General features: G+C 65.3%; 53 protein-coding genes, 1 pseudogene and 1 riboswitch (1 of these 55 cut by a window edge). Of the genes and pseudogenes, 23 read left to right on the forward strand and 31 right to left on the reverse strand.

Annotation, left to right across the window (positions count from 1 at the left end):
• The 4 genes from QCE88_RS27645 to QCE88_RS27660 form a co-directional block, all read left to right on the forward strand.
• Positions 1–238, forward strand: a 238-nt coding sequence (locus tag QCE88_RS27645; protein ID WP_309908064.1) for a hypothetical protein, incomplete at its 5' end; no start/stop codon positions are given.
• A gap of 44 nt (positions 239–282) precedes the next feature.
• Positions 283–540 carry a hypothetical protein gene (locus QCE88_RS27650; protein WP_309908065.1) on the forward strand — a complete coding sequence of 86 codons (258 nt, stop codon included), beginning with the start codon at positions 283–285 and terminating at the stop codon, positions 538–540.
• 41 nt (positions 541–581) lie between these two features.
• Positions 582–839 carry a hypothetical protein gene (locus QCE88_RS27655; RefSeq protein ID WP_309908066.1) on the forward strand — a complete coding sequence of 86 codons (258 nt, stop codon included), beginning with the start codon at positions 582–584 and terminating at the stop codon, positions 837–839.
• Positions 840–880: 41 nt separating this feature from the next.
• Complete coding sequence (locus tag QCE88_RS27660; RefSeq protein ID WP_309908067.1) at positions 881–1,138, forward strand: hypothetical protein; 258 nt, start codon at positions 881–883, stop codon at positions 1,136–1,138.
• 75 nt (positions 1,139–1,213) lie between these two features.
• Here the strand turns inward: QCE88_RS27660 and QCE88_RS27665 are convergent, their stop codons facing one another.
• The 4 genes from QCE88_RS27665 to QCE88_RS27680 all read right to left on the reverse strand — a co-directional run bounded on the left by QCE88_RS27665 (position 1,214) and on the right by QCE88_RS27680 (position 6,073).
• The gene (locus QCE88_RS27665; protein ID WP_309908068.1) at positions 1,214–1,585 is read right to left on the reverse strand and encodes a BON domain-containing protein; all 372 of its coding nucleotides are present in this window, start codon (positions 1,583–1,585) and stop codon (positions 1,214–1,216) included.
• A 203-nt stretch (positions 1,586–1,788) separates the two neighbouring features.
• Positions 1,789–3,336: a DHA2 family efflux MFS transporter permease subunit gene (locus tag QCE88_RS27670; protein ID WP_309908069.1), complete on the reverse strand. Its 1,548-nt coding sequence runs from the start codon at positions 3,334–3,336 to the stop codon at positions 1,789–1,791.
• A 25-nt stretch (positions 3,337–3,361) separates the two neighbouring features.
• The gene (locus QCE88_RS27675) at positions 3,362–4,537 is read right to left on the reverse strand and encodes an HlyD family efflux transporter periplasmic adaptor subunit (protein ID WP_309908070.1); all 1,176 of its coding nucleotides are present in this window, start codon (positions 4,535–4,537) and stop codon (positions 3,362–3,364) included.
• Positions 4,538–4,567: 30 nt separating this feature from the next.
• Positions 4,568–6,073, reverse strand: coding sequence for an efflux transporter outer membrane subunit (locus tag QCE88_RS27680; RefSeq protein ID WP_309908071.1), 1,506 nt, complete (start codon positions 6,071–6,073; stop codon positions 4,568–4,570).
• 767 nt (positions 6,074–6,840) lie between these two features.
• Between QCE88_RS27680 and QCE88_RS27685 the strand changes: the two genes are divergently transcribed.
• Positions 6,841–7,116 carry a hypothetical protein gene (locus QCE88_RS27685; protein WP_309908072.1) on the forward strand — a complete coding sequence of 92 codons (276 nt, stop codon included), beginning with the start codon at positions 6,841–6,843 and terminating at the stop codon, positions 7,114–7,116.
• Positions 7,117–7,174: 58 nt separating this feature from the next.
• On the opposite strand, the gene QCE88_RS27690 is transcribed toward QCE88_RS27685, so the two are convergent.
• Positions 7,175–8,632, reverse strand: a complete 1,458-nt coding sequence (locus tag QCE88_RS27690; RefSeq protein ID WP_309908073.1) for a PLP-dependent aminotransferase family protein — start codon at positions 8,630–8,632, stop codon at positions 7,175–7,177.
• Between the two features lie 87 nt (positions 8,633–8,719).
• Here QCE88_RS27690 and QCE88_RS27695 point away from each other — a divergent pair, with 87 nt between their 5' ends.
• Complete coding sequence (locus tag QCE88_RS27695) at positions 8,720–9,349, forward strand: FMN-binding negative transcriptional regulator (protein ID WP_309908074.1); 630 nt, start codon at positions 8,720–8,722, stop codon at positions 9,347–9,349.
• Between the two features lie 185 nt (positions 9,350–9,534).
• Positions 9,535–10,689: a porin gene (locus QCE88_RS27700; protein ID WP_309908075.1), complete on the forward strand. Its 1,155-nt coding sequence runs from the start codon at positions 9,535–9,537 to the stop codon at positions 10,687–10,689.
• 9 nt (positions 10,690–10,698) lie between these two features.
• Here QCE88_RS27700 and QCE88_RS27705 read toward each other — a convergent pair whose 3' ends face one another.
• Positions 10,699–11,730 (reverse strand): porin, encoded by a 1,032-nt coding sequence (locus tag QCE88_RS27705; protein WP_309908076.1) that lies wholly within the window; start codon positions 11,728–11,730, stop codon positions 10,699–10,701.
• 233 nt (positions 11,731–11,963) lie between these two features.
• On the opposite strand from QCE88_RS27705, the gene QCE88_RS27710 reads away from it, so the two are divergent.
• Positions 11,964–13,265 carry an aspartate aminotransferase family protein gene (locus QCE88_RS27710; RefSeq protein WP_309908077.1) on the forward strand — a complete coding sequence of 434 codons (1,302 nt, stop codon included), beginning with the start codon at positions 11,964–11,966 and terminating at the stop codon, positions 13,263–13,265.
• Positions 13,266–13,274: 9 nt separating this feature from the next.
• Here QCE88_RS27710 and QCE88_RS27715 read toward each other — a convergent pair whose 3' ends face one another.
• The 3 genes from QCE88_RS27715 to ampC form a co-directional block, all read right to left on the reverse strand.
• The gene (locus QCE88_RS27715) at positions 13,275–15,245 is read right to left on the reverse strand and encodes an aconitase family protein (protein ID WP_309908078.1); all 1,971 of its coding nucleotides are present in this window, start codon (positions 15,243–15,245) and stop codon (positions 13,275–13,277) included.
• Positions 15,246–15,338: 93 nt separating this feature from the next.
• Positions 15,339–16,232 carry a LysR family transcriptional regulator gene (locus QCE88_RS27720; RefSeq protein ID WP_309908079.1) on the reverse strand — a complete coding sequence of 298 codons (894 nt, stop codon included), beginning with the start codon at positions 16,230–16,232 and terminating at the stop codon, positions 15,339–15,341.
• A gap of 3 nt (positions 16,233–16,235) precedes the next feature.
• A complete protein-coding gene (gene ampC, locus QCE88_RS27725; RefSeq protein ID WP_309908080.1) occupies positions 16,236–17,447 on the reverse strand; it encodes a class C beta-lactamase in 1,212 nt (403 codons plus the stop codon).
• Between the two features lie 102 nt (positions 17,448–17,549).
• On the opposite strand from ampC, the gene QCE88_RS27730 reads away from it, so the two are divergent.
• The 7 genes from QCE88_RS27730 to QCE88_RS27760 all read left to right on the forward strand — a co-directional run bounded on the left by QCE88_RS27730 (position 17,550) and on the right by QCE88_RS27760 (position 24,830).
• Complete coding sequence (locus QCE88_RS27730; RefSeq protein ID WP_309908081.1) at positions 17,550–18,431, forward strand: LysR family transcriptional regulator; 882 nt, start codon at positions 17,550–17,552, stop codon at positions 18,429–18,431.
• A gap of 107 nt (positions 18,432–18,538) precedes the next feature.
• The gene (locus tag QCE88_RS27735) at positions 18,539–19,048 is read left to right on the forward strand and encodes a MarR family transcriptional regulator (RefSeq protein WP_309908082.1); all 510 of its coding nucleotides are present in this window, start codon (positions 18,539–18,541) and stop codon (positions 19,046–19,048) included.
• A gap of 4 nt (positions 19,049–19,052) precedes the next feature.
• Positions 19,053–21,155 (forward strand): FUSC family protein, encoded by a 2,103-nt coding sequence (locus QCE88_RS27740; RefSeq protein ID WP_309908083.1) that lies wholly within the window; start codon positions 19,053–19,055, stop codon positions 21,153–21,155.
• Between the two features lie 34 nt (positions 21,156–21,189).
• The gene (locus QCE88_RS27745; protein WP_309817100.1) at positions 21,190–21,399 is read left to right on the forward strand and encodes a DUF1656 domain-containing protein; all 210 of its coding nucleotides are present in this window, start codon (positions 21,190–21,192) and stop codon (positions 21,397–21,399) included.
• Entirely contained in the window at positions 21,396–22,361 is a 966-nt protein-coding gene (locus tag QCE88_RS27750) for an HlyD family secretion protein (protein ID WP_309908084.1), read from the forward strand. The genes QCE88_RS27745 and QCE88_RS27750 overlap by 4 nt, the downstream gene beginning before the upstream one ends.
• Positions 22,358–23,821 carry an efflux transporter outer membrane subunit gene (locus tag QCE88_RS27755; RefSeq protein WP_309908085.1) on the forward strand — a complete coding sequence of 488 codons (1,464 nt, stop codon included), beginning with the start codon at positions 22,358–22,360 and terminating at the stop codon, positions 23,819–23,821. Before QCE88_RS27750 ends, QCE88_RS27755 begins: the two co-directional genes overlap by 4 nt.
• Positions 23,822–24,254: 433 nt before the next feature.
• Complete coding sequence (locus tag QCE88_RS27760) at positions 24,255–24,830, forward strand: DUF1003 domain-containing protein (protein WP_309908086.1); 576 nt, start codon at positions 24,255–24,257, stop codon at positions 24,828–24,830.
• A 6-nt stretch (positions 24,831–24,836) separates the two neighbouring features.
• On the opposite strand, the gene QCE88_RS27765 is transcribed toward QCE88_RS27760, so the two are convergent.
• The 6 genes from QCE88_RS27765 to QCE88_RS27790 are packed head-to-tail and all read right to left on the reverse strand — an operon-like array spanning position 24,837 to position 30,886.
• Complete coding sequence (locus QCE88_RS27765) at positions 24,837–25,463, reverse strand: nucleoside/nucleotide kinase family protein (RefSeq protein WP_309908087.1); 627 nt, start codon at positions 25,461–25,463, stop codon at positions 24,837–24,839.
• The gene (locus QCE88_RS27770; protein ID WP_309908088.1) at positions 25,463–26,338 is read right to left on the reverse strand and encodes a sugar phosphate isomerase/epimerase family protein; all 876 of its coding nucleotides are present in this window, start codon (positions 26,336–26,338) and stop codon (positions 25,463–25,465) included. The genes QCE88_RS27765 and QCE88_RS27770 overlap by 1 nt, the downstream gene beginning before the upstream one ends.
• Entirely contained in the window at positions 26,335–27,357 is a 1,023-nt protein-coding gene (locus tag QCE88_RS27775; protein ID WP_309908089.1) for an ABC transporter permease, read from the reverse strand. The genes QCE88_RS27770 and QCE88_RS27775 overlap by 4 nt, the downstream gene beginning before the upstream one ends.
• A complete protein-coding gene (locus tag QCE88_RS27780; RefSeq protein ID WP_309836570.1) occupies positions 27,354–28,367 on the reverse strand; it encodes an ABC transporter permease in 1,014 nt (337 codons plus the stop codon). The genes QCE88_RS27775 and QCE88_RS27780 overlap by 4 nt, the downstream gene beginning before the upstream one ends.
• Positions 28,360–29,874, reverse strand: coding sequence for a sugar ABC transporter ATP-binding protein (locus tag QCE88_RS27785; protein ID WP_309908090.1), 1,515 nt, complete (start codon positions 29,872–29,874; stop codon positions 28,360–28,362). Before QCE88_RS27785 ends, QCE88_RS27780 begins: the two co-directional genes overlap by 8 nt.
• Positions 29,875–29,893: 19 nt before the next feature.
• The gene (locus QCE88_RS27790; RefSeq protein WP_309908091.1) at positions 29,894–30,886 is read right to left on the reverse strand and encodes a substrate-binding domain-containing protein; all 993 of its coding nucleotides are present in this window, start codon (positions 30,884–30,886) and stop codon (positions 29,894–29,896) included.
• A 242-nt stretch (positions 30,887–31,128) separates the two neighbouring features.
• Between QCE88_RS27790 and QCE88_RS27795 the strand changes: the two genes are divergently transcribed.
• Positions 31,129–32,184, forward strand: coding sequence for a substrate-binding domain-containing protein (locus tag QCE88_RS27795; protein WP_309908092.1), 1,056 nt, complete (start codon positions 31,129–31,131; stop codon positions 32,182–32,184).
• Between the two features lie 9 nt (positions 32,185–32,193).
• Here QCE88_RS27795 and QCE88_RS27800 read toward each other — a convergent pair whose 3' ends face one another.
• The gene (locus tag QCE88_RS27800; protein WP_309908093.1) at positions 32,194–33,750 is read right to left on the reverse strand and encodes an AMP-binding protein; all 1,557 of its coding nucleotides are present in this window, start codon (positions 33,748–33,750) and stop codon (positions 32,194–32,196) included.
• A gap of 110 nt (positions 33,751–33,860) precedes the next feature.
• Positions 33,861–34,757 (reverse strand): LysR substrate-binding domain-containing protein, encoded by an 897-nt coding sequence (locus tag QCE88_RS27805; RefSeq protein WP_309908094.1) that lies wholly within the window; start codon positions 34,755–34,757, stop codon positions 33,861–33,863.
• Positions 34,758–34,856: 99 nt separating this feature from the next.
• On the opposite strand from QCE88_RS27805, the gene phnA reads away from it, so the two are divergent.
• From phnA to QCE88_RS27820, 3 genes are all read left to right on the forward strand, one after another.
• On the forward strand, positions 34,857–36,080 hold the full coding sequence (phnA, locus tag QCE88_RS27810; protein ID WP_309908095.1) for a phosphonoacetate hydrolase: 1,224 nt from the start codon (positions 34,857–34,859) through the stop codon (positions 36,078–36,080).
• 59 nt (positions 36,081–36,139) lie between these two features.
• Positions 36,140–37,426, forward strand: a complete 1,287-nt coding sequence (locus QCE88_RS27815) for an MFS transporter (protein WP_309908096.1) — start codon at positions 36,140–36,142, stop codon at positions 37,424–37,426.
• 260 nt (positions 37,427–37,686) lie between these two features.
• Complete coding sequence (locus QCE88_RS27820) at positions 37,687–39,141, forward strand: MFS transporter (protein ID WP_309908097.1); 1,455 nt, start codon at positions 37,687–37,689, stop codon at positions 39,139–39,141.
• Positions 39,142–39,240: 99 nt separating this feature from the next.
• Here the strand turns inward: QCE88_RS27820 and QCE88_RS27825 are convergent, their stop codons facing one another.
• The gene (locus QCE88_RS27825) at positions 39,241–40,398 is read right to left on the reverse strand and encodes a ParB-like protein (RefSeq protein WP_309908098.1); all 1,158 of its coding nucleotides are present in this window, start codon (positions 40,396–40,398) and stop codon (positions 39,241–39,243) included.
• 234 nt (positions 40,399–40,632) lie between these two features.
• A riboswitch (FMN riboswitch) is annotated at positions 40,633–40,830 on the forward strand.
• 87 nt (positions 40,831–40,917) lie between these two features.
• Between QCE88_RS27825 and QCE88_RS27830 the strand changes: the two genes are divergently transcribed.
• The gene (locus QCE88_RS27830; RefSeq protein WP_309908099.1) at positions 40,918–41,415 is read left to right on the forward strand and encodes a 6,7-dimethyl-8-ribityllumazine synthase; all 498 of its coding nucleotides are present in this window, start codon (positions 40,918–40,920) and stop codon (positions 41,413–41,415) included.
• Positions 41,416–41,461: 46 nt separating this feature from the next.
• On the opposite strand, the gene QCE88_RS27835 is transcribed toward QCE88_RS27830, so the two are convergent.
• From QCE88_RS27835 to QCE88_RS27875, 9 genes are read right to left on the reverse strand one after another with little or no spacing between them, the layout of a single operon-like run.
• The gene (locus QCE88_RS27835) at positions 41,462–42,256 is read right to left on the reverse strand and encodes a glucose 1-dehydrogenase (RefSeq protein ID WP_309908100.1); all 795 of its coding nucleotides are present in this window, start codon (positions 42,254–42,256) and stop codon (positions 41,462–41,464) included.
• A gap of 19 nt (positions 42,257–42,275) precedes the next feature.
• Positions 42,276–43,736, reverse strand: a complete 1,461-nt coding sequence (locus QCE88_RS27840) for an FGGY family carbohydrate kinase (protein WP_309908101.1) — start codon at positions 43,734–43,736, stop codon at positions 42,276–42,278.
• Positions 43,737–43,746: 10 nt separating this feature from the next.
• The gene (locus QCE88_RS27845; RefSeq protein ID WP_309908102.1) at positions 43,747–44,829 is read right to left on the reverse strand and encodes an ABC transporter permease; all 1,083 of its coding nucleotides are present in this window, start codon (positions 44,827–44,829) and stop codon (positions 43,747–43,749) included.
• 19 nt (positions 44,830–44,848) lie between these two features.
• Positions 44,849–46,384 (reverse strand): sugar ABC transporter ATP-binding protein, encoded by a 1,536-nt coding sequence (locus QCE88_RS27850; RefSeq protein WP_309908103.1) that lies wholly within the window; start codon positions 46,382–46,384, stop codon positions 44,849–44,851.
• Positions 46,381–47,016: a DUF2291 family protein gene (locus tag QCE88_RS27855; protein ID WP_309817174.1), complete on the reverse strand. Its 636-nt coding sequence runs from the start codon at positions 47,014–47,016 to the stop codon at positions 46,381–46,383. Before QCE88_RS27855 ends, QCE88_RS27850 begins: the two co-directional genes overlap by 4 nt.
• Positions 47,017–47,073: 57 nt before the next feature.
• A complete protein-coding gene (locus QCE88_RS27860) occupies positions 47,074–48,018 on the reverse strand; it encodes a D-ribose ABC transporter substrate-binding protein (RefSeq protein ID WP_309908104.1) in 945 nt (314 codons plus the stop codon).
• Between the two features lie 59 nt (positions 48,019–48,077).
• On the reverse strand, positions 48,078–48,875 hold the full coding sequence (locus tag QCE88_RS27865; RefSeq protein WP_309908105.1) for a GolD/DthD family dehydrogenase: 798 nt from the start codon (positions 48,873–48,875) through the stop codon (positions 48,078–48,080).
• Between the two features lie 21 nt (positions 48,876–48,896).
• Positions 48,897–49,841, reverse strand: coding sequence for a transketolase C-terminal domain-containing protein (locus QCE88_RS27870; protein ID WP_309836597.1), 945 nt, complete (start codon positions 49,839–49,841; stop codon positions 48,897–48,899).
• Positions 49,834–50,685, reverse strand: a complete 852-nt coding sequence (locus tag QCE88_RS27875; protein ID WP_309908106.1) for a transketolase — start codon at positions 50,683–50,685, stop codon at positions 49,834–49,836. The genes QCE88_RS27870 and QCE88_RS27875 overlap by 8 nt, the downstream gene beginning before the upstream one ends.
• Positions 50,686–50,876: 191 nt before the next feature.
• Here QCE88_RS27875 and QCE88_RS27880 point away from each other — a divergent pair, with 191 nt between their 5' ends.
• A complete protein-coding gene (locus tag QCE88_RS27880) occupies positions 50,877–51,644 on the forward strand; it encodes a DeoR/GlpR family DNA-binding transcription regulator (RefSeq protein WP_309908107.1) in 768 nt (255 codons plus the stop codon).
• Positions 51,645–51,653: 9 nt separating this feature from the next.
• On the opposite strand, the gene QCE88_RS27885 is transcribed toward QCE88_RS27880, so the two are convergent.
• Genes QCE88_RS27885 through QCE88_RS27900 form a run of 4 tightly spaced genes read right to left on the reverse strand, consistent with a single transcriptional unit; the run spans position 51,654 to position 54,488 of the window.
• The gene (locus QCE88_RS27885) at positions 51,654–52,379 is read right to left on the reverse strand and encodes a GGDEF domain-containing protein (protein WP_309908108.1); all 726 of its coding nucleotides are present in this window, start codon (positions 52,377–52,379) and stop codon (positions 51,654–51,656) included.
• Between the two features lie 2 nt (positions 52,380–52,381).
• Positions 52,382–52,777 carry a DUF1987 domain-containing protein gene (locus tag QCE88_RS27890; RefSeq protein WP_309836603.1) on the reverse strand — a complete coding sequence of 132 codons (396 nt, stop codon included), beginning with the start codon at positions 52,775–52,777 and terminating at the stop codon, positions 52,382–52,384.
• A 19-nt stretch (positions 52,778–52,796) separates the two neighbouring features.
• Positions 52,797–53,360, reverse strand: a complete 564-nt coding sequence (locus QCE88_RS27895; RefSeq protein ID WP_309908109.1) for a SiaB family protein kinase — start codon at positions 53,358–53,360, stop codon at positions 52,797–52,799.
• A 12-nt stretch (positions 53,361–53,372) separates the two neighbouring features.
• Positions 53,373–54,488 carry a SpoIIE family protein phosphatase gene (locus QCE88_RS27900; RefSeq protein WP_309908794.1) on the reverse strand — a complete coding sequence of 372 codons (1,116 nt, stop codon included), beginning with the start codon at positions 54,486–54,488 and terminating at the stop codon, positions 53,373–53,375.
• Positions 54,489–54,962: 474 nt separating this feature from the next.
• On the opposite strand from QCE88_RS27900, the pseudogene flhD reads away from it, so the two are divergent.
• Positions 54,963–55,281, forward strand: a pseudogene (gene flhD, locus QCE88_RS27905) (flagellar transcriptional regulator FlhD).
• Positions 55,282–55,293: 12 nt separating this feature from the next.
• Positions 55,294–55,811: the 5' portion of a flagellar transcriptional regulator FlhC gene (gene flhC / locus QCE88_RS27910; protein ID WP_309908110.1), read on the forward strand. It continues 97 nt past the right edge of the window; only the first 518 of its 615 coding nucleotides appear in the window; the start codon lies at positions 55,294–55,296; its stop codon lies off the right edge, out of view.

Raw genomic sequence — 55,811 nt, forward strand, 5'->3', positions numbered from 1 at the left:
CGCCGTCAGCAAAGAACTCGACCGTGCCGAAATGGGCGCCATCGTCGGCGGCACCATCTTCCAGAACAACGCCATCAACGCCAACCTGCAAGCCGCCGGCGTGTCCTTCGCCAGCCCGCAGACCAACGTCGCGCCGGTCACGCAAGTCGATGCCTCGCAGCATCTCGATCTCGACGTGAAGTCCATCACGAAGTCGGTCGGTGCACTCGGCAGCGCGCTGGGCGGCATCGCGCTCTGATCCAGACCCTTCCCATCCCCATCACGCCATTCAGGAGAACCATCATGTTGAAGATCGACAACCTCGCCGTCAGCAAAGAACTCGACCGTGCCGAAATGGGCGCCATCGTCGGCGGCACCATCTTCCAGAACAACGCCATCAACGCCAACCTGCAAGCCGCCGGTGTGTCCTTCGCCAGCCCGCAGACCAATGTCGCGCCCGTCACGCAAGTCGATGCCTCGCAGCACCTGGACCTCGACGTGAAGTCCATCACGAAGTCGGTCGGTGCACTCGGCAGCGCGCTGGGCGGCATCGCGCTCTGATCCGCACGCCTCCCATCCCTCACGCCATCAGGAGACCCGTCATGTTGAAGATCGACAACCTCGCCGTCCACAAGGACCTCGACCGTGCCGAAATGCGCGCCATCGCCGGCGGTTTCAGCATCATGCAGAACAACGGCATCAATACGAACACCCAGAGCGGCGTCTCGTTTGCCAGCCCGCAGATCAACGTGGCGCCCGTGACCCAGGTCGATGCATCGCAATACACCAAGCTCGATCTGACCAACGTGACGAAGTCGCTCGATTCCCTCGGCAGCCTGCTGCAGGGCGTCAAATTCTGATTCACTCGCTGAACACCCCTCTCATCTCAAGGAGCATCATCATGTTGAAGATCGACAATCTCGCAGTCAGCAAGGAACTGGACCGTGCCGAAATGGGCGCCATCGTCGGCGGCACCGTGTTCCAGAACAACGCCATCAACGCCAACGCGCAAATCGGCGGCGTGTCCTTCGGCAGCGCGCAGACCAACATCGCGCCGGTCACGCAAGTGGATGCATCCACGCACACGGACCTCGACGTGAAGAACATCACGAAGTCGGTCACGGCGGTGGGCAGCCTGATCGGCGGCATGGCGCTGTAAGCCGGGACGTCACGCGGGGAGAAGGAACCAGACGACTGTCTCCTTCTCCCCCTCTTGCTTTACTGCGTCATCGGGTCATTGCCCGCCTTCCTGGATGGTCAGCCCATTCTTCACGGAGCGCACGCCGCTCACTCCTTTGGCAATCGACGTGGCCTGATCGATCTGGGTCGCATCCTGCGCATAGCCCGCCAGCGTGATCGCGCCGTTCTTTGCAATCACGTTCAGCCCGACGACATCCACCCCGCCCTTCTGAAGCGCCTGCGTGACCTTCCTGCTGAGCGCGCGGTTTGCCTGGCGCATCGCCTTCTTCGACGTGCCGGCGCTCGCCGAGGGCGTACCGGACTGACCCGCGGCCGAGCCGGAATCGCTGGTCTGCGACCACGCGCTGACGGATGAAACGAGCACCACTGCCACGCCTGCCAGCCTGAGCATTTGAATCAGTTTCATTGTCGAGCTCCTGTCCTTGAGGCCATGCTTGAGGTCGTGCCCGCGGTCATGTTCGGACACGATGAGAAACGCCGTTTCATCCAGGCGCGCCTCGAACCATTCTAGTCGGCGCCTTGCAGGATGAAAGTCGAACTTGCACGCCTTCTTGCGGCAAAGACCGCTTCGAAAGCGCGCCTTCAGGTCTGATCAAAGCACGCCATGCCTCAGTGCGCGATGACCGTCGTATCGGCCGATTTGTCCGGCTTCGTGATCCAGATCAGCGGAATGATCGCAATCATGACGATGGCCGCGCCATAAAACACGTCGTCGAGGCCGAGCATCGCCGCCTGCGTCTGCACCGTGTTCTGGAACAGCGTGTACGACGCGCCCTGGCCCAGGCCGAGCAGCGAGTGATAGGCCTGCATCTGCGCGCTGAAAAGCGGGTTGTTCGGGCTGGACTGCTGGGTCAGGATGGCGTGATGCAGGATCGTGCGGTCGTTCCACACGACACTCGCCAGCGACGTGCCGATGCCGCCGCCCAGCGTGCGTGCGAAGGTGGAGAGGCCGGCTGCGGCCGGCACTTTTTCAGGCGGCTGCCCGGACAGGATGATGATCGTCAGCGGCGCGAAGAACAGCGCCATCGGAATGCCCTGCAGCAGCGTGGGCAGCACGATGTAGTCCTCGCTCAACTGGACATAGAAGAACGAGCGCATGTAGTACACGATCGCGAAGCCGATGAACGCAAACGTGCCGACCACGCGCGCGTCCGACCCCGGCAACAAGCGCCCCAGCAGCGGCGTGCCGATCACCGCGAAGATGCCGAGCGGCGCGGTGGCAAGGCCGGCATCCACCGCGCGATAGCCGAGATAGTCCTGCATCCACTGCGGCAGCAGGACGAGCGTGCCGAAGAAGATCGCATAGGCAATGGAGATCGAAATGGTGCCGCCGAGGAAGTTGCGCTGCCTGAAGAGCGTCAGGTCGACGATCGGGTTGCTGTCGGTCAGCTCCCAGACCACGAACAACGAGAAGCCCACCACCGCGCAGATGCACAGCACGACGATCGTGCCCGACGAGAACCAGTCCAGGTCCTGCCCCTTGTCGAGCATCACTTGCAGGGACGCGACCCACAGGATCAGCAGCCCGAGTCCGACCACGTCCACGGGCAGCTTGTGGACCGGCGTGTCGCGGCGGCGGTAGATCATCCATACCGTCGCGGCCGCGAACAGGCCGACCGGCACGTTGATGAAGAAGATCCACGACCAGCTGAAGCTGTCCGTCACCCAGCCGCCCAGCGCGGGGCCGACGATCGGTCCGGTCACGACCACCATCGAGAACAGCGCGAGCGCGAACGACGACTTCGCCCTCGGCCACGAACTGAGCAGCAGCGCCTGCGACATCGGGATCAACGGCCCGGCGACCGCGCCTTGCAGCACGCGCGCGAGCAGCAGCACCGGGAAGGTCGGCGCCATGCCGCACAGCCACGACGCCAGCGTGAACAGCAGGATCGCGGTGACGAACAGGCGCACTTGTCCGACCCGCGCCGTGAGCCAGCCGGTCAGCGGAATCGAGATGGCGTTGGCCGCGGAAAACACCGTGATGACCCAGGTGCCCTGGTCGCCCGAGACGCCGAGGTTGCCCGAGATGGTCGGAATGGCGACGTTGGCGATCGACGAATCGAGCACCGTCATGAAGCCGGCGAGGCCCACGCTGAATGAGCCGAGCGCGAGCGCCGCGCCCGTCAGCGGAGGAAGTTCCGTGGAGTCCTTGGACATGGGATCGTCGAAGCTCGGGCGGGGATTATTTGTTGTGCGCGACGATGCGCGCGATCGAGGCTTCGGCCTCGTCGCCGTCGCGGGCGAAGACGTCGGTCCGGTCTGCGGCGCCGACGGCCGCGAGGACCGGCATCGTCGACACTTGCGCGCCCGACGTGTTCTTCACGTCGACGTCCACGTTCATCGACAGCCCGACGCGCAACGGGTGCTTGCGCAACTCCTCGGCCGGAATGCCGACGCGCACTGCCAGGCGCTGCACGATCTTGATCCAGTTGCCGGTCGCGTTCTGCGCGGGCAGCAGCGCGAGCGCCGAGCCGGTGCCGGGCGTGACGCCCACCACCTTGCCGTGATAGACGACCGAATCGCCGTAGACATCGGCGGTCAGCGCCACCGCCTGTCCGATGCGGATGTGGCGCAGCTGCCCTTCCTTGAAGTTGGCGTCGACCCAGACCTGATCCAGCGGCACGAGCGACATCAGCGGCATGCCGGGCGAGACGCGCTGCCCGACCTGCACCGACCGTTGCGCGACATAGCCGGTCACCGGCGCGGGCAAGGTGGTGCGCGCATAGCCGAGCCAGGCGTCGCGCACGCGCGTGGCGCTCGACAGCACGTCGGGATGATCGGCAATGGTCGTGTTGGCCGTCAGCGCGAGATTGGCGTTCAACTGTTGCCGGGAGGCGTCCAGCGCCGCCTGGGCGGACGCGACGGCGTCGCGCGCATGCGAGACATCTTCCTGCGAGACGGCGCCGCTCGTGCCGGTGGCGAGGCGCCGCCGCAGATCGGCCTGCGCCCGCGCGAGATCCGAACGGCGTTGCTCGATCTGGGCGCGATACAGGTCGTCGTCCACGTACAGGCCGCGAGTCCGGCGCACCGTCTGCCCGAGACTGGCCTCCGCCTGTGCCAGCGCGATGCGCGCATCGGCCGGATCGATCTGCACGACCGTGTCGCCGACGCTCACGAGCTGGGTGTCGTCCGCATTGACCGCGATCACCGTGCCCGAGGTCTGCGGCGTGATCTGCACGATGTTGCCGTCCACATACGCATCGTCCGTCTCGACGTGATAACGCGCGACCAGCAGGTAGTAGACGCCCCAGCCGATGCCCGCCAGCACGGCCACGGCAAGGATCAGCATCAGCAGCCATGTGCGGCGTGCGGCTTTGACGGGCGGCCCGGCGGGCGCCGGTGACGCGGGAGAATTCATCGATAGCTCCGGCAAGACTTGAAAATGCGGTTATTCCTGGCTGGGCCGCGTGGCAGGAATGGGCGTGGTGGTCGCGATGGGTGCGGCGAGGGCGATGGCGGAACCGTCGAAGCCGCCGCCCAGCGCCCGGATCAGCCCGATCTGCATGCTGCGGCGGCTCATCTCCAGCGTGGCCACCGTGGTGGCGGCGGCGAGCCGGTTGTCGTCGGCGTTCAGCAGCTCCAACTGCGCGATCAGTCCCGCCCGGTAGCGCACCAGCGCGAGCTCGAAGGCCTTCGTCCGCGCCGTCAGCGCACGGCGCGCCTCCACCAGTTGCGAGTCCGCCGAACGGATCTGCGCGACCTGGGTCGCCACCTCCGACAGCGCATTGATGAGCGTCTGGTTATAGGACGCGACGTCATAGTCGAAGTCCGCATAGCGGCCCTTCAACTGCGCGCGCAAGGCGCCGGCGTCGAAGATCGGCAGATGGATGGCGGGGGCAAACTGTATGGCGCCGCTCTGGGCGGTCAGGAATTGCCCCCAGCCGAAGGCGTCGAGTCCGGCCACTGCGGACAAGTTGATGTCCGGGAAGAACTCGGCCTTCGCTTCCTTCACGTTCTGCATGTCGGCATCGACTTGCCAGTACGCGGCGACGATGTCAGGACGGCGCGACAGCAGGTCGGCCGGCAGATTGTCGGGCAGCGTGATCGGTTCGCCCGTTTCCAGCGACGGCCGCGCGATGCGCAAGCCGCGATCCGGGCCCGCGCCGAGCAACGCGGCAAGCTGATAGCGGGTCGCGACGATCTGGCCGTCGAGACTCCGGACGTTGGTGCGGGTGGTCGCCGTTTCGCCCTCGGAGGTCTGCCGCTCGACGTCGGTATCGAGTCCCGCCTTCACGCGCCGGTCCGTGATGCGGCCAATGTCCTTGCGGTTCTGCACCTCGCTGGCCTGGATGTCGTACAGCGCATACAGGCGCGCCAGGTCGTTATAGGTGCTCGCCACCGATGCCGCGAGCGTGATGCGCGCCAGTTGCGCCTCGGCGTCCGCCACTTTCTTCTGCGACACGGCCTGGTGAAGGCGGTCGCGATTCTTGCCCCACAGATCGAGATCCCACGACGCGCTCAACAGCGCCGTGTTCTCGCTTTGCCAGGTGCCGCCATAGGGCGGCGGATAGAAGGAGTTCAGCGTGTAGCGTTGCCGGTTCCATTCATAGCTGCCGCTCACGTTCGGCGGCAGTCCGGCGCGCGCGCCGCCGACCATCGACACCGCCTTGTCGATGCGGCTGCGCGCCTGCTCGATCGTCGGGGCGTCCTTCAGTGCTTCGTCGATCAACTGGGGCAGTTGCGGATCGCCGAACTGCGTGGCCCAGTCCATCGCGGGCCATGCGCCGCGCCCGGCGGGCAGGCTCGCGGCGGTGTCGTAATGGGCGGCCGGCGCGATCTGTTTGTCGCTGCCGATGCCCGCGTAGTTGACGCAGCCGGCCAGGCTCAGCGCCGCGACAGATGTGGACCACGTCGACAGGCGCCGTCGTCCCTGTTTTCTGAGCAAGCCGTTCATGTGTCCAACTCGATTGCGCGTGACCGCTTCCTGAAGAACAAGGACATGGGCGCGAAGATTCCTTCGGAGGGAGGTAACGAGCGGGTCGCGCGGCACGGATGCTTGCCCCGTCCGTCAGACGGCGGCCGCGATGCCATGACGGCGTCTCTGCAACGGCAACACCTGGATTGCCGCGCGATGCCCGCGGGCGGTGTCGACGACGCAATCCGCGTAGTCATCGAAGGTCGTCTGTCTCAGGCCAGGGCCTTTCTGCGATGTTCCGGCGAACGCCAACATCGATAACATCGATCCCGCTACGAGGATCGAAACCGTTATCGCCACTGCTCGATTCATGACAGCCACTGTTGAAGAGGTTGAGGGTCGATGGCGCCCTTGCTTCGACTCGACCCCTTCGGATATCGAAGTGTTGAACGAAGCGTCTGGACGGATCGAAGCATAGTCCGGGCATGTCGGCCGGACTAGAGCGCGGCGGCTGAATCGCCGGTTCGATGTCATCGAACGACTGGGCGGGAGCCCATCGCGCGATCGTTGGTCGGCTGCCGACACATGGCGCCCTACAGTTTCCTCAGCCCCGACATCCCGAAGCGAGCGCATGCCCGCCGGACCGCCCTTTCAGCCCGGATCAAACCTCGCTCAGGCTTGCGGCACAGTGCTTTGATGGATTTTTTTACTGCACGCATGCTGACCTGGCACACCTCTCGCATAAGTAGGTGCGAGCGCAACGATTGATGCTCAACCAACCCACCGAACCACCCAGGAGACTCATCATGCTGAAGATCGACAACCTCGCCGCGACCAAAGACCTCGACCGTGCCGAAATGGGCGCCATCGTCGGCGGCACCATTTTCCAGAGCGGCACTATCTTCCAGAACAACGGCATCAACGCCAACGCGCAGGTCGGCGGCGTGTCGTTCGCGAGCCCGCAGACCAACGTCGCTCCCGTCACGCAAGTCGATGCCTCGACCCACACCGACGTCGATCTGACCAGCGTCACGAAGCAGCTCACCGCCGTGGGCAGCGCGCTGGGCGGCATGAAGCTGTAAGCATCGCCGGGCAGCACACGAGGAGAAGGCGCGCACGCGTCCTTCTCCTTTTTGCTATTCAACTCTCGAACGCCTTCACGACGCGCCCCAGCGTCGCGATGCCCCGGCGGATCTCATCAACGGTCAGGCTGGCATAGCCGAGCATCAGCCCCGCGACACGGACCGATGCCGAACGACGCGCACTCGCGAACAGCGGCGACACCGCATAAACGCCGATACCTGCTTCATGCGCCGCAGCGATCAGCGCGGGCTCGTCGGCGGGCCGCAGGGACGGCAGCCACAGCAGCACATGCAGGCCCGCCGCCGTGCCCGCCACGCGCGCATCCGCGGGCAAGGACGCGGCAATGGCGTCCAGCAGCGCGGCGCGCCGCCGCTCGTACTCTCGACGCATGCGGCGCACATGCCGCTCGTACGCACCGCTTTCGATCAACGACGCCAGCACGCGCTGTTCGAGCACCGGCGCATGGCGGTCGCTCAGACGCTTGGCCTGACGGAACACCTGCACCAGCGCTTCCGGCAGCACCAGATAGCCGAGCCGCAGATGCGGCGACAACGCCTTCGAGAACGTGCCGATGTAGATCACGCGGCCGCTCGCATCGATGGACTGGAGTGCATCGATCGGACGCTGGCCGTAGCGGAATTCGCCGTCATAGTCGTCTTCGATCACCCACGCTTCGTGGACCTGCGCCCATTGCAGCAAGCCGAGACGCCGCCCCACCGGCAACACCCCGCCGAGAGGAAACTGATGCGACGGCGTCACGTAGACCAGCCGCGCGCCGCCCTTGGGCAAGCGGCGCGTGTCGAGGCCGGCGTCATCGACGGGCACTGGCACGAGCCGCCCGCCGGCCGCTTCGAAACTATGGCGCGCGATCAGATAGCCGGGATCCTCGAAGGCGAAGGCATCGCCGGGATCGAGCAGCAGCCGCGCGCACAAGTCGATGCCCTGCTGCGCGCCGCTCACGATCAGGATGCGTTCGGCGTCGCAGATCAATCCGCGCGCGCGCCGCAGATAGGTCTGCAACGCGCGGCGCAGCGCGGCGTCGCCTTCGGGCGGCACGTAGTAGAGACTGTCCTGCTGACGCAGCAACTCGGCTTGCCACGCGCGCCGCCAGAGCTGCGCCGGAAATTCGCGCGCAGCCACAGCGCCATACAGGAAGTGAATGCCGCCCGGCGCGGGAAGCGGCAGCGGCGGCGTCGCGATGCCGGCCACGCGCCGCCCGAAATCCGACAACACCGGTGGCCGGGCCGACGCACGCGGCACCCCCGCCACGGGCGGCGCAACGGGCGGACTCGCCACCCGCGCCGCGCGTCCCGCCGACGTGAGCACGAAGCCTTCCGCCGCGAGCTGCTCGTAGACGGCGGTCACCGTGGTGCGCGAGACCGCCAGGTCCGCCGCCAGCGCGCGGGTCGACGGCAGGCGGGCGCCGGCGGGCAGCGTGCCGTCGGCCATCTGGGCGCGCAGCATGTCGTAGATGCGCCGGCTGGTTCCGGCGCCCGGTTCACCAAACTGGCCCATGTGAATTGACTCAAACTGGATCTTCTCATTGTGCCTGTTTCACGCGAGAGTGTCGTCTTCCGCATCTGCCCCGTTCGAGGACCTACGATGTACATTCCGCCGCACTTCGCCGTCACGCGTCCCGACGAACTGCATCGCATCATTCGCGCGCATCCGCTCGGCACGCTCGTCACGCATGACGCGGCCGGGCTGGATGCGAACCACATTCCCTTCGAGTTCGATCCGGACATCGGCACGCACGGACTGCTGACGGCGCACGTCGCGCGCGCCAACGACATCTGGCAGCGCTGCCTCACCGGCACGCCGGTCATGGTCGTCTTCCGGGGCGCGCAGGCGTACATCTCGCCGAACTGGTATCCGAGCAAGCACGAGGCACACAAGCAGGTGCCGACGTGGAACTACGAAGTCGTTCATGCGCACGGCACGCTCACCATTCGCGACGACGAACGCTTCCTGCGCGGCATCGTGGCGCGGCTGACGCGTCATCACGAAGCGAACGAACCCGCCCCGTGGAAGATGGGCGACGCGCCGGCCGATTTCATCGAGGGCATGCTGCGTAACATCGTCGGGATCGAGATTGCGCTGACCTCGCTGGTGGGCAAGTCCAAGCTCAGTCAGAACAAGGAAGCGCGCGACCGCCAGGGCGCCGCCGACGCACTCGCCGCGCGCGACCACGACGAACTCGCCGAACAGATGCGCCGCGCCGGTCAGGCTTGAGTCGCACCGGCGCGTTGTCAGTTTGCAGGAACATGCAGGATCGAACGGGACCGCGCGGGGTGTGGCGTCGCACGTGCATGCTTGTATCGAACAGCCTGGCGCGGCGGAAAATGAGCGAATGACGCACGTGAACGCATGCCTTCATGCGTTCGAGGTCCAGGCACGCGATCGCACCGACCGATGCCATGCTGACCCGAGCCGTCCCTGCCCTCGCGTTGAGTTTCGCCGGCGGCGTCGCGCAGGCGCAGGCGCAGGGCAGCGTCACGGTGTACGGCGTGCTGGATACCGGCATCACCTATGCGAACCACGTGGCGTCAGCGAGCGGCAGCAGCGCGCTGCTGCGTCATGGCGATGGCGTCGCGCAGGGCAACCGCCTCGGGCTGCGCGGCACGGAAACGCTCGCCGATAAGCTCGATGTGGTCTTCACGCTCGAAGAAGGCTTCAGCACCGGCGACGGCACGCTCGGGCAGGGCGGCGCCGAATTCGGCCGGCAGGCGTGGGCGGGACTGGAGCGGCATGGCGTCGGTTCGGTCACGCTGGGGCGCCAGTACTCGCTGTCGCGCGACATCCTGCACGACTACGCGATGGGCCATCTGACCTCCGCCGGCAACTACGCGTATCACATCAACGATCTCGATCAGCTGAACCTGAGCCGCATCAACAACGCCGTGCGCTTCACCAGCGACGACTTCGGCGGCTTCTTGTTCGGCGCGCTCTACGGCTTCTCGAATGAAGCGGGCGCCTTTGCAGGTGTGCCCGCCCCCGGCTCTTCAAGAACGATAAGCTTCGGCGCGAAATACGCAGCGGGGCCGTTTTCGATCGGCACCGCATTCACCGATATCCGCTTTCCCGGCAGCGCACTGCCGGCGTTTCCGTCGGCGGTCGCCAATATCGAACTGGGGACGCTAAGCCGCCTGCGGACCGTGGGCGTCGGCACGAGCTACAACACAGGCAGCGCGAGGCTGTGGGGCCTGTGGACCCATACGCAACTCACACCGGTCGCCGCGCGCAGTGCGACCCTGAACGATGTCGAGATCGGCGGCCGCTATCGCTTCGACACGGCGCTCAGTGCGGGCATTGGATACACGTTCTCGAAACTGAGCGGCCTGTACGGCGGCAAGTGGCATCAGGTGAACAGCGTCGTGGATTACACGCTGTCGAAGCGCACTGACGTCTATCTGCTCGCTGTGTATCAGAAAGCGTCCGGCAGCAACGAGATCGACGGACATGAGGTGCCCGTGCAGGCGCAGATCGGTTCGAGCACGAGTTTCATCGGCACATCCGGCGCGGGGGCGAGTTCGCAAGCGGCCTTGCGGATCGGCCTGCTGCATCGCTTTTGAGTCCGTGTGTCAGAAGCGCTCGATCATGCCCAGCTGCACGCCGCGTATCGGCGCGCCGGGATAAGCGGCCGGCAAGCCAACCACGTTCACGCCGCGCAACGTGAACGTCGCGTCGCTTCGATTGCGCAGCAACGCGCCGCTTGCATAGAGCAGCAACGCCGGCGACACATCGTATTCGCACGCGACGCTGAACTGGTCCGCATCGTTGTCGCCGCCCGAGCGGTCGCGCGCGAACGCATAGCCCAACGATGCACGCAGGCGTGGTGAAAACGCATAGCGCATCGACACCGATACGCCGTCGTCGTGGTAGCGCGGCGTGCCGCCGTCGCCGTTGAAGTACGCGACGAAGGCCGTCGCATGGCCGAAGCGATACGACACGCCGCCGAGATTCGAGCGCAACGCGCCGCTATCGTTGGTCTGCTGATGCGCATACGAGACCCGGAACGGGCCGTTGCGATACGCAAAGGTTTCATACGAGCCGCCGAGGCCATTGCCATCGCCGGCGTCGCGCAATGCGAGCATCAGTGTGGTCGTGAAGCCGTGGATGTCGGGCGAAAGATAAGCAATGCCGTTGTCCGTATAGGGCGTGATCTTCGACAGGTTATTGAGCCCCGACGCAATCGTGCCCGCGCCGAACGCGTCGAGCCCGCCCTTGAACGGAATGTAGATCGGCGAATACTGGCGGCCCATGCGCAGTTCGCCCCACGGCGCGCCGACACCGATCCAGGCCTGCCGGTTGAAGATTGTGTTGGCGGTGGCGAAGGTGCCATCGGCCGAGCTGAAGCCGCTTTCCAGATCAAACAGCAGGCGCGTGTCGCCGCTGAGCGCTTCCGAGCCGCGCACGCCAAAGCGCGAACCGCGATACGCGCCCGAATCCATGCGCGGCGTCCAAGAGGAACCGGGATCGGTGACTTCGATACTGGTGTCGATCACGCCGTAGAGCGTGACGCTGCTCTGTGCGTGCACCGCGCCACAGATGAGCGCGGTGGCGAGTGAGAGAAAGGAATGTCGGATTGCGCGGGCGGTTCGGTTCGGCACCATCGATGAAGTATTGTTATTCGATTGAAAGCGCGAATGAAAGCGCCCGCATGCATGACGGCCAGGCGCGCCGCCCGCCATCATAACCGTGGCAGAAACAATCCGTGCCTTGATGCAAAAACCAGCAACAGGTATTAGCCCCCTTTCTGGCTCACATTAGAACTATTCGATTCTCCGTCGCCGCGCGGCCCACTAGACTGCAGGTTCCCTCCTCTCATTCCGTCCGGAGACGCACCGTGTCCCTGAACCAAGACGCACGCTTTTGGCGCAACGCCCAAGACCATCTGATCCGCTACGGCGCCACCTTCCAGCCGATGATCATCGAGCGCGCACAAGGCAGCTTCGTCTATGACGCCGATGGCCGCGCCATCCTGGACTTCACCTCGGGACAGATGAGTTCGGTGCTGGGTCACAGCCATCCGGAGATCGTGTCGGTCATCAACGAATACGCGGGCAAGCTGGACCATCTGTTCAGCGGCATGCTGTCGCGGCCGGTCGTCGATCTCGCGACGCGACTCGCCGAAGTCGCGCCCGGCGCGCTCGACCGCGCGCTGCTGCTGAGCACCGGCGCCGAATCCAACGAGGCAGCCATCCGCATGGCAAAGCTCGTGACCGGCGGCTATGAAGTGGTCGGCTTCGCGCAGTCATGGCACGGCATGACCGGACACGCGGCGTCCGCCACGTACAGCGCGGGCCGCAAGGGCGTGGGACCGGCGGCCGTGGGCTCGTTCGCGATTCCCGCGCCGTTCACCTACCGGCCGCAATTCGAGCGCAACGGCCATTACGATTACCTCGCCGAACTCGACTACGCGTTCGACCTGATCGACCGTCAGTCGAGCGGCAATCTCGCCGCCTTCATCGCGGAACCCATCCTGAGTTCGGGCGGCATCATCGAGCTTCCCGAAGGCTATATGGCGGCGCTCAAGCGCAAGTGCGAGGAGCGCGGCATGCTGCTGATCCTCGATGAGGCGCAGACCGGCGTCGGCCGCACCGGCACGATGTTCGCCTGCGAGCGCGACGGCGTCACGCCCGACATCCTCACGCTCTCGAAGACGCTCGGTGCGGGCCTGCCGCTCGCGGCCGTGATGACCACCGCCGAGATCGAGGAACGCGCGCACGAACGCGGTTATCTGTTCTATACGACGCACGTCTCCGATCCGCTGCCGGCCGCAGTCGGCTTGCGCGTGCTCGATGTGGTCGAGAACGAAGGACTGGTCGCGCGCGCGGGCAAGATGAGCGAACGGCTCCGAGGCGGCCTGCTGGATCTGATGGAGCGTTTCGACTGCATCGGCGACGTGCGCGGGCGCGGCTTGCTGCTCGGCGTGGAAATCGTCAAGGACCGGCGCACCAAGGAACCCGCCGATGGCCTCGGCGCGAAGATCACGCGTGCCTGCATGGAACTGGGCCTCAGCATGAACATCGTGCAGTTGCCGGGCATGGGCGGCGTGTTCCGCATTGCGCCGCCGCTGACCGTCAGCGAGGAAGAGATCGACCTCGGTCTCGACCTGCTCGGCCAGGCGATTCAACGCTCGCTCTGAGCGTGGCCTTCAGGCGGCGTCCGCGTCGAAGCGGCTGCGCAATTCCGCAAACGACATCACGCTGCCTGCCAGCGCGCTGGCCGCGACCGTCGGCGGGCTCGCAAGCCACACCTTCCCCGGACCCGAGCGGCCCGGGAAGTTGCGGTTGATCGCGCTGATCGTCACTTGCGCGGACTCCGTCGACGAACCCGGACCGCAGTTCGCGCACGCTCCGCACGCGGGCTGAAGCAGGATCGCGCCGACTTGCTCGAACGCCTTCACATAGCCTTGCGCGATGCAGTAGTCGCGCACGTCCTGCGTGCCGAATTGCAGATACAGCCTGACGTGCTCCGGCACGCGCAATCCGCGCGCCGCCGCCCAGGCGAGCACCGCGTGATAGTGATCGAAGTCCTCGCGCTTGCCTGCCGTGCACGAGCCGCCATAGGCGATATCGATCCGCGGCCGTTCGTCGAGCGCCGCCAGCGCGACGCCATTGCCGGGATCGCCGGGTGCGGCGAGCATCGGCGTGAGCTGCGCGCAGTCGATCTCGATGCGGCCCGCGTAGTGCGCGTGTGCGTCGCTGTGCATCCACGGTTCGATGACGAACGCGATGCCGCGCCGCTCCTTGAGAAAGCGCACCGTCTCCTCGTCCGGCGCGACGATGCCCGTGAAGCCGCCCAGTTCGGCGGTCATGTTGGTGAGCGTGGTGCGCTCGTCGGTGGACAGGGCCGCGATGGCCGTACCAGTGAATTCGAACACCTTGCCCACGCCCGCGCCGGAGCGGATCGCCGGGTCCGCGAGCAGATGCAGCACGATATCCTTCGCGGTCACGCCGGCGGGCACCGGTCCGCGCAGTTCGATACGCAGCGATTCCGGCACCGTCATGCGCACCGCGCCCGTGACGAAGGCGTTCGCCATGTCCGTCGTGCCGACGCCGAACGCGACGCAGCCCAGCGCACCGCTGTGCGGCGTATGCGAATCCGTGCCGGCGACGACCTGTCCCGGCAGCGCGTAGCGTTCCGCCATCATTGCGTGCGAGATGCCTTCGGAGCCTTCTTCGCGTTCGCTTGCGTTTTCGTTCAGATAGCCGTGATTGCGCACGCCGTAGTCGCGCGCAAACGCACGATGCGCCGCCGACAGTTCGCGCACGTCCGGCAGCAAGCCGTTCTGCACATGCAGTTCGCTGCGATGCGAATACGACAGATGATCCTCGAACGCGAGCATGCTGTTCGCGTCGTGCAGCGCGAGCGGCCGGCCAAAGGTCGCATGCAGCATGTGCGCGGCCATGCCGGTGTAGTACTCGTGGATGAAGCGCCAGTCCGCGCGCACGAAGATGCCGCTGCCCGCTTCGATCGATGCATTCGTGACGTCCGTGGTCAACGCGTGGCGCGCGAGGATCTTCTCGACGAGCGTGCGCGGCGCGGCATCGTTGGAAGGTACGCCGATGCTCACGTTGCGCATATGCGCCTGGCCGTATCGCAACAGGCCGCCGCTGCGCAGAATCGCGGCTGCGAGCGGATCGCGCCCGTCGACCAGTTCGTCGATCCCGATCGCCTCGCCCCGGCGAATGCGCTCGATCAGCCCGAAGTCGGTCGAGGTAAACAGACCGAGATTGTCCGCGTTCTGCCGATAGATGCGCTCGAAGCTGCGCGCGATCACGAGCCGGATGCCCGCATGGTATTCCGCCAGCGGACTGTGTTCCCGCGATGAACCCTTGCCATAGCGGTTGCCGGCCACCGTCACCTGAAAGCCGCCCGTGCGCACCGCATCGCGACCCAGCGGACGTCGCCCGTCCACATGGAAACCGACATACGGACACTGGCCGAGCCGTTCGTCGAAACGCGTCAGCACGCTGATGGGCGTGATCTCGTCGGTGGAGACATCGTCGCGCAACGGAGCCGCCGCTTCCGCCGACAAGTCTTCGCCCGCCAGTTGGCGTTCGACTTTCTCCGCGTCCGCGCTCAGAAACAGAATCCGCCCGTTCAATTGCAGTGTGGCCATCGCATTCTCCCTGCCTGCCAATCTAGACCGGGACGCACGCGCGGCGGAAGTGCCGGATCAGCAGCGGGGACATCGCGGAATGCGATGTCCGGGTTAACCCTCTTGCTCGATCAACACATCGATCAGCGCCTGAACCGCCTTCAGCCGCGAAGACGTGCGCGGCGCATGCACGCACAGCGAACGCGCGCCGGCCCAGGTCTCGTGCAACGGCACGCGCACGAAATTGCGCGAGCCCGCGAAAGCCGATGCCGCGCTCGTCGGCACGATGCCGATGCCCAGCCCCGCCTCCACCATGCGGCACTGCGCGTCGAAGCTGTTGACCGTTACGGAGACGTTGAGCGGCGCGCGGGCCGCGTCGGCGTGTTCCTTGAGCGTCTGATCGAGCGAGCCGCCCGCCTGTAACGCGACCAGCGGAAAGCGCACCACGTCGGCGAAACTCAGTGCATCGGCTTGCGCCAGCGCGTGATCGGGCGGCAGCACGACCATCAGCGGATCGGCGGCGAAATGCCATGTATCCAGACCCGCCGGTGCGTTGGAACGCGCCGAGATGCCGACGTCCGCGCGGTCGTCGAGACACGCGCGGATCACTTCATCGCTGATCTGCTCGGTCAGGGCGATATCGACGAGCGGATAGCGCGCCTTGAAGCGCGTCAGGCGCTCCGGGAGAAAGCCCACGATCGCCGACGCATTGGCATGCAGCCGCACGACGCCGGCCACCTGCCCGCTCAGCGACTGGATTTCGCGCGCCATGCCTTCGAGCTGACTGTGGATGGAGCGCGCGCCGGCATAGGCATGCTGGCCTGCCTCGGTCATCTGCACGCCGGCCGGCGAGCGGATCAGCAGCGCCGCGCCGATGGCGCTCTCCAGGTCCGCGATACGCCGGCTCAACGCCGAAGGCGCGATGTGCGCGCGGCTCGCGGCCCGCGCGATCGATCCCTCCTCGACCACGGAGATGAAGAGTTCAAGGCTGTAGGGATCGATCCGCATGCGTCATCGCTTGTCGTTCTGTTTGCTGTTCTGAGGTGCGCCGGTCAGCGCCGTGATGATCGCATAGGCGGCCTTCACCCGGTCGTCGTTCGGGATGTTGCGGTTGGCCAGCATCACGATGCCCACGCGCTCGCTCGGCACGAACGCGATATAGGTGCCGAAGCCGTTGGTCGAACCCGTCTTGTTGATCCAGACATCATCGCGCGGGGGCTGCGGCGGATCGATGGCGGTGACGGGCGTCGCGTTCAGGATCATCGCCTGCCCGTTTCCTTCCAGCAGCGCGGGCAACGCCGCCGGATACGGATACTGCTCCCAGATCAGGTCCTGCGTCATCGGACCGGCCTTGAAGTAACCGGTGTGCGTCGCGGTGACCGCGCGCTGCCAGGCCGGATCGACACGTACCTGATGCACCTGATTCATGTTGATCTGCATGAAGCGGGTCATGTCGGCGGCTGTGGTGCGCACGCCATACGCCTCGGAAGACAGCACCCCGGCTTGCATGCGGATCGGCCGGTCGTCCTTCGCATAGCCTTGCGCGTAGTCGCGCTGTTTGGCGGCGGGCACGTGCATGTAAGTGTGCGTCAGGCCGAGCGCGGGAAAGAGGCGCGTCTGCATCAGCGCGTCGAAGTCCTGGTTCATGGCCTTCGCGGTAATGAGCCCGAGCGTGCCGATGCCGGGATTCGAATACGTGCGCACCGTGCCGGGCGGCTGCGGAGGACGCCACGTGCCGAAGTACTGCAACAGCTGGGCGTTGTCGTGGATGTCGTCGGGAACCTGCAGCGGCAAGCCGCCGGGCGTGTGCGTGCCGAGATTGAGCAGCGTGACCTTGCCGAACGCGCTGCCGTTCAGCGACGGCAGATACTTGCCGACGGGATCGTTCAATGACAGGTCACCTTTTGTCTGCGCATACGAGGCGAGCGTCGCGGTGAAGGTCTTGCTGACGGAGCCGAGCTCGAACAAGGTATCGCGCGTGACGGGCTGCTTCGTCTCCTTCGATGCCACGCCGTAGTCGAACACATACGCCCTGCCGCCCACGACCACACCCACCGCCATGCCCGCAATGCCGTGCAGCGCCATCAAGGGCTTGATGGTCGCATCGACGGTCTGCTGCACGCTCGCGTTGCCGGGACTCGCGGCGAACGCCGCACTGCTTGCGCCGCCAAAAGAAAAACTGGCCAGTGCCAGACACAATATCTTGCAGAGTTTGATCTTCATCGAACCTTCTCATAATTGCCGTGATTGAGCCGAAGCGAAATATCCGCCGTTTCAGGTCGCGCCGCAATCGACGATAATTTGCTTGAGCCAAAAGAAAAACTTATGCAAACCTTGCGCCCTTATCTTCCGCTGAATGCGTTGCGCGCCTTCGAAGCCTCGGCGCGGCACCTGAGTTTCACGCGCGCCGCGCAGGAACTGAGCGTTACTCAAGCCGCCGTCAGCCAGCAGGTGCGCGCGCTCGAAGATCGGCTCGGCACGCCGCTCTTCAAACGCCTGCCGCGCGGTCTCGGCCTCACCGACGAAGGCCGCGCGCTGCTGCCCGTGCTGAGCGAATCGTTCGGCCGCATGGAAGCGGTGCTCAAGCAGTTCGAAGGCGGACATTTTCACGAGGTGCTGACCGTGGGCGCGGTCGGCACCTTCGCGGTCGGCTGGCTGATGCCGCGCATGAAGGCCTTCGCGCAAACGCATCCGTTCGTCGAATTGCGGCTGCTCACGCATAACAACCGCGTCGATCCGGCGTCGGAAGGGCTCGACTTCGCCATTCGCTTCGGCACCGGCGCCTGGCCCGCGACCCACAGCGCACAGTTGCTCGACGCGCCGCTCGCCGCGCTGTGCACGCCCGAGATCGCGCGCAACCTGCGCCGTCCCGCCGACCTCGCGAACCAGGTGCTGTTGCGCTCCTATCGCGCGGACGACTGGACCAGCTGGTTCGAGGCCGCTGGTCTCGACGCCTGGACCCTGAATGGCCCCGTGTTCGATTCCTCGCGCCTGATGGTGGAAGCCGCATTGCAGGGTGCGGGTGTCGCGCTGGTGCCATCGCGCATGTTCGAGCGCGAATTGCATACCGGGCTGCTGGCACGGCCGTTCGACATCGAAGTGAAGACCGGCAGCTACTGGCTCACGTGGCCCCGCTCGCGACGGCTCTCGCCGGGCATGCGGCTGTTTCGCGACTGGATCGTCGCGGAAGCGGGCGCGACGCCCTGAGCCTTCTCCAACGCGGCTCACAAGCAAGCAAGCTGAAAGAAAATTCCTCCGTTGTTTATCGTTCGATAGGAGGCTAACGAATAGAGTTCTGGCTATAATCGCGGCCCATGACCTCTCTCGACCTCCTGCGCCGCTCCGTCAGCAGCACGCTCGTGCTCGCGGCGCGACGCTGGCGCCGCACCAGTCACGGCGTGCTCGCCTCGTATGGTGTATCGGAAGCCTGCGCGGTGCCGCTCCTGACCGCCAACCGGCTCGGCGAGGCCGTCCGCCAGGTGACCCTTGCGGAGCATGTCGGCATTGAAGGGCCTTCGCTGGTGCGGCTGCTCGACCAGTTATGCGCGGCAGGCCTCGTGCGCCGCGATGAAGACCCGGAAGACCGCCGCGCCAAGACCATCACGCTGACCGACGAAGGCCGCGCCGTCACCACGCGCATGGAAGAGCGGCTGGTCACGCTGCGTGCGCGGCTCCTGAAGGGCGTGAGCCGCGCCGACCTGGAAACAACGTTGCGCGTGCTCAGCGCCTTCAGCGACCTGTCCGACGGCAATCTCCTCGCCGCGATGGCCGCCATCGAGCCGCCGCCCAAGCCGGCCCGGCCCGCCGCGAAACGCGGAGCCTAGCAACATGTCCTTTCCTTCCGCGCGCGAATGGCTCTTCTCCGCCAAGACCTTCGCCGCCGCGATGATCGCGCTGTACATCGGCCTCGCGCTGCAATTGCCGCGCCCCTACTGGGCGATGGCGACGGTCTATATCGTGTCGAATCCCTTCGTCGGCGCGACGCGCTCGAAGGCGCTCTACCGCGCGCTCGGCACGATGATCGGCGCGGCGGGCGCGGTGCTGATCGTGCCGCCTTTCGTGGAGTCGCCGTATCTGTTCAGCGTGGTGGTCGCGCTGTGGACCGGCACGCTGCTGTATCTCTCCATGTTCGACCGCAGCGCGCGCAGCTATGTGTTCCTGCTGGCGGGCTATACCTTGCCGCTGATCGCGCTGCCCGCCGTCACGGACCCGACCATCGTCTTCGATCTGGCGATGACCCGCACCGAGGAAATCCTGCTCGGCATCGTGGTGGCGAGCGTGGTCGGCAGCGCGGTGTTTCCGAGCCGTCTCGCGCCGACGCTGGTCGAACGGACGGACGCCTGGTTCCGCGACGCCGCGTACTACGCGAGCGAAACGCTGTCCGGTCATATCGCGGGCGCGAAGATCTCGGCGACGCGCCAGCGGCTCGCGGCCACGGTCAATGGACTGGAACTGCTGCTGAGCCAATTGACCTACGATCACGCGCGGCCTGACATCATCCGCCGCGCGCGTGCATTGCAAGGGCGCATGCAGATTTTCCTGCCGCTGATTTCATCGATGGCCGATCCGCTGATCGAACTCGTCGACAAGCACCGGCAGTATCCGGAAGGGCTCGAAGCGCTGCTGAAGGACGTCGCGGAATGGGTCGGCACGCCGGCGCCGCGCTCGGCGGAAGAGATCGAGCACGAAGCCGCGCCGGATGCGTTTCGCGCGCGCATCCTTGCCATGCGGCCGTCCGTCGAGGCGCTGGCCACGATGGACGGCGCGCTGTTGTCGAATGCGCTGTGGCGGCTCGGACAGGTGATCGACGTATGGCAGGACATCCGCGCGCTGCGTGCAGCCATTCTCAACGAGACGAGCGAATGGCGTCCGCACTTCCGTCACTGGCGGCTGGGCGGCACGGCACGTTTCTTCGACCGCGGCATGATGCTGTTCTCGACCGGCGTCGCGGTAAGCGCGATCATCGTCGCGTGCAGTCTGTGGATCGAATCCGGCTGGAACGACGGCGCCGGCGCGGTGACGCTTGCCGCCGTGGCCTGCTGCTTCTTCGCCGCGCTCGACGAACCCGCGCCGCAAGTCTTCACGTTCTTCGTCGCGACCTGTATGAGCGTGGTGCTGGCGGGCCTGTACGTGTTCGCGGTGCTGCCGCACGTGCATGATTTCCCGATGCTCATCATCATCTTCGCGGTGCCGTTCCTCATCATCGGCACGCTGATTCCGCGTCCGCGCTTCAATCTCGTGACCATGCTGGTCGCGGTGAACACGGCCACCTTCATCAGCATCCAGAGCGCCTACGAGGCGAACTTCTTCGTCTTCATCAACAGCAACCTCGCCGGCGTGGCGGGCCTGCTGTTCGCGTTCATCTGGACGCGCATGACGCGGCCGTTCGGCGCAGAACTCGCCGCCGCGCGGCTCACGCGGTCGGCGTGGGCGGATATCGTGGTGAGCGCGTCGTCGGCGGAAGTCATCGACGATCAGCGCAATCTCTACGCGCGCATGCTCGACCGCCTGATGCAACTGCTGCCGCGCCACGCATCGAGCGATTCGCAGCGTCATCCTTCCATCGAGAGCTTCCGCGATTTCCGCGTCGCGCTGAATGCGCTCGATCTGCGCCGCTCGCGCCGCAAGCTGCCGGCGGAACTCCAGCATTCCGTCGATGCCGTGCTCGACGCGCTGCGCCGCTATTTCCAGTCCTGCATCGCGCGCCGCGCGCGCCAGCCGGTGCCGCCGGAACTGATTCGCGGCATCGATTCGGCCAGCGCGCAGGTGGCTGCCCGCGCCATCGCGCAGTCGCCCGCCGCCGATGCCGTCGCCGAAAGATGGCTGCGCGATACGCTTCATGCGCTGGTCGGCATGCGCCTGTCGCTGCATCCGCCTGAAGAGCAGACGGCCGCGCAGAACGGCGCCGCGCCCCGTGAGGAGCCGGCATGAACCTCATCACTTCTTCATCAACGGAACGCCCAACATGATCGGCGAAATCGACATCCTCGGCGTGTTCGTGCCAGCCGTGCTGGTGCTGATGTTCGTCGCCTACCTCGTGAACCTGGCGATCCGCACCGTGCTCGCGCGCGTCGGCTTCTACCGGTTCGTCTGGCATCGCTCCATTTTCGATCTCGGCATCTACGTGCTGGTGCTGGGTCTTGTCGTCATCGTTTCGCAGCGGCTCATCTCGTGAAAAAAACCTGGTTCTCCCTCGGGCAGATTCTGCTTACGCTCATCGTCGTGACCATTGCGGCCGTCGTGCTGTGGAAGCTGGTCGATTACTACCTGTTCGCGCCCTGGACCCGCGACGGGCACGTGCGCGCCGACGTCATCCAGGTCGCGCCGGACGTGTCCGGGCTCATCACCGAAGTGCACGTGGCCGACAATCAGCAAGTGAAGAAAGGCGACGTGCTGTTCGTGATCGACCGGGCCCGCTATGCGCTGGCGCTGCGCAACGCCCAGGCCGCCGCGCAGCAGCGCCGCGCGACGCTCGATCAGGCGCGCCGCGAAGACGTGCGCAATCGCGCGCTCGGCAACCTGGTGGCGCGTGAAGTGACCGAAGAAACCCATTCGCGCGTCGAGACGGCGACCGCCGCGCTGGCGGACGCCGAAGTCGCCATCGATACGGCCCGGCTCAATCTCGATCGCACCGAAATCGTCAGCCCTGTCGACGGCTATCTGAACGACCGCGCGCCGCGCGTCGGCGAATACATCGCGGCCGGACGCGCGGTGCTCTCCGTGGTCGACATGCATTCGTTCCGCGTGGATGGCTACTTCGAGGAAACCAAGCTGCACGGCATCGACATCGGCCAGCCGGTGGACATCAAGGTGATGGGCGAACCGAACGTGCTGCGCGGACATGTGCAGAGCATCGTCGCGGCGATCGAGGACCGTGATCGGCAACAAAGCCCGAGCCTGCTGCCGAACGTGAATCCGGCGTTTAGTTGGGTGCGGCTCGCGCAGCGGATTCCGGTGCGCGTGACGCTCGACGAGATTCCGGCCGACTTCCGCCTGATTGCGGGCCGCACGGCGACCGTGTCGGTGCGCGGCATCGGGCCTGCGATCGGCAAGCGGGCGGCGTCGGAGACATCGCCTGCTTCGGCGCCCGCGCCGACGTCCAGCGTTGCTGCGCCGGCTTCGGGTGCCTCGCAATGAACGGCTTGCGTACGATGAAGGGGCTCGCGCTGGCGTCTGCGACGGCGTTTGCGCTGGCCGGCTGCATGACGGTCGGGCCAAACTACGCGCTGCCCGACAAGGCCGCCGTGAACGCACCCTACGCGAACGCGCCGCTCGACGGCGCCGATCAGGCGCCCGTCACGCAGGGCGCGGTGCCGTCGAAATGGTGGCGCCTGTATGACGATCCGGTAGTCGATCAACTCGTCGAGCAAGCACTCGCGTCGAACGCGGACCTGCGCGTCGCGGCGGCGAACCTCGCGCGCTCGCGTGCCGAAGTGGAGTTCGCCAATCAACAAGGCGGTTTCTCCGGCAAGTCGTCGGCGGCGTTCCAGCGCGCGCAGGAATCGGCGGAACAGTATCTGTTGACGGAGAAACTTCCGGTCGTCAACGAAGGCGCGCTCGACCTGTCCGTGTCGTACGAGCTCGATCTGTTCGGCAAGATCAAACGCGGCATCGAAGCCGCGAACGCCGACGACGAAGCCGTCGAAGCCGCGCAGGACCTCGCGCGCATCACGGTGGTCGCGGATGTCGTGCGGGCCTATGTCGAATCGTGCTCGGCGGCGGAGGAACTCGACATCGCGCGCAAGTCGCTGGATCTCCAAAAGCAGCGCGTGAAGCTCACGCAGCGTCTGCGCGACGCGGGCCGCGGCAATCAGTCCGAAGTCACGCGCGGACAAACCCAGGCCGATACGCTCGCCGCCGACATCCCGCGTTTCGTCGCGCGCCGCCGGGTCGCGCAATACCGCCTGGCGATGCTGCTGGCCCGCGCGCCCGCCGATCTGCCCAAGGCCGCACTTGCCTGCCGCAAGCTGCCGCATTTGCGCGCGCCGATTCCGGTCGGCGACGGCGCCGCGCTGCTCAAGCGCCGCCCCGATGTGCGGCAGGCCGAACGGCAACTGGCGTCGTCGACGGCGCGTATCGGCGTGGCCACGGCGGCGCTGTATCCGTCGGTGAGTCTGGGGGCGTCGGTCGGGTCGGTCGGTGTCGCGGAGGATCTGTTCGGCGCGAATACGAACCGCTGGGCGTTCGGCCCGCTGATCAGCTGGAGCTTTCCGATCAACGGCCAGCGCGCCCGCGTGCTGCAGGCGGAAGCGGCGAGCAGCGGCGCGCTCGCGCACTTCGACGGCGTCGTGCTGAAGGCCTTGCAGGAAACGCAGAGCAATCTCGCCACCTATGCCTCGGACACCACGCGCGCCGATGCCTTGCGCATCGCGTACCGTTCGGCCACCCAGTCCGCCGATGAAACCAACCAGTTGTATCGCGCGGGCCGTGAGTCGTTTCTCAACGACCTCGACGCGACGCGCACGCTGACCGGCGTGGCCGCGCAGGTCGCCGCGGCCGAAGGTCAGGTGGCGGTGGATCAGGTGAACCTGTTCCTCGCGCTCGGCGGCGGCTGGGAAACGGACGAAGCGGTCGCGCAGAACGGCAAGGGGAAGTAAGGGCACGAGAAGGCCGTGCGGAACCGCAGTCGGGCGTGCAATCCGGAAAGGCTTTGCGCGCGGACGGAAACGGACGAAGCCGTCGCGCAGGACGGAACGAAGAAGAACGGCGCGAGAAAGCCGTGCAGGACCGCTGCCGGGCGTGCAATCCGAAAAGGCTTTGCGCGCGGAAGGAAACGGACGAAGCCGTCGCGCAGAACGGCGCGAAGAAGTAACGGCGCGAGAGATTCGTGCAGGACCACTGCCGGGCGTGCAATCCGGAAAGGCTTCATGCGTGGACGGAAACGGACGAAACCGTCGCGCAGAACGGCGCGAAGAAGTAACAGCGCGAGAGATTCGTGCTGGACCACTGCCGGGCGTGCAATCCGGAAAGGCTTTGCGCGCGGAAGGATCTAGAGTGGGGCGCTTCAGTCTCTCTGCTCCGGAATCCGCCATGACGCCCGATCAGCCGTCACCCTCCTCAAGCCACGACGACCCGCCGCCCGCCGATCATCTGCGCTTCCAGTTGCCGTACCTGCATTTGTCGAGCGCCTTCGGCAACAACTGGTTCGCGCTCAAGGCAGAGGCGTTCGCGCGCTTTTTCGGCACGCCCACGTTCCTGCTGGCGCAGACCTTGATCGTCGTCGTGTGGATCAGCCTGAGCGCCGCGCAGCTGATTCACTTCGATCCCTATCCCTTCGTGCTGTTGAATCTGGCGTTCAGCCTGCAATCCGCGTATGCCGCGCCGATGATCCTGCTCGCGCAGACCCGTCAGGCCGACCGCGACAAGGCATTCTCCGACGCCGATGCGCGGCACCGCGAAGCGCTCGCGTTGGCCTCCACGCGCCGCGACAAGGCGCTCGCGCAGCAGGCGGTGCAGATCGAAGCGTTGCTGAAGCAGAACACCGAACTGACGGCGCTGACACGCGAACTGGCGGAGCAGATCGCCTCGCTGACGCAAGGCGTGCATGAGAAGCTGACACGCGAGAAACACGCGCGGGCGCCTGACAAGCAGCCCACGCTCATCTGAAGCGCGTCAGGAAGAAGAAGGCCAATTGAACTGCACATCGGCACGCAGCCGGGTCGCATCGATGAGCCGCGCGTTCACATCGTCGGTCTGGCTGACCCACTGTTCCGCCGCATCCTCGCTGCGGCCGAAGCTCACGTGCCGCGCCAGCAGTCGCGAACGCCGCAGGTTCTGATCGACGTTCACGTACCAGACTTCGTCGAGCAACGGCTTCACGCCGCGCCAGTGGCCGTGTTCGAGCAGCAGGTAATTCCCTTCGGTCACGATCAGCGGCACCTCCGGCAACACCGGAATCGCCCCGGCGATGGGTTCCTCGATCTCGCGACGGAACGCCGGCGCATACACGACCTCGTCCGGCCGCTGTTCACGCAACCGCCGCAGCAGCGCGACGTAACCGGCGCTGTCGAAGGTATCTTCCGCGCCCTTGCGCCCCGCGCGTCCGAGTCGCTGAAGCTCCACGTTGGCGAGATGGTAGCCGTCCATCGGCACGACGACGGCCCGGCCCGGCAAGGCATCGAGAATGGCCTCCGCCAGCGTGGACTTGCCCGCACCGGGCGCGCCGACCAGGCCGAGAATGCGGCGGCCGCCTGCGTCGGCGAGACGTCGGAGGCGTTCGAGATAGATTCCGTCGATCATCAGTGATGCGCCCTCGCCTTCGCTGCCGCATCGATGCCGCCCGCCATGAACGCGCGCGCGTGTTTCGCGAGGTCCATGCCGTCGTCCCACAGGTTGCGCCAGATGGCGAGCGCGTTCGACAACTGCTCGTTCACGACCGTCGAGGAGAAGCTCTCGAAGGTCACGACGCCCTGATAATCGATCATCGCGAGCGCATGGAAGAACTGCGAAAAGTCGATCGTGCCCGAGCCGAGATAACCGCGATTGCTCTCGCCGATATGCACGTAACCGAGCCGCTTGCCGCATTGCAGGACCGGCTGCATGAAGTCCGATTCCTCGATGTTCATGTGATACGTATCGAGATGGACGACCACGTTGGGCGCATCCACTTCGTCGATGAAAGCCAGCGCCTGCGACGCCGTGTTCAGCAGATTGCTTTCGTAACGGTTCACCACTTCGAGCCCGAGCGTGACGTTCTTTTTGAGCGCGAAATCGGCGATGCGCTTCAATGAATCGATCGCATTGCGGCGGCCCTTCTGCGTGACCGGGGCGGAGTACTTCGCCATCGCGCCGTACAGGATGCCGCCAAAATAGCCGCCGCCGAGTTCCGCCGTGATCGTGATGCCTTCCTCCAGCAACGCGACGCCGCGCGCCACGATCGCCGGGTCTTCGTTCGACACGTCCGCCTCGAAGGTCAACCCGCGCGAGCAGCCGATCCCGAGCCCATGCTCCTGCAACAGATCGCGCGTGAGCGCGAGATCCATGACCTTCGGGCCATGCAGCGACAGCTCGACCAGATCGAAACCGGCCTCCCTGGTCTGGCTGATGACCTTGCGCGTCGATTCCGGCGTCAGGTCGCCCGCCCAGACCAGTGCATGTACGCCAAGCTTGTTCATCGTGCCACTCCCTCCGATGCGGTCGCGCGTCTGCGGACCCGGGTTCTTGAAATGCCGCGGGCCCACGCCCAGCGGACGAGCATCACTACCAGCAGGAACACGCCCCACAGCGCGGTAGCCAGGTGCTGGTTCGCGCCGAGCAGGTTGAGCCCCGACGCGATCACCTGCAGGATCACCAGCGCGATGACGACCGGCGCCACGCGCCCGAAGCCGCCGAACGGATCGACGCGGCCAAGAAAGCACGCCAGCACCGAAATCAGCAGAAAGGCCTCGCCGTGGCCGACACGCACCGAGTTGAACTGCGCAGCCATCACAATGCCGGCGACGCCGCACATCAGCCCCGACAGCATATAGATGCGCGTGACGGCGCGCGTCGTGGCGATGCCGGAATAACGCGTCGCTTCGAGATTCGAGCCGATCATGCGGGTCGCGAAACCAAGCCGCGAACGCGTCATCACGACATGCCAGACCAGCGCGCAGCCGATGAAGATCCACAGCGGAATCGGCACGCCCAGCAGCGCGCCGTTGCCCATCTCGCGCACGAACGGCGGGAAGCCCGAGATGTCGCCGCCGCGCGTGAGGAATTCGCCGAGGCCGCGCAGGAAGATCATCATCGAGAGCGAGACGAGGATCGGGCTCGCGCCGGTGCGCGCGATCACCGCGCCCATGACCCAGCCGGATGCGGCGCCCGTCGCGAGCGCGGCGGCCATGCCGAGCGCCACGGCGGCCGCGCCCGCATCCGCGCCGCCATGCGTGTGCAGCACGTAGGCCATCGCGAGGCCCGAGATGTTCGCCGTGAACGTTACCGCGAGATTGAAGCCGCCGGAGATGAGCGGCATCAGCATGGCCAGCGTGAAGAAGCCGAGTTCGGGCAACTGGAAGGCCACCGAGACGAAGGTGCTCGTCGTGAAGAAGCGTTCGGAGGCGAAGCTCATCACGATGATCACGATCACCAGAAAGCCGAGCAGGCCGGCGACGTCGGCGGGCACGACCGAGCCGGCGGGAGCACGCGTCTTCATGGCGCCGCCTTCGCGCCCGACGACGCCAGCCGTGCGCCGACCAGCTTCGTGAAGCCGCCGCTCGACAGGGTGATCGCAATCAGGATGATCGCGCCGATGATCATCTTGAACGCGTACGGCGAGATGCCGAGCAGGTTCAGGCCGTTGGCGGTGATGGCGGTCAGCAGGATGCCGAGAATCGCGCCGAGGATCGTGCCGCGTCCTCCGCCCAGCCGCGCGCCGCCGAGCACCACGGCGGCCAGTACGTCGAGTTCGCGGCCGTACAGCGCGTTCGGCACGACTTCCTGCACGTAGTGCGCCTGCATCAGTCCCGCGATGCCCGCCATCATGCCGAGCCAGCCGAACGCCACATAGTGCATCGCGCCGATGTTCACACCCACGCGCCGCGCCGCCTCGGGGTTGTCGCCCATTGCGTAGAGCTGGCGGCCGGTGGTCGTGCGGCGCAACAGCAGCCAGGTGGCCAGCACTGCCACCGCCATGACCGCGACCGGCAGCGCGAGCGTCGCGACGCCGCTGGGCGTATCCACATGCACGATCGACACGCGTTCGACCCACCAGTCCGGCAGGTCGTAGATGGAGACGCCGCCCGTCAGGAACATCAGGCCGCCGAAGAAGACGTTGAAGGTGGCGATGGTCACGACAATCGACACGATGCGAAAGCGATAGATGATGGTCGCGTTGATCGCGCCGAGCAGGAAGCCGAAGCATGCGGCAGCGAGGAAGCCCAGCGCCCAGTTGCCGCCGCCGAGCCGCATGACGGTGAGCGCGGTCAGGTACTGCGCCACCGAGGCGCCCACCGCAAACGAAATGTCGATGCCGCCCGCGATCAGCACCACCAGCAGGCCCACGGCGAAGATGATGTTGACCGAACTCTGGTTGAGCAGGTCGAACAGGTTGGAGAGCGTGAGAAAGGTCGTGGTCGTGAGGCTCAGGCCGATCATCATCGCGACGATGACGAGCAGCAGCAGCGCTTCGATCGAACCGATTCCGAGTCTGCGCAGGTCAGGCATGGACGTCTCGCTCGATGTGTTCCATCGTGGTCTTGCCCGGCACGTATTCCCCGGCGATGCGCCCGTCGCGCATGTGCAGGATGCGGTCGGCGTTGAAGTACACCTCGGGGATCTCGTCCGAGATCAGCAGGATCGCCATGCCCTGCGCGGCCAGGTTGTGGATGATCGCGAAGATGCCGGCGCGCGCGCCCACATCCACGCCGACGGTCGGCGAGTCGAGGATCAGCAGCTTCGGGTTCGTGGCGAGCCACTTCGCCAGCACGATGCGTTGCTGGTTGCCGCCTGACAGCGTGGACACCGCGTCGTCCGGCTGGCCGATCTTCACCGCGAGTTGCTTGATCCAGTCGTCGATCAGGGCGCCGCGCCGGCGGGCCGAGATCAGGTGCGCGGCATCGAGCAGACGGTCGAGCACGGCCGCGACAGTGTTGTCGCCGATCGATTGCGGCTGCACCAGGCCGAGTTGCAGCCGGTCCTCGGACACGTAGGCGATGCCGGCGCGGATCGCGTCGCGGTTCGAGCGCAGCGCGATTTCCCGGCCTTCCATGTGGATCGATCCCGCGCGCGGCCGCGTCATGCCGAACAGGGACAGCGCAAGCTCGGTGCGTCCCGCCCCCAGCCGTCCGGTGATGCCGAGAATCTCGCCCCGGCGGATGCTGAGCGCGATGTCGCGATACTCGCGCCCGCGCGACAAGCCCCGCACCTCCAGCACCACGGGCGCCGCCGGACGGTCCGCCGCGCGCACCGCGTAGTCGAAGGTGCGGCCCGTCATCAGTTCCGTGAGGCGCGTCTGCGTCATGCCTTGCGTGGGAAAGGTGCCGACATACTGACCGTCGCGCAACACGGTCACGCGCGTGCAGACTTCGAGCACTTCGGCGAGCCGGTGGCTGACGAACACCACGGCAATGCCGTCCGCCGACAGCCGCCGCACGATGTCGAGCAGCGCGCCGGTTTCAGCGTGACTCAGCGAGGCGGTGGGTTCGTCCATGAACACGAGGCGCGCGTCGCGCACCAGCGCGCGGGCAATTGCCACGATCTGCCGCTGCGCAATCGACAGCGACCGCACCGACCGGCCGAGATCCAGCGTCACGCCAAGCCGCTCCAGGATGCGCTGCGCGGCCTGCTTCATCCTGCCGTAATCGACGAAGCGCGGCCACCCGCCGAGGTTCTGCTCGAAGGCGATGTTCTCCGCCACCGTCATCTCCGGGAATAGCGCGAGATCCTGCCAGATCACCTGGATGCCGAGATCGCGCGCCTTCGCCGGATCGAGGCCCGCGATGGACGCGCCGTCCATCAGCATCTGCGCGCCGGCCTCGGGCTGATACACGCCGTTGATGATCTTGATGAGCGTGCTCTTGCCGCAGCCGTTCTCGCCCGCGAGACACAGGACTTCGCCGGGCATCACGTCGAACTGCACGGATCGCAACGCCCGCACGCCGCCGAAGTCCTTCGAGATGGCGTCGAGCTTCAGCAAGGGCGTGCGCACGTCGGGGGCGGCGGGCTGATTCATGTGCGTTGCGGCGACGCGTTTACAGACCGGTCTTGGCAAGATCGTCGACGGTCTTCTCGTTCAGGTCCACGAGTTGATCGACGATCAGATTGTGGCCGTCCGGATGCACGACGCCCAGTCCCGGAATATTCGTGCCGTCCTTCACCGGCTGGCCCTTCGCGACCATCGTGCCGAGCGTCACGAACACTTCGCCCGCCTGCTCCGGATTCCACATGAAGCCGCCGGCCAGCACGCCGTCGTGAACCAGGCGCCGGCCCTGTCCCGGCGAGAACGGCCCGAGCACCAGCACCTTGCCCTTCATCTGCTTTTCCTGCACCGCGCGCGCCGCGCCAATCGGGCCCTGGCTGCCGAACGCGAGAATCGCCTTCAGGTTGGGATGCGCGCGCATCAGGTCGAGTGCGGTCTTGCGCGACGCATCGACGTCTTCCGCCACGCCATAACGATCGCCCACGAGCGTCATGCCCGGATAGTTCGCCTTGATGTAGGCGATCGCGGCATCGGCCCAGGCGTTGTGCAACGGCACCGTGAGCGAGCCGACGAACACCGCGTATTCACCCTTGCCGCCGAGCGCCTCGCCGAGACGCTTCGCATAGGCCTCGCCGAAGCCCTTCACCGACGCCAGCTCGAAATCCCAGTCGGCGTTCTGCTGCTTCGGCGATTCATGCGTGATGACCTTGATGCCCGCCGCGCGCGCGCGTTGCAGCACCGGTTCGAGCACTTCGGCATCGTTCGGCACGACGCCGATCACATCCACCTTCTGCGCGATCAGATCTTCGATGGCCCGCACCTGAAGCGCGGGATCGGCACTGGTCGGCCCGATCATGAACGCCTTGACGCCGAGTTGCGCGGCGCGTTTCTTGATGCCCGCGTCCATGGCGTTGAACCAGGGAATCCCGCCGATCTTCACCACCACGCCAATCACCGGCTGATCCGGCGACGCCGAAGCCGGAACGGCCGCCAGCATCAGCGCGATCGAGGCCACGCCTGCACACCATGCGCGAAACAGTTTCATGGACTTGTCTCCTGCGGAGGACTTCCGCCGCATGTCAGGCGGACGCCCGGTCGGGTTGGTCGGAACTCCGCTTGCTGTCTTGCTGCGCCGTGTGCTGAAGTTTGTTGCTAAATCCATTCAGCAATTCGGGCTGAGGTATGCTGAATCTATTCAGCAAAGCGGTCGACTCGGACAAACCCTAAAGAATCCGAATTCCGTGTTGCCGCTACCGTCCGGACACGCACGCGCCTGGAGTCAGCTCGATGGCCAGTCACAAGCCCGCAAGAAAATCGACGATCTACGACATCGCCCGCGCCACGGGTTCATCCACGTCGACGGTCAGCATGGTGCTGAACGGCACGTGGTCGCGCTATCGCATCAAGGAGGAAACCGCGCAGCGCGTGCTCGACAGCGCGCGCAAGCTCGGCTACAACGTCAACCTGAAAGCGCGCGGCCTGAGGCTGTCGCGCTCGGGGCTGGCGGGCATGGTGCTGCCGCACTATCGCAACCGCTTCTTCGCGGGGCTCGCGCAGACGTTTGAAGATCAGGCGCGCAGCCGCGGCCTGTGTCCGATCGTGGTCGGCACACAGCGCGATCCGGCCGTGGAAATCAGCGTCACCGAGACCCTCCTCGCGCAACGGGTGGAATTGCTGTTCATTGCAGGGGTGCGCAATCCGGCGCCGCTGAACGAACGCTGCGCGGCGGCGGGCGTGCCGTCGATCAACCTCGACCTGCCGGGCGATGGTGCGCCGTCGGTCGTATCGGACAATCGCGGCGGCGCGCGCGCGATCACCGACGTGCTGCTCGACAAGCTGCTCGCGCAAGGCAAGTCGCCGCACGAACTGGTGCTGCTCGGCGGCATTCCCGGCGAGTACGCGACCGATACGCGCATCGCCGGCTTTCGCGACGCCTTCGCCGCGCGCGGCATCGAGCCGGCCGAGGATGCCGTCGATTCCTGCGGCTACAACGCCGCCGCCGCGCGCCGCGCGCTGGCCGCGCGACAGGCGACGCTCGGCCGGCTGCCGTCTGGATTGCTGATGAATTCGATCACCGCGTTCGAAGGACTCGTCCAGTTCACCTCGACGCTGCCCGCCGAGGCGCGGCGCTCGCTGGTGGTCGGCTGCTTCGACTGGGATCCGTTCGCGGCGCATCTTTCCTTCGACGTGACGATGCTACGGCAGGACGTGGAGGCGATCATCGCGGAAGCGTTCGCGCTGACCGATCACGACGCCCCGGCGGACCGCTCCGTCGTGGTCGTGCCCACGCGCTTCGGCACGATTTTCGAGGAAGCGGAGCAGACCCGCGAGTTCGACCGCTAGCAGCGGCGCTCACGCACCGAGCGCGGCTTCCTGCCCCGGCAACGTGCGATCCGCCACAGCCAGCGCCAGACGGCCAATCGCAGCGCGATCCACCTTGCCCTGCTCGGTGAGCGGCACGCCCGGCGCCGTCATCAGGTGCACCGCCTCCGCAACCTGCCTGCCGCAGTTCAGCTCGATCACCCGCCGGCACAGCGCCAGATTCAACGACAGCCCCGGCCACGGCATCACCAAAACATTCCACACCTTGCTGGAAGCGGGAAAGTCGTTGGACACCGCCACGGCGTAGCGCACCTGATGCAACGCGCACAACGTCGCCTCGATCTGCGCGGGCCCGACCGGCATGCCGCCCATCTCGATGACTTCCGTCGCGCGGCCGAGTACATGCAGATAACCGTGCGCGTCGATCCTGCCGACGTCACCGGTCACGCACCAGCCGCCGCAGAACTTGAGCGACGTCTCGACGGGCTGGTTGCGATAGCCCTGCGCCACCGAAGCCGACTTCACCTCGATGCGGCCACATTCGCCCGGCGCCGCCAACAAGCCATCGGCCCGGCGCAGACGCAGTTCGACGCCGTCGCGCACCCGCCCCGAGCTTTCCAGCGCGGCGGGATGGGCGAGATAGTCGGACGGCGTCAGCACGCTCACGAGACCGGCCTCGCTCGCACCGTACATGTGCGTGAGCACGGGCCCGAAGCGTTCGAGCGCGCGCCGCAGCAGTACGGTTGGCGCCGAACCGCCGATGTGCACGAGCGAGCGCAGCGAGGACAGATCGCGGGTACGCGCATCGGGATGATCCATCGTCTCGAACAGTTGCGGTTCGACCAGCAGCAGGTCGGTGATGCGTTCGGATTCGATGGTCGCGAGCGTGTCGGCGGCATCGAAGCCCGGGCGCAACACGACCATGCCGCCGCCCGTCAGCGTCTGATCGACGAGCACTTGCGACAGGTAGGCCAGTGCGCCATTGACCAATTGGCGGCGTTGCGGGGCGGGCGTTGCGCCGACCATCGCCGAATAGGCCGCGAAGCTGCGCAAGCTGGCTTTCGGCACGCCGGTCGAGCCGCCCGACGAGGCCACCATCGCGAGATCGCCGGAACGCGCGCGGCTCGACAGCGGCGCGGCGGACTGCAAGGACGCGCGATAGTCGAGCCGCATGGACGCCAGTCCCGTGCCGACATGCACGACCCGCATGCCGACATCCTCCGGCACGAGATGCGCGGTCTCCGCGAACGCCACCAGCAACGCGGGGCGGATGCGCTTCAGCAGGGTCGCACGATGATCCGCGCCGGCGGCCGCCGGAAGGAACATCGTGGCCGCGCCGAGCAGATTGGCCGCGTAATGGATGGCGAGCGCGGCGGGGCAGTTCGGTGCGAACAGCGCGACCAGCGAACCCCGTCCGATGCCGAAGGTTTCGAGCGCGCGCGCGTACCGGAAGATCGATGCACGCAGCGCGCGGCCGTCGATGTCGGCATCGCGATAGCGCAGCACCGGCTGGCCGGCGTGTTGCAGCAACTGGTCGAGCAGGATCTCGACGTACGAGCGGAAGGTCGCTTGTTTGTAATGGTCCATGACGGTGTCTCCTTCGACGATCAATGGACGCAGTCTGCGCGCGCAAAATGAGTTGGAAATGAGCAGGTATCTGGCGCCGGCGTGGTCTGAACTTCCGTTCGCGCGTGGGTTCAGCCGTGCGCCTCCGCGTCGCCATTCGCCCGCAGCCACTCGACGAAATCGCGCATGTGGACCGGCTTGTCCGCATCCAGCGGCACCAGCGCGTGGTACGTCGCGCCGTTCGCCGTCAGTTCCGGAAACGGCATGCACACGCGGCCGGACGCGCAATCGGCGTCCAGCGTCGGCAGCGGGCCGATGCCGACACCCAGCCCGTCCACCACCGCCTGCAGCGTCACAAAAAAATGATCGAAACGCAGCATGCGATGCGCACGCAATGAAGCATGGCCAGCCGCTTCGAGCCACGCTTCCCAGTCGCCCGGACGCGTCTCGCTGGTCAGCCAGGTTGCGGCCGCTAGCGCTTCGACACGGCTCAAACCCGTGCGCGCCAGCAGCGCCGGGCTCGCGATCACCGTCATGCGCTCCCGGAACAGCGGCCAGCTCTGGAACTGACCGCCCGGCGGCACGAAGCGGCGGATCGCCAGATCGAAGCTGCCGCGCAAGGCAGGTTCGGTGGACATCGCGGTGGACACGCGCACGTCCACGTCCGGATGACTTTCGGCGAAACGCGGCAGCCGCGGAATCAGCCAGCGCATCGCCACGGTCGCCGACGCGCTCACCCGGATCACCTTGACGCGGTGATCGCGGCCGTAGCGCTCGGCGGCATCGGCGATATGGTCGAACGCGGCGCTGATTTCCCGCGCGAACGCCCGCGCATGCGGCGACGCCGCCATGCTCTGCCCTTCACGCGCAAACAACGGCTGGCCGAGCCATTCTTCGAGGATCGCAATGTGCCGGCTGACCGCGCCATGCGTCAGGTTGAGCTCGCGCGCCGCCGCCGAATAACTGCCCGCGCGCGCGGCGACTTCGAACACGCGCAGCGCGTTGAGAGGAGGAAGCTTGGATCGCATGTGTGATTTTTTCTGACAGGTATTGCGTCTTTATTTCGATTGTGTGAGCTAAACGCTCATCTTACGCTGGGAACCGACTCAACCAGACAAGGTGCGCTCATGTCCTCCCCGATCATCGTCAACTCCCGTTCCTATCAGATGCCTGCCGCGCCGACCATCGTGGTGTGCGTCGATGGTTGCGAGCAGGAATACATCAACCAGGCCATCCTCGCGGGCGCGGCGCCGTTCCTCGCGCGGCTCGCCGACACCGGCACCGTGCTGACCGGCGACTGCGTGCTGCCGTCGTTCACCAACCCAAACAACCTGTCGATCGTCACCGGCGCGCCGCCCTCCGTGCATGGCATCTGCGGCAACTTCTTCTTCGACGAGGACACCCGCACCGAAGTGCTGATGAACGACCCGAAGTACCTGCGCGCGCCGACGCTCCTCGCGGAGATGGCGCGCGCGGGACAGCGCGTGGCCGTGGTCACGGCGAAGGACAAGCTGCGCGCGCTGCTCGGTCACGGCTTGCACGGCATCTGTTTCTCGGCGGAAAAGGCCGATCAGCTGGATATCGAGGTGCACGGCGTGACCGGCATGATCGAGCGGACCGGCATGGCGTTGCCTTCGGTGTACAGCGCGGAGTTGTCGGAATTCGTGTTCGCGGCGGGGCTGTCGCTGCTCCAGCATGAGCGCCCGGATCTCATGTATCTCTCGACCACCGATTACGTGCAGCACAAGCACGCGCCCGGCACGCCGGAGGCCAACGCCTTCTACGCGATGATGGACCGCTACTTCGCGCAGTATCACGACGCCGGCGCGGTGCTCGCGATCACCGCCGATCACGGCATGAACGCGAAGACCGACGCGCTTGGCCGTCCGCGCATCGTCTTCCTGCAGGACCGGCTCGACGCCCGCTTCGGCGCCGACGCTGCCCGCGTGATCCTGCCGATCACCGATCCGTATGTGGTGCATCACGGCGCGCTGGGTTCGTACGCCACCGTGTATCTCGGCGAGCGCGCGCCGCAACGCGACGTGACGGAATTTCTTGGCGGCCTCGCGGGCGTCAGCGCGGTGCTCACGCGCGCGCAGGCCTGCGAGCGGTTCGAACTGCCGCCGGACCGCATCGGCGATCTGGTCGTGCTCGGCGAACGGCTGACCGTGCTCGGCAGCGCCGCGCACAAGCACGATCTCTCGGGCCTCACCGTGCCGCTGCGTTCGCACGGCGGCGCGTCCGAGCAGCAGGTGCCGCTGCTCTTCAACCGCAAGCTGAGCGGCATCGACCCAAGCCGCCGGCTGCGCAACTTTGACGCCTTCGATCTCGCGCTCAATCACCTCGCCTGATTTCGCCCCAAGAACAGCACGACGAGCGCGACACAGAATCGCGCCAACCAGGAGACACCATGCCCTCCGATACACCCGACGTTCTGGATTACCAACTATCGCGCCACGAGACGACGCGCGCGCAATATCGCTGGCGCGCGCTGATCGGCGTGACCTTTTGCTATCTGTTCTATTACACCGGGCGGCAGACGCTCGGCTTCGCGGTCGCCGGCATCCAGCACGACTTCGGATTGTCGAAATACGAGATCGGCTGGATCAGCGCGACCATGCTGTGGTGCTATGCGGGCGGCCAGTTCGTCAACGGCAATCTCGGCGACAAGCTCGGCGGCAAGACCATGATGATCGCGGGCGCGGTGCTGTCGCTCGCGGCGAACTGGCTGTTCAGCTTCGGCCATGGCTTCGTGTTCTTCCTGCTCGCGTGGGGCCTGAACGGCTTCTTCCAGTCGATGGGTTTCGCCCCCGGCAGCCGCCTGCTCTCGAACTGGTGGGACGACCGCCATCGCGGCTTCGTGTACGGCGTGTATGTGGGCTTCTCCGGGTTCTCGTCGGTGCTTGCGTACATCCTGCCGGTGCTGATCCTCGGCACGCTGCATCTCGGCTGGGTCTGGATCTTCCGGCTCGCGCCGCTGTCCATGCTGCTCGGCGCGCTCGTGCTGCTGTGCTTCGTCGCGGAGCGCCCCGAGGACAAGCACTTGCCTGCCAGCGAGCCGTCCGGGGCGGCCGCGCCTGCTTCCCCCGGCGACGAACTGAGCAGCGCGCAACGCTACCGGCTCGTGCTCGGCAACTGGAAGCTGTACATCACGGGACTGGCCATCGGCCTGCAGAACGCGGCGCGTTATGCGCTGGTCGTATGGGTGCCGGTGCACTTCCTGGGCATGGACTGGAAGACCTCGTCCTCGCTGATCGATCCCAAGTGGATCACCATCGCCCTGCCGGTGGGCATGGCGCTCGGCTCGCTGTCGAACAGCTGGATCTCGGACGTGCTGTTCCAGGGCAAGCGCTATGTGGCGATCGTCTGGTACATGGTGCTCGCCTGCGCCACCGCCGTGTGGATGATGTTCGTGCCGCACGGCAGCCTGCTGGGCGTGGCGCTGCTGTTCCTGTGCGGCTTCTTCGTGTTCGGGCCGGCCTCGTCGTTCTGGGCGCTGTGTCCTGATATCTTCGGACGGCGCGCGGCCGGTACCGCGACCGGCGTGCTCAATACGATGTCGTATGCGTTCGCGGGCATCGGCGAGCCGGCCATTGGTCACGTCATCGATGCGACCGGTCACACGACCATCATCTTTCCGATCGTCGCGGGACTGTGCGCGGGCAGCGCGCTGATGTCGATGCTGATCCGGCGCTGAACCCGGCAGTCATGGCGGCGGGGGCGGCAGGACGGCTCATTCGCCGCCCTGCTCGCACAAGCGGCGCGCCGGGCGCCGTGCACGTCGGCGCGGAACCGCAGCCGCAGGGTTAACGAGAACATCGCCGATTGCGATGCCCCCGCTGCCGAAGCAGCACTTTTCGCGCGCCGCCGCCCCGTCTAGATTGGCCAGCAATGAGATGGAGACGCGCGCGGATTGATACGAGCCTGCGTCCTCCAGAAAAACGACTGGAGACAATCATGGCCATTTCGGAAAGCGCCCCGCTACACGAAACCCTTCATGCCGCGCCCGCGCAGGCCGTGGCTGTGGACACCGCGCCGCCCGACCCCGGCGGCCTGATTTCAGCCCGGCTCGACCGCCTGCCCGCGACCCGCGCCGTCTGGAAGCTGATCCTGCTGCTGAGTCTCGGCTTCTTCTTCGAACTCTACGATCTGCTGTTCAGCGGCTACATCGCGCCGGGGCTGGTGAAGAGCGGCCTGCTCACGCCGACCACCCCCGGCCTGTTCGGCACCTCGGGCGTCGCGAGTTTCATTGCGGCGCTGTTCTGCGGGCTGTTCATCGGCACGGCGGCGTGCGGCTTTCTCGCCGACCGCTTCGGCCGCCGCGCGATCTTCACGTATTCCCTGCTCTGGTATGTTGCGGCCAACACGGTCATGGCCTTCCAGGACAGCGCCGGCGGCCTCAACTTCTGGCGCTTCGTCTCGGGACTCGGCATCGGCGTCGAACTGGTCACGATCGGCACCTATCTGTCCGAACTCGCGCCCAAGCATCTGCGCGGCCGCGCCTTCGCAGTGTGTCAGGCGGTGGGCTTTTCGGCGGTGCCGGTCGTGGCGTTCTGCTCCTGGCTGCTCGTGCCGCGCGCACCGTTCGGGCTCGACGGCTGGCGCTGGGTCGCGCTGCTGGGCGGCGTGAGCGCGTTGTTCGTCTGGTACTTCCGGCGCAACCTGCCGGAAAGCCCGCGCTGGCTTGCGAGCAAGGGCCGCATCGACGAGGCCGATGCCGTGCTGAACGCCCTCGAAGCCACCGTGGCGCGGCAGCACGGCGCAGCGTTGCCGCCGCCCGGCGCACCCGATCCGGTCGCGCGCAAGGCCGGTTTCGCGGACATGTGGAAAGCGCCGTATCGCCGCCGCACGGTGATGCTGATCCTGTTCCACATTTTCCAGACGGTGGGTTTCTACGGCTTCGCCAACTGGGTGCCGACGCTGCTCGTCAAGCAGGGCATCACGGTGACGTCGAGCCTGCTGTACACCACGCTCATCGGACTCGCGGCGCCGCTCGGCCCGCTGCTCGGCTATCTGATCGCGGACCGTTTCGAGCGCAAGCATGTCATCGTCGCGATGGCGGCGCTCAACATCGTGAGCGGGCTGTTGTTCAGCCAGACGTCGTCGGCGCCGTTCATCGTCGTGCTCGGCGTCTTGCTGACGCTGGCGGGCAATATCATTTCGTTCACGTACCACGCCTATCAGCAGGAGCTTTATCCGACCGCCATCCGTGCGCGCGCCGTGGGCTTCGTGTATTCGTGGAGCCGGCTGTCGGCCGTGTTCAGCTCGTTCGTGATCGCGTTCACGCTCAAGGAGTTCGGCGTCACGGGCGTGTTCGTGTTCATCGCCGGGGCGATGACGCTCGTGATGCTCGCCATCGGTCTGATGGGACCGCGCACGCTCGGGAAGTCGCTGGAGAGCATTTCGCATTGAGGCGTCGCGTCGGCGGAAGCGCCGGGCGGATTCACGAACCCCGACATGCAGGATGAACATGCGCGGCGCTGTCCCGACCGGACCGCGCCGCGCGCGTTTTCACTTCAGCCCGTTGCGCGCCTTGTAGTCGAGCGTATAGGCCAGCTTGCCCGGCTTCGATGCGCTGAGCGGCTTCAGCAGGTCGCCGAATTCGCCCTTGCTGTACTTCTTGCCCGCATTGATCGCGTCGAGCCGGCCCAGATCCTTGCCGGTCTTGCCGTCGATGATGGGATCCGCCGTCGCGACCATCTTCAGCGATGCATTCCACACCGCGTTCAGATAGCCAGTATCGGCGGTGGCGGGATCCGGATCGGTCGCGCCAAGCGTGGTCAGCGTGTAGCCGGTCAGCGGGAAGTTCGCGCGCAGCCAGTCGGCCCAGTAGAACTCGAGGAAATCGGTGGACGGCGTGGGCTTGCTGTAGCCGATGTCGCGCGTGAAATACACCAGCGAGCGGTACTTGTCGTTCTGCATGCCCTGCTTCAGGCCGAGAGCAGTGGGCAGCTGCGCCGCCGTGATCGGCGCGCCGTTGGCGTCCTTCAGGCGCGTGTAGCCGCGGTTCTGCATCTCCGACCAGAAGGTCGTGCCCGAATACGCGCTCAGGTTGTCCTTCACGATGACATGCACATGCAGCGTCGGGCCGCCGTCAGGGACTTCATAGTAGGTCGAGAGACCATGATGACCGTCGGTCAAATACAGCGAGTCACCGTTCGGGCCGATCACGACCGGATTGAGGACCGTGGTGTCGCGTTGGGCGATGTCGGTGGTCGTGCAGGTGAAGCTGGCGGAATCGGTCAGCTTCGAGCTGGCCGACGAACCGTTCGTCGCGAGGCTGTCGAGACCTTCGTCGGCGCAGAAGTCATCGAACTTCTTGGTCGGATCGGCTTCGTAACGGCCGAGCTTGTAGTAGATCTGGTCGTAGCCGAGCGCGGCCTGGGTCGGATGCAGTTCGCCGAGCGTGACGTCGAGCATCTGGCCCGCGCTCGCGGCGGCCCATTGACCGGCTTGCGGCGTGCTCGAGACATCGGGGGACGAAGCCGAGGTCGGCGCGGATGCCTCGACGGGCGCGGATGCGCTCGCGGGCGTGGACGCGCCGGCCGGCGCGGAGGCCGTATCCGTGACGGCGGCGCCGTTCGCGGCGGGGGTCGTCGAGTTGCCGCCGCAAGCGGCGAGCGCGATCAGCAGTGGAAGTGTGGTGCTCAGGGCGATCTTGATGGACACAGGTTGATCCCGGACGGAGAAAGTAAGCAGGCTTGTTAAAAACCCGCGAGCTTGCCCCAGGGATGTGAAAGTCGTATGAAAGCAGCAGGATTGCTTCCCGGTTTGCGTGGTCGGTCCGGGAGAACGAAGCCCGACAAGCTCAAGGGGCATCCGGCGCATGCCCGTGGATCATGATAAGGTACGCCTCGTTTCTCGATTGTTTCGATTCTTTCGATTGTTCGATTCTTTCGGGGAACACGTTCTCGGGGCGGGGTGCGATTCCCCACCGGCGGTAATCGTTTCCTGGTTGCAGGAGACGTAGCCCGCGAGCGCTCACCGGTTGTTCTGCCTGTCCGAACTCAGCAATGCTTTCGGACCCGGCGCACCGGCGAGGTCAGCAGACCCGGTTTGATTCCGGGGCCGACGGTATAGTCCGGATGAAAGAGAACAGGACGGCTCGCGCCGCCCATCGTCACGCCGCGCGCGTGCGGGGGCTAGCGGCTGTCCTTCGCCCTGTTCACACCAAACAGGCTGAAGTCCATGAACATGAATCACACCATCGAAGCACAGGCTGTCTCTTCCGCAGGTTCCAACCGTCCGCGCGTGGCCTTCGTCCAGGCATGCTGGCATCGCGACATCGTCGATCAATGCAAGACCGCCTTCATCGAGGCGATGCTCACGAAGGGCTATGCGCGTGAAGACATCGATCTTTATGAAGTCGCGGGCGCTTTTGAAATTCCGCTGCACGCCAAGCATCTCGCGCAAAGCGGTCGCTATGCGGGCATCGTCGCGGCGGGACTCGTGGTCGACGGCGGCATTTACCGTCACGAGTTCGTCGCGCATGCGGTCATCGACGGCCTGATGCGCGTTCAACTCGATACCGGCACGCCCGTGTTCTCAGCGGTGCTGACGCCGCATCACTTCCATCACGGCGAAGAGCACGTCCGCTTCTTCAGCGAGCATTTCCTCGTGAAGGGCGCCGAGGCCGCGCATGCCTGCGCCGACACCATCGCCAAACTGAGCGCGCTGCCGGTCTGAGCACCGCGCACTGTTACCGCCGGCCGGTATGCGCTGACCGGCGGACTCAGGACATGAACATGCCGCCGTCGACGTTGACGGTCTGACCGGTGATGTACGCAGCATCCTCGGAAGCAAGGAAGGTCACGAGTCCGGCCACGTCCGCGCCGTTGCCTGCGCGCTTCATCGGAATGTTGGCGACCCACTCGGCCATCAGTTCGCCGGGCTTGTAGTCGCCGAGCAGCTTGCCCCAGGCTTCGTCGTTGTACGACCACATGTCGGTGGTGATGATGCCCGGGCAGAACGCGTTCACGGTGATGCCGGTAGGCGCCAGTTCCTTCGCGAGACTCTGCGTGATGCCGAGCACGCCGAACTTACTGGCCGCGTAGTGCGGCGTGTACACGAAACCCTGCCGCGCCTGCCCCGACGCCGTATTGATGAGCCTGCCGGTCTTGCCCGCGCGCAGCATGCGCGTGGCCGCTTCCTGGCAGCACAGGAACACGCCCTTGGTGTTCACGGCCATGACCTTGTCCCAGTCGGCTTCGGTCAGTTCCGGCAGCTTCGCGATCGTGATGACGCCCGCATTCTGCACCGACACGTCCACCTCGCCGAGCGTAGCCGCCACCTCTTCGTAAAGCGCCACGACCTGCTGCTTGTCCGTCACGTCCATCTCGACGGCCAGCGCCTCGAAGCCTGCTTCGCGCAGGTGCGCGGCGGCATCGTGCACGCTCTTTTCATTCGCCGTCACGCACACCTTGGCGCCTTCGTGCGCGAAGCGCTCCGCGATGGCCAGCCCGATACCGCGACTGCCGCCCGTCACGACCACGACCTTGCCTTCGAACCGCTTGGCTTGATAAGTCACGTTCCCTACTCCCAGGTTTTCAAAGTCGATTGATCCAGCGCAGCCATTGCGCATGATTGTCCGCGGCCGCCGCGACGCCGCTTCCCGGCTCGACGCGCCGTGCCACCACGCGCCTGGCCTGATACGCATCCAGCGATTCCGCCAAGCCCGCCTGACAGCCCGCCAGCGCCGCCGCGCCCGCCGCCGAGATCTCGCTGACGGCGAGCGTGCTGACGGGCCGGTCCAGCGTGTCGGAGAGATACTGCAAGAGGAACGGCCGCTGCGTCAGTCCGCCGTCGAGATACAGTTCGGCGAGCGGCACATCAGCGGCCTGTTCCATGACCGTAATGACGTCCTTGATCTGATACACGATGGATTCATACGCCGCACGCGCCACGTGCTGCCACGACGTCGAGAAGTTCAGCCCGACAATCTGCGCGCCGCCCGGATACTTCCAGTGCGGGCAGCCAATGCCCGAGAACGCCGGAATCAGGAACACGCCGCCGTTGTCGTAGTCGGCGAACGCCTGTTCGGCGTGGGCGAAGTCATCGAAGAGATGCAGCTTTTCCTTGAGGAACGCGGGCGTGGAACCCGCGCTGATGACGATGCCCTCCAGCGCGTAATCCACGCGCTCGCCGATGGCGAAGCACAGCGTGGACACGAGTCCGTGCTCCGGTTCGTGCGCCTTCGCGCCAACGTTCATCATGATCGACGAGCCCGTGCCCATCGTCGCCTTGGCGACGCCCGGCCGCAGGCATCCTTCGCCGACGGCCGCCGCGTGCGAATCGCCGATCATTGCAAGAATCGGCAGCGGCTGGTCCAGCAGGCCGTCGAAGTCGGTCGAGCCGAAGTCCGAGGCCGAGGGCCGCAGTTCCGGCAAGCGCAGTCCTTCCAGCCCGAACAGCGCGACGAGTTCGCGATCCCATTCGAGCGCGCCGAGATTGAGCAGCATCGTGCGCGACGCGTTGGTGTAATCGGTGCGATACGCCGCGCCCTTCGTCAGCCGGTACAGCAGCCAGCTGTCCACCGTGCCGAAGAACGCCTCGCCCGCTGCAATGCGCGCGCGGACGCGCTCATCGTTCTCGTTGAGCCAGACGAGCTTGGTGCCGGAAAAATACGGATCGATCAGCAAGCCGGTCTTCTGCGCGATCAGCGGCGCAAGCCCGTCACCCTTCATGCGTTCGCAGATGCCGAGCGAGCGCTGGCACTGCCACGACACCGCCGGCACGATCGGCTCGCCCTGCCGGTCCCACAGCACGACGGTCTCACGCTGGTTCGAAATGCCGATCCCGGCAATCTCGCCCTCGTAGTCGCTCAAACACTGGCGCACGGCCTTCAGCACCGAGTCGTACAACGCGTTCGCATCCTGCTCGACGAAACCCGTGCGCGGCGTGTCGCAGGCCACCGGTGCGAAGCCGCGCGCGTGCACGTGGCCTTCGTTGTCGAAGATGAGCGCCTTGGTGCCGCTCGTGCCCTGATCGATTGCGAGAATGGTCTTCATCGTCCGGGCCTCATGCGGTGAGTGACACCATGCGCGACTGGAGACGCTGCTGCAACTGATCGACGACCACCGCGAAGATGATGACGAGGCCCTTGATGACCATCTGCCAGAAGTCGCTGATCCCGCACATCACCATGCCGTCGCCGAGAATGCTGATCACGCACGCCCCCACCACCGAACCGAACACCGTGCCGCGTCCGCCCATCAGCGCGGTGCCGCCCAGCACCACCGCCGCGATGGCGTTCAGTTCGTAGGTCTGGCCGGTCAGCGGATGCGCGGTCTGCAATTGCGCGGTGATGACCAGGCCGACAATCGCCGCGCAGAAGCCCGAGAACATGTACACGAACAGCTTCACGCGATTCGTGCGGATGCCCGAAAAACGCGCGGCCTGCTCGTTGCCGCCGATCGCGTAGATGCGCCGTCCGAGCGGCGTCTTGCGGGCGATGAAGATGGTGATGGCGGCGAGCACGATCATGATCCAGACGGGCATCGAGAGACCGAGGATCGTGCCGTTGCCGATGAATTCGAAACCCGTGTTGCCGAGCGCCGGATTGCCTTCGAGGTCGGCGTACGTGCTGCCGTTGTTGACCAGCAGCGCCGCGCCGCGCACCACGTAGAGCATGCCGAGCGTCGCGATGAAGGGCGCGACATTGAGCATGGTGATGAGATAGCCGTTCACCGCGCCGATCAACGCCCCGAGCAGGCAAGCGATGAGCGCGACGCCCCACGGATTGAAGAAGACCACGTGATGCCCGATCTTCACGCCTTCGAGCAGCAGATAGCCCGCCGCCATGCCGCTGATGCCGACGATCGACCCGACTGAAAGATCGATCCCGCCGGTGAGAATCACGAGCGTCATGCCGATGGAAAGAATCGCGACCACGGTGACGTGCTTCGCCATGATGAGCAGGTTGCCGGTGGAGAGAAAGCTTTCCGTGGCGAGCGAGAACACGATGATGATCGCAAACAGCGCGATGAAGATGCGCAGCTTGAGCAGGTTCACCGCGATGCGCGCGGCGGCGTAGGCACCCTGGCGGTTGTGCTTGGCGTGGACCGGCGTCACCGGCGGATTGCTGCTGTTGGGTGTATTCATGGTTCGGATCTCGTTCCTTTCACACTACGGCGGTCGCGGGTGTCGACGCGCGCACGATGCGCTCGCTGTCGAACTGCCCGCGCTCCAGCACGGCGGTCAGCCGGCCGCTCGCCATGACGAACACGCGGTTCGACACCGCCATGGCCTCGTCCAGCTCGGAGGTCGCATAGATCACGGCAATGCCGGATTGCGCGAGCAGACTGATGGTCTTGTAGACATCTTCCTTCGCGCCCACGTCGATGCCGCGCGTCGGTTCGTCCATCAGCAGTACCTTGGGCTTCGTCAGCAGCGCCTTGCCGATCACGACCTTCTGCATGTTGCCGCCCGAGAGCGACGTGATCGGTGCATCGACGGAAGCGGCCTTGATGGCGAGCTTCTTCACGATGTCGCCCGCCGCCTCGACTTGCCGGTCGCGCGTCAGTGAACCGACGAAGCGCCGCGTGAACTTGCCGAGGCTCGACAGCGTCATGTTTTCGAGGATCGTCATCAGTTGCACCATGCCCTGCTTCTGACGATCTTCCGGCACCAGCGCGATGCCCGCTTCGATACGCTTCGGAATCGGCATGTCCTCGATGGCCTTGCCCGCCAGTTCGATCTCGCCGAGCGCGAGCGGATTGGCGCCCAGCAGCGACTCCAGCAGTTCGGTGCGGCCCGCACCCATCAATCCATAGATGCCGACCACCTCGCCCGCCTTCACCGAGAACGACACGTGATCCACTGCATAGATGCCGTTCGAACGCTTGAGCGCGAGGTCCTTCACCTTCAGCACTTCCGCGCCGATGCTGTGCTGCTCGAACGCGAAGCGCTTCTTCGAAGAACCGACCATCGCCTCGATGATCCACGGAATGTCGATGTTGGCGATCTCGTCCTCGGCCACGAGCCGGCCATTGCGCAGCACTGTGATGCAGTCGCCGATGGCCATGATCTCTTCCAGCCGGTGCGAGATGTAGATGACCGTGACGCCTTCTTCCTTCAACTGGCCGATGATCTTGAAGAGAATCTCCACTTCCGTCTTCGACAACGCGGAAGTCGGCTCGTCCATGATGAGCACCTTGATGTGCTTGGACAGCGCCTTGGCGATCTCGATCAGCTGCTGCTGGCCGACGTAAAGATCGCCGAGCCGCGTGCGCGGGTCGATGGCGATATGCAGGCGGTCGAGCAGCACCTTCGCCTGATGATTCTCCCGCTTCGCGACGATCACGCCCGAACTCGTGATCTCGTTGCCCGCGAAGACGTTCTCGGCCACCGTCATGTCGGGAAAGAGATTCAGCTCCTGGAAAATGATGCCGATGCCGTGTTTCTCCGCGCTGCGCACGTCGCTGATCTGTGCGAGCTGTTCGTCGATCCAGATCTCGCCGGAGGTGGGCGTCTCCGCGCCGGCCAGCAGCTTCATGAGCGTGGACTTGCCCGCGCCGTTCTCGCCGATCAGCACATTGACCTTGCCGCGCCGCACCTTGTAATCGACATCGATCAGCGCGGCCGTGCCCGGATACTGCTTCGAGAGGCCGCGCGTCTCGATCACGTTCACCGGGTTCAGGGTTCGGGGTTCGCTCATTTCCAGACCACCGGAATCGCGCGGATCTCGCCCGCAGGCTCGCTCCAGCTGCTGTAGACGGCGGCGGCGTCGACGCTGTCGCCGGCCTTGAGCTTCAACGACTGCTGCACGCGTGCCACGACCAGCTTGTTCAGCTCCTGGCCGAAGGCGGCGAAGCGGGTCTGGTCGTCGAAGTCGCTGTACTTCACGCCGGGAAAGCCGTCCCGCACGCCCGTGCCCACCACCACCGGGCCCATCTCCAGCACCACGTTCACCGGCTCGCCGCCGCCCGCCGGCGCCACCTCGACATAGGCCTTGCCGACCCGCGAAGTCGAATCGATGCGCGTCACCTTGCCCTGCACGCGCAGCCAGAAATTGCACGGAAACGCATTGCTCTGACGGAAGCCGAACTGCTTGCAGGCATCGTCGAAATTCTGGTTCAACGCGCCGATCACCTGCGCCGCGGGCTTCGCGTTCTTGTCGGCGTAGGGAATGAGCTGGTCGCTCAGCATCTTCGCGGCGTCCGGGCCCTTGTGCTGGCCCTGGCTGCGGATTTGCGCCAGCTCGGTGTCCGTCACGACGTGACACGCGGCGAGGCTCAGCACGCACAGCGTCAGCAGCGCGCGCCAGCCGGTGGAAACGGGATGAACCATGACGACCTCACTTGACAAGCCCTGGCAGCGGGCCGCGCCCGCTGCCGTTCGCGCACCTTACTTCGTGTAGTAGAAGTCCTTGACCTTCGATGCGTTGTCTTTCGTGATCAGGATGCCGCGCGTCAGTTGCCGCTCCGGCTCGCCGGTCTTGCCGGTCTTGATGTACTTGTCGAGCAGGTCCACGCCATGGATCGCGATGCCCTGCGCCTGCAACATCACCGTGGCCTTCAGCTTGCCCGCGAGGACCGAGTCGCGCTCGTCATTGCTGCCGTCGATGCCCATCACGACGACATCCTTGTGCCCCGCCGACTCCAGCGACGCAATGGCACCCAGCGCCACCGGCCCGTTGCCGCAGATCACGCCCTTGATGTTCGGATGCTCCTGCAGGATCGAATCCATTGCCTGCTTGCCGGGCAACAGTGCGCCCTTGGCATCCTGGCGCGCGACCATCTTGAGATCGGGATATTGATCCAGCACCTGATGGAAGGCTTGCGAACGCGTGACGCAGTTCTTGTCGGCGAGATTGCAGGTCAGCTCGACATATTCGCCCTTCTCGCCGATCGTCTCGACGAAGCGCTGCGCCACTTCGGTGCCCGCTTGCAGATTGTTATGACTCAGCTGCGCGATCGCGATACCGTCCTTCGGAATCTCGCGGTTGATGAGCACGACCGGCACTTTCTTGTCCGCCGCCGCGCGCACCGTGGCGACGCTCGCATTCGAATCCGCGTTGTCGAGCACGATGCCCTTCACGCCCTTGCCAATCACCAGGTTCACGAGTTCGTTCTGCTTGTTCACGTCCTCGCCGTGCGAAAGCACGATGGTGTCATAGCCAAGCTTCTTCGCCTCGGCCTCTGCACCTTTGGCTTCGGCCGCGTAGTAGGGATTGTCGAGCGCATTGACGAGAATCGCGATGGTGCCCTTGCCCGCTGCGTGTGCACTGCCGGGCATCACGGCGGCAAACGATACGGCCACCGCGGCTGCGACTGCAAGCTTCTTCCACATGTTGTTGTCTCCGGTTTGTTTGTCTTTCTGGAACAGCGTGGTCTTGCTCGGATGACGACTCAGGCGATCGTGTAGCCTCCGTCGATCATGATGTCGGCGCCCGTGATCATGTCCGCGCCGTTGGACAGCAGGAAGAGAATCGCGGCCGCGATTTCGTCGGTGTAGGCGAAGCGTCCGACCGGAATCAGCTTCTTCATGTTCTCGCCCTTCTCGCCTTCCCAGGCGGCGGCGCCCATCGGCGTCAGCACGACCGTAGGCGATACCGTGTTCACCGTGATGCCGCGCGGCGCCCATTCCTTCGCGAGCACCTTGGTCATGCCGATCAACCCGGCCTTGGCCGACGTATAGGCGCAATGCTGGTCGATGGCGACCGTCGCCGCCTGCGACGCGATGTTGACGATCTTGCCGCCATGGCCGCTCGCGAGCACGATGCGCGCGAAGTGTTTCGAACACAGGAACGGCCCGGTGAGATTCACGCCGATTTGCCGCTGCCATTCGTCGAAGGTGATGTCTTCGGCGCGCGTCAGCGTGATGCAGCCCGCCGCGTTCACGAGCAGATGCAGATCGCCGAAATGCTCACGCGCGGCGGCCATGGCGCGCTCGACGTCGGCTTCGTTCGCGACATCGCAGGCAAAGGCGCGTGCGTTCTCCGCACCCAGTTCCGCGAGCGCCGCCTGCACGCGCGGTTCCTCGAAGCTCGGATACAGAATCGCCACGCGCGCGCCCTTGGCGATCAGCGCCGCGTTGGTCGCCATTGCAATGCCGCCCAGGCCGCCCGTGACCACGGCCACCTTGCCGTCGAGGCGAAAATCGAAATCGACGCCGTGGCGCAGCGACATGTCGTATTGAATGCTCATGTGCGTCTCCGTCCTGTTGTTCTATTGCGCGCACAACGCGCGTACCGCGTCGGCGATGCCCGCCGCGTCGATGCCATAGTGTTTGCGAATGCCCTGGCGCGTGCCGTACTGCGCGAACTCGCCTTCAGTGATGCCGAGCGTGGTCAGCGGCCGGTTGATGCGACGGCGCGCCATCAGCATCGCCACCGTTGCGCCAATGCCGCCGTGCAGCGAATGCTCCTCCACCGTGACAATGGCCTCGTGGCGCTGAACGATCGCCGCGAGCGCATCCTGATCGAGCGGCCGCAGCGAAGACAGATTGACGAGCGTCGGATCGAGCACGCCGTCGCGACGCAGCGCCTCGCAGGCATCGAGCGCTTCTCCGACCACCGAGCCGAGTGCAATGACCGCGACCTTCGAGCCTTCGATCAGCACGTCGGGACGGCCCGGCTCGAAGCGGTACGACGCGTCGTGCACCACGGGGAATTTGGCGTTGTCGAGCCGGATGTAGACCGGTCCGTCCACCGACACCGCATGGTCGATCACCTGCGCCGTTTCCATCTCGTCGCACGGCGCGAAGATCTGCACGGTGCCGAAGCCGCTCATGATGGAGATATCGTCGATGGCGTGATGGGTCGAGGCCAGCGGACCGTAGGCCACGCCCGCATTGAGCCCGAGCATCTTGACGTTGGTCGCGCTGTAGCAGACGTCGTTCTTGACTTGCTCATTCGCCCGGCCGACGAGAAACGGCGCCGCGTTCGCGGTGAACACGATATGCCCGCCGAGCGCGAGGCCCGCGGCCATGCCGACCATGTTCTGCTCCGCGATGCCCACGTTGATCACGCGTTCCGGGAAGCGTTCGAGGTAAGGACCGATCTTCGAGGTGGAAGTCGAGTCCGCGACCACGACGATGATGTCGCGTCCCGCTGAAGTCAGCCGGTCGATTGCGCTCACCGCGCCGTCACGCAAGTCCGCGTAGTCACGCATGGTCGAGCTCCTGCAACGCCTGCTTGAGTTGATCTTCGGTCGGGAACTTGTGATGCCATGCCGGCACGTTCTCCATGAAGGAGACGCCGCGCCCCTTGATGGTGTGCGCAATCACCACCTTCGGCTTGCGATTGTCGTAGTCGAGACTTTCCAATAGTTTCCAAATAGAGTCCACCTGGTTTCCATTGACGTCGTGAACTTCGAAGCCGAATGCGCGGAACTTCTCGTCGAGCGGATCGAGATCCATGATGTTGTGCGTGAAGTCCGCCAGTTGCAGGCGATTGCGGTCCACGATCACCACCAGGTTCGACAGTTCGAAGTGCGCCGCCGCCATCGCGGCTTCCCAGTTGGAGCCTTCTTCGAGTTCGCCGTCGCCGGTCAGCACGAACACGCGTCCCGTGCCGCCGCTGCGCGTGGCGTGACGCTGCTTCGCCATCGCCAGGCCGGCGGCGATCGGAAAGCCATGGCCGAGTCCGCCGGTATTCACCGTGACCCACGAAGGCAGCTTCTGCCGCACCGGATGGCCCGGCAGACGGCCATCGTCCTTCAGGTACGTGAGCAGTTCGCGTTCGGGCAGCCAGCCCAGTTCCGCGAAACACGCATACAGGCCGCCGACGCCGTGCCCCTTGCTCAGAATGAACTCGTCATGCCAGCGCACGCGCTGCTCTGCCTCGACCTCATAGCGCAGCACATGAAAATACAGCGCCGCCAGGATGTCCGCCTCCGACATGTCGCCGCCCGTGTGACCACTCTTCGCGTTGGCGTTCATCACGCAGATCTTCTTGCGGATGTCCTGCGCCCGACGATGTAGCGCGTCGCCGGACTGCTTGAAAGGGTTTTCCATTCCTGCTCCCAGACTTCCCGTTTGCCTGAAAGCAAGTTTCTTTTACTTTCTTTCGAAAGTCAAAGGGAAGCAAACGAAAGAAGGGAAAACACCTAAGCAGGGCACGGCTGAGCGCCCGATGAGGCAGAATAGGGCTTGTAGACGGGCATACAGACGCGCGTGCCGGGCGACGCGTCGGCGGGAAACCAAAAATGGATCAACGGACCAGAACAGAAAAAATTTTCGAACGCGTGCAGGCCGCGAAACTGGTGAAGCTGTCGGAGCTTTCCAGCGAATTCGGCGTTTCCATGCCGACGATTCGAAAGGACATCGACGAATTGCAGCGTCTCGGGCGCGTGGAACGCGTGCATGGCAGCGTGCGGCTGAAGTCGGCGCATGCGGAGACCGCGCGACGCAACGACGACGCGCCCGTGCTGCCCACCAGCCCGGAGAAGGCGTTGATCGGCAGGAAGGCGGCGAGCCTGATCTCGAACGGCGACTCGCTGATTCTCGACTGCGGCGCCACCACGACCGAACTCGCGAAGAACCTGCTCGACCGGAAGAACCTGCGCATCGTGACGAATGCGCTGAACATCGCCATCCTGCTGGGTGCGGAGCCGACCAATCGCGTGATGCTCACGGGCGGCATCTTCAAGGCGGAGACGGTGGCGGTATCGGGTGAGAAAGCGTCGGCCTTCTTCGAAGGCATGTTCGTCGACAAGCTTTTTCTCGCGGCGGGCGGCGTGTCGATGGAGTCGGGCATCTCGTATCCGGACTTCATCGACCTGCATGTGAAGCGCGCGATGATCGACGCCGCGAAGACCGTCTATCTGCTCGCGGATTCGAAGAAGTTCGGCAAGCGGGAGTTCGCCGCGTTTGGCGCGATGGAAAGCATCGACTGTCTGGTGACGGACGAAGGCCTCGGCGACGAGTTCGTCACCTGGCTGAACAGCAGCGGCACGCGCATTCTCTATGCTTGAGCGGCCGCGTTATTGCCCCGCAAATTCCACGCGGTTGCGCCCGCTGCGCTTGGCGCGATACAGCGCCTCGTCGGCGAGGCCATAGGCCGTATCGAAACCGGTTCCTGCGCGGTTGTGACTGACGCCAAAGCTGACCGTGATGCGCCGGTCCAGTGACGGCACCACGCGCGCCTCGCTGATGGCAGCCCGCATGCGTTCGGCGAGCGATGCGGCAGCAGCGTGATCGTCGCCCGGCACCAGCACCGTGAACTCCTCCCCGCCCACCCGTCCGATGAACCCGCGCTCGCCCACGATCCGGCGCAGACAATCGACGACGCCGAGAATCACCGCATCGCCCGTCGGATGACCGAAGTCGTCGTTGACGCGCTTGAACTCGTCGATGTCGAGCACGATCATCGTCGCGCTGCGTTCCTTCAGCATGCGCGTAGCCTGCTCGATCACGGCGCTGCGGTTGAGCACGCCGGTCAGCGCGTCATGCGAGGCGCGATGCGCGAGTTGCTGCGCCAGCGCCTGCATCTCGCGTTCGGCGCGGTCGCTGCGGCCGATCAGACGGCGCGTTTCCCGCATCAGACGCTCGAAGTGATCGATGAGCGCGCCCAGCGACTGATGCAGGGCTTCGGCATCCGCGCCGTCCGCTGCATGCACGCCGCGCGCCTTCTCCAGCGCGGCGGTTTCGTTCTCGAACAGATCGGGGGCGTGAGCGGGCGTCGGGTCGCCGGGAGAGATCGAAGCCATCCTCAGCGTCCCGGGTAAGCCACCGGACGATCGGTGAACTCGATGGCATCGAAATCCGCCTTCAGTTCCTCGCCGAACTCGGCGATCGTCTCGTCTTCTTCATCGTGATACCAGTTCATCAGCACGCGGCAGCCCGACTGCGCGGCCTCGTTCAGCGCATCGAACATGCTGAACAGCATCTTGGTGCTCGAACTGTTGAAGTACGTGAGCGCGACGTCGATGGTGACGGCCGCGTCCGTGTTCACCGCAAGATACTTGCGCATCCGCTCGATGACGGGCGCATAGAAGGCCGCCGCGTTCTCCGGATACGACTCACCCTTCAGCAGCAACGCATGCTGATCGAAACGGAAATCGACCTCGGGCGACGTGGTCGTGGCGGCAATATAGAAGTTGTCCATGATTCCTTGCGCCTTGTGCTCAGATGATGGCCATGAGGCAAAACAGCGTGGTTCCGGGTTCGTCGGCACGCGGATGAAAAGCGAATTCGAGCGGCGCGCTGGCATCGCGCGCCATCGTGAGGAAGCCCATGCCAGCGCCCTTGCTGTCTTCCGGCGTCTCGGCGCGCAACGACTCCTTGTAGGCTTGCTTGATCTGCTCGAGCGACATGTGACGCAGCGGCTCGAGCTTGTTGCGCAGGTTGTCCACTTCGGCGCTCGCCATCGGGTTGACGCACAGCATGACGTGACGGTCTCCGTCGCGCGAGATGCAGACCGCGCCCTCGCGAATGGAGCCGTCCAGCTCGCCGTTGCGCGCCAGCGCATTCGACGAGTAATGCACGATGTTCTGCGACAGCTCGACGAACGAAGAGAACAGCTTGCGCCGCGTCGGGCCGTTCACGCCGGCCACTTCGAGTTGCAGTTTGACGACCTCGCCCATCGCCGCGACGATGTTATGCGAGAAGTAGCCCTTGTGATAGAAGAGCACGTTGCGTCGCTGCGCCAGGTCGAAAAAGGCGCTGTCTTGATCGAGTAGTTGAGACATGCTTGGGAAGAGCTAGAGTCGCACACAAAAGAACGTTACGTCGTCGCGCCGGGGCTGCACGCTCTGCCAGTCCGCGAGCGTCTGCCGCAGCCGTTCGCAAAGGGCTGCCGCCGGTTCGGCACGATGCTCGCGAATCACATCGAGCGCGCGACGCCGGCCGAAGGAAATGCTGCGCGGTCCGCCGATCTGATCGGTCAGGCCGTCGGTGCAGATGAACAGCAGGCTGCCGGGCGCCACGGCCACCGAGTGCAGGTTCCACACATAGTCCGCGTGGCTGTCCACGTAGCCGACGCCCATGCGGTCGGCGGCGAGCGTCTCGAACTCCGCCGAGTCAGGCGGCAGGATATGCAGCGCGATCCGCGCGCCGGCGAAATGCAGCACGTTCTCGCGCGTGTCGAACCAAAGGAACGCAGTGTCCAGGCCGTCGTTCGAACGGGCCTCGCCTGGCGCGCTGTTCACCTGACCGAGCAGACCCTTGACGTTTCGGTTCACCGCCGAGAGCAGCGCGGCCGGATCGCGCGGCCCCATCTGTTCGAGCGCCTGCGACAGCGAAGCGGACGCCAGCAGCGTCATGAACGCGCCGGGCACGCCGTGGCCGGTGCAATCGGCGATGGCGCCGAACCAGCCATGCGGGAACGCGGCGAAGTGGTAGAAGTCGCCGCCCACGACATCGCGCGGCTCCCACAGCAGCGCGGCGCCCGGCAATTGAGTGGCCAGCGCTTCGTCGGAGGCACGCAGCATCGCGCGCTGGATCACGCTCGCGTACTCGATGCTCTGCATGATCTGGCGATTTTTCTCCGCCTGCATTTCCGCGACGGCGCTGACCAGTTCCAGACCGCTGCCCACGCCCGCAAAGCGCCCGCCGCGCGTCACGATGAAGCCGTCCACCAAAGCTTTCTCACCGGCTTCGACTGTCCTGAACGCAAGCGTTTCGATGCTTTCGTCCGCGTCGACGACCAAAGGCTCCTTGTCCATGAAAGCGATGCAGCTTTTCTTGTCGTAAAGTTCGCGATGAAAAGGCTTGCTCATCTGCGACATGAAAATATCGCGGTTGATCAGTCCGATCGGGCGCAGATTTTCAATCACGGCCAGGCTTCCCATATCACGGCGCGCAGAGAAGATTTCCATGACGAGGGAATTCGAATCCTCGGCATCCACGAATGGAACTTCCTGGGATAAATCTCCCGCGACGCGTAAATTGCGCTGGCCGGAGAAGCGGTGAAACCTTGAAAACGCAGGGTGCATCGGGACGTCGGAGGTTGAGAAAACAGAGCACGCTAAGGCTTCTGTGTGAAGTTTTGGTGACAACAAAGCAGGTGATGTTTTCGCCACACCGTGCAAACGTTTGCCGAATGGGTCCCTTTTCGAGCCATACGCTCTCGTCGTCTCACCCGCGAAAATTGCCGGCGTTTCCACGATCGAACAGAAATAAATCCCGAACCGCTACTTTGAATTACGCGGATTCTATTGATTAATACTATTCGTCTGAGTATTGAAACGGTTTGACTGAGTGTCTAAACTGAAATTAATGATTCTTCGCGACACAGGCGTGAATGAATCGACTGGCAACAGCCCTCTTATAAATCTCAAAGGCTGAATACCATGGACCATCAGGACACACAGGAAATCATTCGCGAAATCAATCTCTCCTATCTCATTCTGGCGCAGCGGCTGCTGCGCGAGGACCGGGCAATCGGCATGTTCCGTCTGGGGTCTGTCCGGGGAGGTGGCGGACCTGCTGAGCGGCCTTTCATTGCCGCAGGTCGTGAAGCTCGCATCGGCGGATCAGTTGCTGTGCGCTTTCCGCTTCAACGACCGCATGCTGCTCTCCGCGCTCACACAGGCGCCACGGCATGCCGACGTCGGCTCCACGCATGCCGCCATTCTCATGGCCGGGCAACCCGCCCGCCAGTTCGCCTGACACGGGGACTGCATGAATACGCCAGCAAAGAAGACCGTCACCGAGGACGCCCAGGAAGTGTTTCGCGCCATTGCGCTGATTCAACTGGGCGCGCGCATGCAGGTGCTCGAAAGCGAACTGAAGCTGTCACGCGACCGGCTGATCCGGCTGTATCGCGAAGTGCGGGGCGCATCGCCGCCCAAGGGCATGCTGCCTTTCTCGGCGGACTGGTATATGCCCTGGCTGCCCAATATTCACGCGTCGCTCTTTTTCAACACTTACCAGTTCCTCAAGAACGATGCGAAGTGTTCACACCTCGACGCGCTCACCAAAGGTTATCGCCTGTATCTCGAACATTGCGCGCGCACCGACACCGAACCGGTGCTCGATCTCACCCGCGCGTGGACGCTGGTGCGCTTCTTCGAAGCCGAGATGCTGCAACTGACGCCCTGCTGCCGCTGCACGGGAAAGTACATCGCGCACAAGCACGACCTGCAGCATGGCGTCGTGTGCGGCGCGTGCCAGCCGCCGTCGCGCGCCGGCAAGACACG

It is taken from the genome of Caballeronia sp. LZ035, assembly GCF_031451175.1.
Taxonomy (GTDB): Bacteria; Pseudomonadota; Gammaproteobacteria; order Burkholderiales; family Burkholderiaceae; genus Caballeronia.

Excerpts from the sequence above, each read along its gene's own strand:
- QCE88_RS27650 (WP_309908065.1), top strand. The coding sequence starts at position 283 with ATGTTGAAGATCGACAACCTCGCCGTCAGCAAAGAACTCGACCGTGCC.
- QCE88_RS27655 (WP_309908066.1), top strand. The coding sequence starts at position 582 with ATGTTGAAGATCGACAACCTCGCCGTCCACAAGGACCTCGACCGTGCC.
- QCE88_RS27660 (WP_309908067.1), top strand. The coding sequence starts at position 881 with ATGTTGAAGATCGACAATCTCGCAGTCAGCAAGGAACTGGACCGTGCC.
- QCE88_RS27665 (WP_309908068.1), bottom strand. The coding sequence starts at position 1,585 with ATGAAACTGATTCAAATGCTCAGGCTGGCAGGCGTGGCAGTGGTGCTC.
- QCE88_RS27670 (WP_309908069.1), bottom strand. The coding sequence starts at position 3,336 with ATGTCCAAGGACTCCACGGAACTTCCTCCGCTGACGGGCGCGGCGCTC.
- QCE88_RS27675 (WP_309908070.1), bottom strand. The coding sequence starts at position 4,537 with ATGAATTCTCCCGCGTCACCGGCGCCCGCCGGGCCGCCCGTCAAAGCC.
- QCE88_RS27680 (WP_309908071.1), bottom strand. The coding sequence starts at position 6,073 with ATGAACGGCTTGCTCAGAAAACAGGGACGACGGCGCCTGTCGACGTGG.
- QCE88_RS27685 (WP_309908072.1), top strand. The coding sequence starts at position 6,841 with ATGCTGAAGATCGACAACCTCGCCGCGACCAAAGACCTCGACCGTGCC.
- QCE88_RS27690 (WP_309908073.1), bottom strand. The coding sequence starts at position 8,632 with ATGGGCCAGTTTGGTGAACCGGGCGCCGGAACCAGCCGGCGCATCTAC.
- QCE88_RS27695 (WP_309908074.1), top strand. The coding sequence starts at position 8,720 with ATGTACATTCCGCCGCACTTCGCCGTCACGCGTCCCGACGAACTGCAT.
- QCE88_RS27700 (WP_309908075.1), top strand. The coding sequence starts at position 9,535 with ATGCTGACCCGAGCCGTCCCTGCCCTCGCGTTGAGTTTCGCCGGCGGC.
- QCE88_RS27705 (WP_309908076.1), bottom strand. The coding sequence starts at position 11,730 with ATGGTGCCGAACCGAACCGCCCGCGCAATCCGACATTCCTTTCTCTCA.
- QCE88_RS27715 (WP_309908078.1), bottom strand. The coding sequence starts at position 15,245 with ATGGCCACACTGCAATTGAACGGGCGGATTCTGTTTCTGAGCGCGGAC.
- QCE88_RS27720 (WP_309908079.1), bottom strand. The coding sequence starts at position 16,232 with ATGCGGATCGATCCCTACAGCCTTGAACTCTTCATCTCCGTGGTCGAG.
- ampC (WP_309908080.1), bottom strand. The coding sequence starts at position 17,447 with ATGAAGATCAAACTCTGCAAGATATTGTGTCTGGCACTGGCCAGTTTT.
- QCE88_RS27730 (WP_309908081.1), top strand. The coding sequence starts at position 17,550 with ATGCAAACCTTGCGCCCTTATCTTCCGCTGAATGCGTTGCGCGCCTTC.
- QCE88_RS27735 (WP_309908082.1), top strand. The coding sequence starts at position 18,539 with ATGACCTCTCTCGACCTCCTGCGCCGCTCCGTCAGCAGCACGCTCGTG.
- QCE88_RS27740 (WP_309908083.1), top strand. The coding sequence starts at position 19,053 with ATGTCCTTTCCTTCCGCGCGCGAATGGCTCTTCTCCGCCAAGACCTTC.
- QCE88_RS27745 (WP_309817100.1), top strand. The coding sequence starts at position 21,190 with ATGATCGGCGAAATCGACATCCTCGGCGTGTTCGTGCCAGCCGTGCTG.
- QCE88_RS27755 (WP_309908085.1), top strand. The coding sequence starts at position 22,358 with ATGAACGGCTTGCGTACGATGAAGGGGCTCGCGCTGGCGTCTGCGACG.
- QCE88_RS27760 (WP_309908086.1), top strand. The coding sequence starts at position 24,255 with ATGACGCCCGATCAGCCGTCACCCTCCTCAAGCCACGACGACCCGCCG.
- QCE88_RS27765 (WP_309908087.1), bottom strand. The coding sequence starts at position 25,463 with ATGATCGACGGAATCTATCTCGAACGCCTCCGACGTCTCGCCGACGCA.
- QCE88_RS27770 (WP_309908088.1), bottom strand. The coding sequence starts at position 26,338 with ATGAACAAGCTTGGCGTACATGCACTGGTCTGGGCGGGCGACCTGACG.
- QCE88_RS27775 (WP_309908089.1), bottom strand. The coding sequence starts at position 27,357 with ATGAAGACGCGTGCTCCCGCCGGCTCGGTCGTGCCCGCCGACGTCGCC.
- QCE88_RS27780 (WP_309836570.1), bottom strand. The coding sequence starts at position 28,367 with ATGCCTGACCTGCGCAGACTCGGAATCGGTTCGATCGAAGCGCTGCTG.
- QCE88_RS27785 (WP_309908090.1), bottom strand. The coding sequence starts at position 29,874 with ATGAATCAGCCCGCCGCCCCCGACGTGCGCACGCCCTTGCTGAAGCTC.
- QCE88_RS27790 (WP_309908091.1), bottom strand. The coding sequence starts at position 30,886 with ATGAAACTGTTTCGCGCATGGTGTGCAGGCGTGGCCTCGATCGCGCTG.
- QCE88_RS27795 (WP_309908092.1), top strand. The coding sequence starts at position 31,129 with ATGGCCAGTCACAAGCCCGCAAGAAAATCGACGATCTACGACATCGCC.
- QCE88_RS27800 (WP_309908093.1), bottom strand. The coding sequence starts at position 33,750 with ATGGACCATTACAAACAAGCGACCTTCCGCTCGTACGTCGAGATCCTG.
- QCE88_RS27805 (WP_309908094.1), bottom strand. The coding sequence starts at position 34,757 with ATGCGATCCAAGCTTCCTCCTCTCAACGCGCTGCGCGTGTTCGAAGTC.
- phnA (WP_309908095.1), top strand. The coding sequence starts at position 34,857 with ATGTCCTCCCCGATCATCGTCAACTCCCGTTCCTATCAGATGCCTGCC.
- QCE88_RS27815 (WP_309908096.1), top strand. The coding sequence starts at position 36,140 with ATGCCCTCCGATACACCCGACGTTCTGGATTACCAACTATCGCGCCAC.
- QCE88_RS27820 (WP_309908097.1), top strand. The coding sequence starts at position 37,687 with ATGGCCATTTCGGAAAGCGCCCCGCTACACGAAACCCTTCATGCCGCG.
- QCE88_RS27830 (WP_309908099.1), top strand. The coding sequence starts at position 40,918 with ATGAACATGAATCACACCATCGAAGCACAGGCTGTCTCTTCCGCAGGT.
- QCE88_RS27840 (WP_309908101.1), bottom strand. The coding sequence starts at position 43,736 with ATGAAGACCATTCTCGCAATCGATCAGGGCACGAGCGGCACCAAGGCG.
- QCE88_RS27845 (WP_309908102.1), bottom strand. The coding sequence starts at position 44,829 with ATGAATACACCCAACAGCAGCAATCCGCCGGTGACGCCGGTCCACGCC.
- QCE88_RS27850 (WP_309908103.1), bottom strand. The coding sequence starts at position 46,384 with ATGAGCGAACCCCGAACCCTGAACCCGGTGAACGTGATCGAGACGCGC.
- QCE88_RS27855 (WP_309817174.1), bottom strand. The coding sequence starts at position 47,016 with ATGGTTCATCCCGTTTCCACCGGCTGGCGCGCGCTGCTGACGCTGTGC.
- QCE88_RS27860 (WP_309908104.1), bottom strand. The coding sequence starts at position 48,018 with ATGTGGAAGAAGCTTGCAGTCGCAGCCGCGGTGGCCGTATCGTTTGCC.
- QCE88_RS27865 (WP_309908105.1), bottom strand. The coding sequence starts at position 48,875 with ATGAGCATTCAATACGACATGTCGCTGCGCCACGGCGTCGATTTCGAT.
- QCE88_RS27870 (WP_309836597.1), bottom strand. The coding sequence starts at position 49,841 with ATGCGTGACTACGCGGACTTGCGTGACGGCGCGGTGAGCGCAATCGAC.
- QCE88_RS27875 (WP_309908106.1), bottom strand. The coding sequence starts at position 50,685 with ATGGAAAACCCTTTCAAGCAGTCCGGCGACGCGCTACATCGTCGGGCG.
- QCE88_RS27880 (WP_309908107.1), top strand. The coding sequence starts at position 50,877 with ATGGATCAACGGACCAGAACAGAAAAAATTTTCGAACGCGTGCAGGCC.
- QCE88_RS27885 (WP_309908108.1), bottom strand. The coding sequence starts at position 52,379 with ATGGCTTCGATCTCTCCCGGCGACCCGACGCCCGCTCACGCCCCCGAT.
- QCE88_RS27890 (WP_309836603.1), bottom strand. The coding sequence starts at position 52,777 with ATGGACAACTTCTATATTGCCGCCACGACCACGTCGCCCGAGGTCGAT.
- QCE88_RS27895 (WP_309908109.1), bottom strand. The coding sequence starts at position 53,360 with ATGTCTCAACTACTCGATCAAGACAGCGCCTTTTTCGACCTGGCGCAG.
- QCE88_RS27900 (WP_309908794.1), bottom strand. The coding sequence starts at position 54,488 with ATGGAAATCTTCTCTGCGCGCCGTGATATGGGAAGCCTGGCCGTGATT.